The 57,671-nt window shown below is 48.1% G+C and carries 46 protein-coding genes, 1 pseudogene and 1 riboswitch (1 of these 48 running past the window's edge); of the genes and pseudogenes, 37 read left to right on the forward strand and 10 right to left on the reverse strand.

Going from position 1 to position 57,671, the window contains the following annotated elements; all coding sequences use genetic code 11:
* The first annotated feature begins 150 nt into the window (after nt 1-150).
* The 16 genes from DXD02_RS07945 to DXD02_RS08020 all read left to right on the forward strand — a co-directional run bounded on the left by DXD02_RS07945 (nt 151) and on the right by DXD02_RS08020 (nt 17,715).
* Nucleotides 151-387 (forward strand): hypothetical protein, encoded by a 237-nt coding sequence (locus DXD02_RS07945; protein ID WP_117762113.1) that lies wholly within the window; start codon nt 151-153, stop codon nt 385-387.
* A 187-nt stretch (nt 388-574) separates the two neighbouring features.
* Nucleotides 575-1,642 carry a helix-turn-helix domain-containing protein gene (locus DXD02_RS07950; RefSeq protein WP_118666696.1) on the forward strand — a complete coding sequence of 356 codons (1,068 nt, stop codon included), beginning with the start codon at nt 575-577 and terminating at the stop codon, nt 1,640-1,642.
* Between the two features lie 355 nt (nt 1,643-1,997).
* Nucleotides 1,998-3,155 (forward strand): FprA family A-type flavoprotein, encoded by a 1,158-nt coding sequence (locus tag DXD02_RS07955; RefSeq protein ID WP_118640593.1) that lies wholly within the window; start codon nt 1,998-2,000, stop codon nt 3,153-3,155.
* Between the two features lie 1,003 nt (nt 3,156-4,158).
* Complete coding sequence (locus DXD02_RS07960) at nt 4,159-4,428, forward strand: hypothetical protein (RefSeq protein WP_022462435.1); 270 nt, start codon at nt 4,159-4,161, stop codon at nt 4,426-4,428.
* Nucleotides 4,429-5,117: 689 nt separating this feature from the next.
* Nucleotides 5,118-6,491, forward strand: coding sequence for an MATE family efflux transporter (locus DXD02_RS07965; protein ID WP_118666738.1), 1,374 nt, complete (start codon nt 5,118-5,120; stop codon nt 6,489-6,491).
* Between the two features lie 88 nt (nt 6,492-6,579).
* Entirely contained in the window at nt 6,580-7,614 is a 1,035-nt protein-coding gene (locus DXD02_RS07970; RefSeq protein ID WP_118640587.1) for a 2-hydroxyacid dehydrogenase, read from the forward strand.
* Nucleotides 7,615-7,863: 249 nt separating this feature from the next.
* Nucleotides 7,864-8,202, forward strand: coding sequence for a P-II family nitrogen regulator (locus DXD02_RS07975; protein WP_055221847.1), 339 nt, complete (start codon nt 7,864-7,866; stop codon nt 8,200-8,202).
* Between the two features lie 87 nt (nt 8,203-8,289).
* Nucleotides 8,290-9,504 carry an ammonium transporter gene (locus tag DXD02_RS07980; protein ID WP_118666697.1) on the forward strand — a complete coding sequence of 405 codons (1,215 nt, stop codon included), beginning with the start codon at nt 8,290-8,292 and terminating at the stop codon, nt 9,502-9,504.
* Between the two features lie 30 nt (nt 9,505-9,534).
* Entirely contained in the window at nt 9,535-9,873 is a 339-nt protein-coding gene (locus DXD02_RS07985; protein WP_118640586.1) for a P-II family nitrogen regulator, read from the forward strand.
* Between the two features lie 96 nt (nt 9,874-9,969).
* Nucleotides 9,970-10,884: an ABC transporter permease gene (locus tag DXD02_RS07990; protein WP_118601248.1), complete on the forward strand. Its 915-nt coding sequence runs from the start codon at nt 9,970-9,972 to the stop codon at nt 10,882-10,884.
* Nucleotides 10,885-10,896: 12 nt separating this feature from the next.
* Nucleotides 10,897-11,802, forward strand: coding sequence for an ABC transporter permease (locus DXD02_RS07995; protein ID WP_118601125.1), 906 nt, complete (start codon nt 10,897-10,899; stop codon nt 11,800-11,802).
* A 5-nt stretch (nt 11,803-11,807) separates the two neighbouring features.
* Nucleotides 11,808-12,851 carry an ABC transporter ATP-binding protein gene (locus DXD02_RS08000; RefSeq protein ID WP_117761474.1) on the forward strand — a complete coding sequence of 348 codons (1,044 nt, stop codon included), beginning with the start codon at nt 11,808-11,810 and terminating at the stop codon, nt 12,849-12,851.
* Entirely contained in the window at nt 12,844-13,869 is a 1,026-nt protein-coding gene (locus DXD02_RS08005; protein WP_117801253.1) for an ABC transporter ATP-binding protein, read from the forward strand. Before DXD02_RS08000 ends, DXD02_RS08005 begins: the two co-directional genes overlap by 8 nt.
* A 92-nt stretch (nt 13,870-13,961) precedes the next feature.
* Nucleotides 13,962-15,626: a peptide ABC transporter substrate-binding protein gene (locus tag DXD02_RS08010; protein WP_118666698.1), complete on the forward strand. Its 1,665-nt coding sequence runs from the start codon at nt 13,962-13,964 to the stop codon at nt 15,624-15,626.
* A 122-nt stretch (nt 15,627-15,748) separates the two neighbouring features.
* Nucleotides 15,749-16,831 carry a histidinol-phosphate transaminase gene (gene hisC / locus DXD02_RS08015; RefSeq protein ID WP_158565853.1) on the forward strand — a complete coding sequence of 361 codons (1,083 nt, stop codon included), beginning with the start codon at nt 15,749-15,751 and terminating at the stop codon, nt 16,829-16,831.
* Between the two features lie 278 nt (nt 16,832-17,109).
* Entirely contained in the window at nt 17,110-17,715 is a 606-nt protein-coding gene (locus DXD02_RS08020; protein ID WP_117761470.1) for a type IV toxin-antitoxin system AbiEi family antitoxin domain-containing protein, read from the forward strand.
* 91 nt (nt 17,716-17,806) lie between these two features.
* Here DXD02_RS08020 and DXD02_RS08025 read toward each other — a convergent pair whose 3' ends face one another.
* The 3 genes from DXD02_RS08025 to DXD02_RS15425 all read right to left on the reverse strand — a co-directional run bounded on the left by DXD02_RS08025 (nt 17,807) and on the right by DXD02_RS15425 (nt 19,831).
* Nucleotides 17,807-18,928 (reverse strand): radical SAM/SPASM domain-containing protein, encoded by a 1,122-nt coding sequence (locus tag DXD02_RS08025; RefSeq protein ID WP_118666699.1) that lies wholly within the window; start codon nt 18,926-18,928, stop codon nt 17,807-17,809.
* Nucleotides 18,929-19,103: 175 nt separating this feature from the next.
* Nucleotides 19,104-19,496: a hypothetical protein gene (locus DXD02_RS08030; protein WP_118666700.1), complete on the reverse strand. Its 393-nt coding sequence runs from the start codon at nt 19,494-19,496 to the stop codon at nt 19,104-19,106.
* Nucleotides 19,493-19,831 (reverse strand): PqqD family peptide modification chaperone, encoded by a 339-nt coding sequence (locus DXD02_RS15425; RefSeq protein ID WP_158580112.1) that lies wholly within the window; start codon nt 19,829-19,831, stop codon nt 19,493-19,495. Before DXD02_RS15425 ends, DXD02_RS08030 begins: the two co-directional genes overlap by 4 nt.
* Nucleotides 19,832-20,143: 312 nt before the next feature.
* Between DXD02_RS15425 and DXD02_RS08040 the strand changes: the two genes are divergently transcribed.
* The 14 genes from DXD02_RS08040 (at nt 20,144) to DXD02_RS08105 (ending at nt 40,085) form a co-directional block, all read left to right on the forward strand.
* Nucleotides 20,144-21,067: a hypothetical protein gene (locus DXD02_RS08040; protein WP_158580113.1), complete on the forward strand. Its 924-nt coding sequence runs from the start codon at nt 20,144-20,146 to the stop codon at nt 21,065-21,067.
* Nucleotides 21,064-21,543, forward strand: a complete 480-nt coding sequence (locus tag DXD02_RS08045) for a S24/S26 family peptidase (protein ID WP_118666703.1) — start codon at nt 21,064-21,066, stop codon at nt 21,541-21,543. The genes DXD02_RS08040 and DXD02_RS08045 overlap by 4 nt, the downstream gene beginning before the upstream one ends.
* Nucleotides 21,540-22,856 (forward strand): nucleotidyltransferase domain-containing protein, encoded by a 1,317-nt coding sequence (locus DXD02_RS08050; RefSeq protein ID WP_118666704.1) that lies wholly within the window; start codon nt 21,540-21,542, stop codon nt 22,854-22,856. Before DXD02_RS08045 ends, DXD02_RS08050 begins: the two co-directional genes overlap by 4 nt.
* Nucleotides 22,828-24,618 carry an ABC transporter ATP-binding protein gene (locus DXD02_RS08055; protein WP_118666705.1) on the forward strand — a complete coding sequence of 597 codons (1,791 nt, stop codon included), beginning with the start codon at nt 22,828-22,830 and terminating at the stop codon, nt 24,616-24,618. The genes DXD02_RS08050 and DXD02_RS08055 overlap by 29 nt, the downstream gene beginning before the upstream one ends.
* 142 nt (nt 24,619-24,760) lie before the next feature.
* On the forward strand, nt 24,761-26,284 hold the full coding sequence (locus DXD02_RS08060) for an ABC transporter substrate-binding protein (RefSeq protein ID WP_118666706.1): 1,524 nt from the start codon (nt 24,761-24,763) through the stop codon (nt 26,282-26,284).
* 150 nt (nt 26,285-26,434) lie between these two features.
* Nucleotides 26,435-27,373 (forward strand): ABC transporter permease, encoded by a 939-nt coding sequence (locus DXD02_RS08065; protein ID WP_118601112.1) that lies wholly within the window; start codon nt 26,435-26,437, stop codon nt 27,371-27,373.
* A 12-nt stretch (nt 27,374-27,385) separates the two neighbouring features.
* A complete protein-coding gene (locus DXD02_RS08070; protein ID WP_118666707.1) occupies nt 27,386-28,288 on the forward strand; it encodes a carbohydrate ABC transporter permease in 903 nt (300 codons plus the stop codon).
* Between the two features lie 194 nt (nt 28,289-28,482).
* On the forward strand, nt 28,483-30,225 hold the full coding sequence (locus DXD02_RS08075) for a sensor histidine kinase (protein WP_118666708.1): 1,743 nt from the start codon (nt 28,483-28,485) through the stop codon (nt 30,223-30,225).
* A complete protein-coding gene (locus DXD02_RS08080) occupies nt 30,203-31,798 on the forward strand; it encodes a response regulator transcription factor (RefSeq protein WP_118666709.1) in 1,596 nt (531 codons plus the stop codon). Before DXD02_RS08075 ends, DXD02_RS08080 begins: the two co-directional genes overlap by 23 nt.
* Before the next feature lie 247 nt (nt 31,799-32,045).
* Complete coding sequence (gene bglX, locus DXD02_RS08085) at nt 32,046-34,265, forward strand: beta-glucosidase BglX (protein WP_118666710.1); 2,220 nt, start codon at nt 32,046-32,048, stop codon at nt 34,263-34,265.
* Between the two features lie 200 nt (nt 34,266-34,465).
* Nucleotides 34,466-35,836, forward strand: a complete 1,371-nt coding sequence (locus DXD02_RS08090; protein WP_117510371.1) for an MATE family efflux transporter — start codon at nt 34,466-34,468, stop codon at nt 35,834-35,836.
* Nucleotides 35,837-35,957: 121 nt separating this feature from the next.
* A complete protein-coding gene (locus DXD02_RS08095; RefSeq protein ID WP_117801282.1) occupies nt 35,958-37,265 on the forward strand; it encodes an alpha-L-fucosidase in 1,308 nt (435 codons plus the stop codon).
* Between the two features lie 380 nt (nt 37,266-37,645).
* Nucleotides 37,646-38,371, forward strand: coding sequence for an ABC transporter ATP-binding protein (locus DXD02_RS08100; RefSeq protein WP_055221955.1), 726 nt, complete (start codon nt 37,646-37,648; stop codon nt 38,369-38,371).
* The gene (locus DXD02_RS08105) at nt 38,364-40,085 is read left to right on the forward strand and encodes a putative ABC transporter permease subunit (protein ID WP_118666711.1); all 1,722 of its coding nucleotides are present in this window, start codon (nt 38,364-38,366) and stop codon (nt 40,083-40,085) included. The genes DXD02_RS08100 and DXD02_RS08105 overlap by 8 nt, the downstream gene beginning before the upstream one ends.
* Before the next feature lie 288 nt (nt 40,086-40,373).
* On the opposite strand, the gene DXD02_RS08115 is transcribed toward DXD02_RS08105, so the two are convergent.
* The 5 genes from DXD02_RS08115 to DXD02_RS08135 all read right to left on the reverse strand — a co-directional run bounded on the left by DXD02_RS08115 (nt 40,374) and on the right by DXD02_RS08135 (nt 48,226).
* Nucleotides 40,374-41,015: an ECF transporter S component gene (locus DXD02_RS08115; protein WP_022461231.1), complete on the reverse strand. Its 642-nt coding sequence runs from the start codon at nt 41,013-41,015 to the stop codon at nt 40,374-40,376.
* 212 nt (nt 41,016-41,227) lie between these two features.
* Nucleotides 41,228-41,356, reverse strand: a riboswitch (FMN riboswitch).
* A gap of 78 nt (nt 41,357-41,434) precedes the next feature.
* Nucleotides 41,435-44,398 (reverse strand): glycoside hydrolase family 3 C-terminal domain-containing protein, encoded by a 2,964-nt coding sequence (locus tag DXD02_RS08120; protein WP_118666713.1) that lies wholly within the window; start codon nt 44,396-44,398, stop codon nt 41,435-41,437.
* Nucleotides 44,399-44,593: 195 nt separating this feature from the next.
* Nucleotides 44,594-46,312 (reverse strand): extracellular solute-binding protein, encoded by a 1,719-nt coding sequence (locus tag DXD02_RS08125; protein ID WP_117812980.1) that lies wholly within the window; start codon nt 46,310-46,312, stop codon nt 44,594-44,596.
* Nucleotides 46,313-46,414: 102 nt separating this feature from the next.
* Nucleotides 46,415-47,278, reverse strand: coding sequence for a carbohydrate ABC transporter permease (locus tag DXD02_RS08130; protein WP_117812981.1), 864 nt, complete (start codon nt 47,276-47,278; stop codon nt 46,415-46,417).
* A 12-nt stretch (nt 47,279-47,290) separates the two neighbouring features.
* Entirely contained in the window at nt 47,291-48,226 is a 936-nt protein-coding gene (locus DXD02_RS08135; RefSeq protein WP_226906422.1) for an ABC transporter permease, read from the reverse strand.
* Between the two features lie 363 nt (nt 48,227-48,589).
* On the opposite strand from DXD02_RS08135, the gene DXD02_RS08140 reads away from it, so the two are divergent.
* The 4 genes from DXD02_RS08140 (at nt 48,590) to DXD02_RS08155 (ending at nt 55,228) form a co-directional block, all read left to right on the forward strand.
* Entirely contained in the window at nt 48,590-49,303 is a 714-nt protein-coding gene (locus DXD02_RS08140; RefSeq protein ID WP_118595913.1) for a response regulator transcription factor, read from the forward strand.
* On the forward strand, nt 49,269-51,029 hold the full coding sequence (locus DXD02_RS08145) for a sensor histidine kinase (RefSeq protein ID WP_118666714.1): 1,761 nt from the start codon (nt 49,269-49,271) through the stop codon (nt 51,027-51,029). The genes DXD02_RS08140 and DXD02_RS08145 overlap by 35 nt, the downstream gene beginning before the upstream one ends.
* A 90-nt stretch (nt 51,030-51,119) precedes the next feature.
* A complete protein-coding gene (locus DXD02_RS08150; protein ID WP_118666715.1) occupies nt 51,120-52,211 on the forward strand; it encodes a glycosyltransferase family 2 protein in 1,092 nt (363 codons plus the stop codon).
* A complete protein-coding gene (locus DXD02_RS08155; protein ID WP_118666716.1) occupies nt 52,208-55,228 on the forward strand; it encodes a YfhO family protein in 3,021 nt (1,006 codons plus the stop codon). Before DXD02_RS08150 ends, DXD02_RS08155 begins: the two co-directional genes overlap by 4 nt.
* Before the next feature lie 39 nt (nt 55,229-55,267).
* Here DXD02_RS08155 and DXD02_RS16235 read toward each other — a convergent pair.
* Nucleotides 55,268-55,429, reverse strand: a pseudogene (locus DXD02_RS16235) (DUF6783 domain-containing protein); the annotation flags it as partial.
* Here DXD02_RS16235 and DXD02_RS16240 point away from each other — a divergent pair.
* The 3 genes from DXD02_RS16240 to DXD02_RS08175 all read left to right on the forward strand — a co-directional run bounded on the left by DXD02_RS16240 (nt 55,400) and on the right by DXD02_RS08175 (nt 57,383).
* Nucleotides 55,400-55,492, forward strand: coding sequence for a DUF6783 domain-containing protein (locus DXD02_RS16240; RefSeq protein WP_334294909.1), 93 nt, complete (start codon nt 55,400-55,402; stop codon nt 55,490-55,492). The pseudogene DXD02_RS16235 and the gene DXD02_RS16240 sit on opposite strands and share 30 nt — an antisense overlap.
* A 486-nt stretch (nt 55,493-55,978) precedes the next feature.
* Entirely contained in the window at nt 55,979-56,257 is a 279-nt protein-coding gene (locus DXD02_RS08170; protein ID WP_055227803.1) for a helix-turn-helix domain-containing protein, read from the forward strand.
* Nucleotides 56,244-57,383 carry a type II toxin-antitoxin system HipA family toxin gene (locus tag DXD02_RS08175; protein WP_055227801.1) on the forward strand — a complete coding sequence of 380 codons (1,140 nt, stop codon included), beginning with the start codon at nt 56,244-56,246 and terminating at the stop codon, nt 57,381-57,383. The genes DXD02_RS08170 and DXD02_RS08175 overlap by 14 nt, the downstream gene beginning before the upstream one ends.
* A 209-nt stretch (nt 57,384-57,592) precedes the next feature.
* Here DXD02_RS08175 and DXD02_RS08180 read toward each other — a convergent pair whose 3' ends face one another.
* A protein-coding gene (locus DXD02_RS08180) for a S8 family peptidase (RefSeq protein WP_118595909.1) crosses the window boundary here: on the reverse strand, nt 57,593-57,671 show its end. It continues 1,745 nt past the right edge of the window; 79 of the gene's 1,824 nt are visible here — the last part of the coding sequence; the start codon falls outside the window, past its right edge; the stop codon is at nt 57,593-57,595.

Consider the following 57,671-nt stretch of genomic DNA (forward strand, 5'->3'; position numbering starts at 1 on the left):
TTTAAAACCCTTACCGGCAACGGAAAGGTCTTTGCTGGAGGCAAAAGTTCCTGTAGTAAAGCGTAGAACCTCATGTGTTTATGCAGATTTGAGAGACTTAATTTCAGAAATGGAACTGCGAAAAGCAGCATAAACACAGGCAGATATACCGTGGACTACCTGTTATGTGGAGACCTGCCGTATCCGGCATGGAAGAAGCGCGTATCCGCGCAAGATCTAAGAAACAGGCGTATCCGCCGATATTTTGTCTGCCGCCTAAAGCGGTTTGAAGCACGTGACTTTAGTCATGTGAGGTTCACTTTCTGGAAACTGCTGGTGATCTTTCTGGAGAGAACCATCATTGCTATTCCGCTGATCGTATTGTTTGCAAATATGATCGGGCTGTAAATACAGGAAAATACAAGATCCCCGATTTGGCACTTTTGTGCTGAATCGGGGATTTTTTGGCGTAAAAACGCAGGTAAAGGATTCGTAGATTGACAAAACAGCCTATTTTCGCCTATTCTGAGACTGTAAAAACGCTCCGCTGGGCAACATGAGACGGTGCGGGAACAGCAGGAGGAAGGGGCACGACGTGGAAGCGAAAGAGTTCGGGCGGTTTATTGCCGGAATGCGAAAAGAGAAAAAGATGACGCAGGCAGAGCTTGCGGAAAAGATTCATGTGACGGATAAAGCCGTCAGCCGGTGGGAGCGGGGACTTGGCTTTCCCGATATCCAGACGATTGAGCCGCTGGCTCAGGCACTTGGGATTTCTGTGCTGGAACTGATGCGCTCCGAACGGCAGGAGAAGGCGAAGGAAGAGGCGGCGCCGGAAATTCAGTATACTCAGAAGGAGGTGGCCGAAATGCTGCAGAACGCAGGTGACATTTCAAGGCAGCAGAAAAAACAGGACCGGAACGCAAATGTGATCGCGGGATTTCTGGTGATCGGTGTGGCAGCGGCAGCGTGGGCGGCAAAGATCGTAAACGTGGGCGGCGGCCTGATTCTAGGCGGTCTGGTGGCAGCAGCGTTTGTATCGCTGTGGTATTTCTTCCAGAACCTCGATGATGAAGAAAGCCGGAAAGTCTATGGGGCAGCATCCATTCTGTCTATCGGCATTCTGGCATCCCTGGTAAATTTCGTCTGGGGCGATCAGCTGGCAGAATTCATTCCCGGCGGTCTGGAACGAAAAGAGCAGACCTTCTGGACCCTGTGGTATCTGTTTGTTCTGGTAATGATGATGATCGGAACCATTCGATGTATCCGCCGGCAGAGACAGAAAAAAGAAAAGAAATACAAAACCGTTCTTTTCACGGCAATTATGGCGACGATCATGTTTGTAACACTGTGGCAGTATCAGAACACCATGCAGAACCGGTACAAAAACACAGGAATCTGGAGAGGCGCACAGCAGTACGCCGAGGTGCTGCTGAAAAGAAACAAAAACCTCGAAAACGACTGGCTGATCGGCGATGAGTCCTGGCGCGAAGGAAACAAAAATACTTTCGAAATTCGCCTTACCTATTACGCTGATGCCGATGACGCAAAAGAGGGACGTGAAAGCGAATATCAGTACAAGATTCATTTTGATGATGTTGACGGCTACGTCATCAAATCAGAAGGCGTACCAGAGAAAGAGATTGTTTTCCCGGAAAATAAATAAGAAGTGAGAAACGGGATTCCATTCTTGCGCCTCCCACAGAAAAAGACTATACTCATAGTATCAGCATGTACGCTCGGAATCTTTCTGCACTTGCTTTTGCGACTGGCGGTTGGAATCAGTTATGATAAAGAAACAAAAGAACATGCCTGTAAAATAGAAGTATTGTGATGATTTGCAAGCTGTGGAAAAGGGATATCGTGTGTGTGAACGGAGAAAAGCAAGTAAAAATAGTAATCTTTACTATTTTTACTTGCTTTTTCCTTGCTTTTTCCTCCATCATAGGATAATATAAAAATATACGGTTCGGAGCAGGTTCCGGGCAGGAAAAAACAAGATGGAAAGGATATGGATTTTTATGAAAATTACAGAGGATATTATCTACGCGGGAGTCAACGATCATCAGGTAGACCTGTTTGAAGGTCAGTACAAAGTGCCGAACGGCATGGCATATAATTCTTACGTAATTCTCGATGAAAAAACGGCAGTTATGGATACCGTAGATGCAAACTTTGCGGATGAATGGCTGGCAAATGTTGCGAAAGCACTGGATGGCAGAAAACCGGATTACCTGATCGTACAGCATATGGAGCCGGATCACTCTGCGAATATTGAAAACTTCGTAAAAGCATATCCGGAAGCAACCGTTGTTGCAAACACAAAAACCTTTGCCATGATGAAAAACTTTTTCCCAAAGATGGATCTCGCCGGAAGGAAACTGGAAGTAAAGGACGGTGAGTCCCTTACGCTCGGAAAACACGTTCTGACCTTCGTGTTCGCTCCGATGGTACACTGGCCGGAGGTTATGGTTACATACGACAGCACGGACAAGGTTCTGTTCGCAGCAGACGGTTTTGGAAAATTCGGTGCACTCGACCGCGAGGAACCATGGGATGACGAAGCACGCCGTTATTTTATCGGTATTGTCGGAAAATACGGTTTGCAGGTACAGAAGCTCCTGAAAGTAGCAGGTACGCTGGATATCCGGAAAATCTGTTCCCTGCACGGTCCGGTTCTGACGGAAAATCTTGGCCACTACATTGAAAAATACGATATCTGGTCTTCCTACCGCCCGGAAGAAGAAGGTGTTGTGGTTGCCTATACTTCTGTTTACGGCAATACAAAAAAAGCTGCCGAATTGCTTGCAGATAAGCTGAAAGAAAAAGGCTGCCCGAAGGTCGTTGTTTACGATCTGGCAAGAGACGATATGTCTGCTGCCGTAGCGGATGCTTTCCGTTACAGTAAGCTGGTTCTCGCAACGCTGACCTACAATGCAGGAATTTACCCGTTCATGCAGGATTTCATCAACCGCCTGACAGAGCGCAGCTTCCAGAACCGCACCATCGGTCTGATCGAAAACGGAAGCTGGGCACCGACCGCAGCGAAAGTGATGAAAGGTATGTTTGAAAAGAGCAAAAATATCACCTGGACAGAGAATAATGTAAAAGTAATGTCCGCTGTGAAGGAAGAGAACGTAAAAGAGATCGAGGCACTGGCCGAAGAACTCTGCAAATAAGAAATTAAGAAGAGAAGAAAGAATATGGGAAAAATGCTCCGCTGGACTTTGCGAAAGGCAAAGACAGCGGAGTCTTTCGTTCTCCTCTTTTGGAAAGAAGATTCTGTGGAGTTCCGGAGGGAGCAGGATCGCCCTGCGGTGGGTCAAAAAAAGCCGGGGGTTGAATTTTGCGAAAGCCTGCGGCCGCCTCTTTGTAAGTGAGACTGCATCAGGTTTCTGATCTTTCGATTTTAATGTCACAATATTCTGAAAATAATAAAATACAAAATAAATTAAAAGAAAGTATTGACAAAACAGAGAAGATGAGTTAATATAAGATCAACAAAAGAAAAGAGAACAAAAATAAAAACAAGAAAGAAACATCAAGACGAAAAAGAAACATCAAAACGAAATCTAAGAAAGTAAGAGGTACAGTCCAATGGCATAGTTAATCTGAACATCAAAAAAATCTCTGAAGAGTTTACATATAGAACCTAAAGGAGATGATTCCAATGAAAGGCAGAGGCCCATAGGGAAAAAATAAAAAACAAAAAAATCCAGGAGGTACGGTCCAAAAGGAACATAACGAAATACCCCGAAATCAATGAAAGCAGCAGGTGTATAAAATGAAATTACTGGAAATTCATTAAAAGCCCGGTCGAGAAAAAAATAAATCGATCGGGCTTAAACTATGTCTGCTGAAAAATCTGTTTGACTGCCCTGCGGTCTGCGCGAGCCGTGAAAGCAGAAAAGACGCTGCAGCCTCGAAAGAAACGAGAGCATACAGCGTCCTTTTTATTTAAAAGCATCGTCATATCCTCCTGAAAATAAATTGGTACAACAACGTTGTTGAAAATAAATTATATTTTGAAAAGGCATTTTTCTTTCAAGAATCAGTGTAATACTTGTACGCATGTGTTTACGAGTTGTTTTTTACAAAAACGATTCTTTTTCAGATGGCTGGTTTTGGCAAGGTAAGTATGGTAGAATAAGAAACGGAAAATGGATAGGAGGAAACGAATCTATGTATTACGTACCAGACGGAACCAAAACATGTGGTTATTATGAATGCAAGAAATGCGGCAACCGCTTTTTATCCCTTCAGACGATGGAAAAAATTCCATGCCCGGACTGCGAGGCAGAGGTGGATTATGAGATCGGACCTGGCGAATCTTTGGAGGATGTGCTGGATACCGCAGTGCTGCTGCAAAGAATTGAGGGCGAAGAGGAAGTGGAAAAGATGGATGCACTCTTAAGTCTTGCGATTACCGGCGGAGATTTTGACTGGATCTGATATACCGGAGTCTTTTTCAAACAGGCGCCGGACAGGTGGCGGATATTTGATGAAAGCAAAGTCTGGCGTTCGCTCTGAATTTTCACAGAATTTTGCCGGAGTTTTTCCGCGATTTTAAAAGAAAACAAAGAAATTTCAAAGGTTCATGAGAAAAATGTTCAGAAATGACTGAAAAAATATCGGCAAAATTGTATAAAATTGACAGAACTGACGCAAAAGACCGGAAATCATCGAAAAATTTAAGGATTGACAAAAAGCGGGAATTCCGTTAGAATGTGCCTATGTTGAAAAACAGCAGAGCAATGGAACAAAATAAAGACAACGCAACGGAGCGGTTCTGAAAAAAGAATCTCTCCGTTTTTTTATTTCTTCCCTTTCTCCCAGGTTTAAATTTCTCCCGGAAAACACTCTCAGGAAACCAGAAAATGATCTGTCTGTTTTTCAAGATAAACTCCATATAAGTAATGGATTCGCGAAGGCGCGGTACGAAGGGAAAGCTTTGTGCCGCGTTTTTCCATCCAAAGGATACCTGCAAATGGCAGTAAAAAGTTCGCAACGGGGCGATCTGGAAGGAAGACTTCCAGGTCGTTTTTTGTTATCAAAGGTATCAGGGACTGCTTCTGAAAACCAGATTTGATTTTGTCAGAAACAGGACAGAAAAAATGCAGAACCGGAAAGGAGAAAGTCCGATGGAAAACACAAACGTCTTATTTGACCGAAAGCGTCTGGTCCGGCTGATCGTTCCCTTGATTGTGGAACAGGTGCTGGCCGTTACCGTCGGTATGGCAGACATGGTGATGGTATCCGGAGCCGGTGAAACGGCTGTTTCCGGAATCTCACTTGTCAATACGATCTGTGTACTGCTGATCGTGATTTTCACATCGATGGCAAGCGGCGGTTCCGTTGTCGGAGCCCAGTTCCTCGGAAGCGGGGATAAGAAAACAGCGTGTCACGCAGCCGAACAGCTCGTTATGATCTGCGGACTGATTGCACTTGTCATCTGCGGCATTTCCTTTTTCGGAAACCGCTGGATTCTCCGGGTAGTCTACGGATCGGTGGAAGAGCAGGTTATGGCCTACGCGGTGGAATACTTCTTCATTACATCGCTTTCGTTTCCGTTTCTTGGAATCTACAATGCGGGGGCGGCGCTTTTCCGGGTTATGGGAAACTCAAATATTTCAATGGTTACTTCCATCGTGATGAATGCGCTGAACATCATCGGAAATGCTGTTTTTGTTTTCGGCTTTGACATGGGAGTTGCAGGCGTGGCACTTTCCACTTTGATTTCCAGAGCCTTTGCCAGTATTGTGATTCTTGTACTGCTGCATCAGGAAAAATACGAGATCCACTGTACGAAATGGTTCCTGGCCGGATGGGACAAGGAGATGATGAAAAAGATCTTTTCCATCGGTGTTCCGCAGGCACTGGAAAACAGTATGTTCCAGATCGGAAAGCTGTTGACCCAGAGCATGATTGCCGGATTTGGAACAGCATCGATTGCAGCAAATGCCTGTGCAATGACCGTGGAACAGCTTGCTTTTATGCCGGGATCGGCGATGGGACTTGCCATGACAACCGTGGTTGGCCAGTGTGTCGGAGCGGGAGATTATAAGCAGGCGAGAAGCTATACAAAGAAGCTGATCACAGGAGCCTACGCATTCCTTTGGATTCTGAATATCCTGCTTCTGGCAGCAGCACCACTGTTCGCCGGAGCATATAACCTTTCCGATGGCGCTTACCGGATGGCAGTGATTGTGATCCGATACCACAGCATCTGCTGTATGATGATCTGGCCGCTGGCCTTTACCCTTCCGAACACGATGCGTTCTGCCGGCGATGCCAAGCTTACGATGACGGTCAGCATCCTGTCCATGTGGTTCGTTCGAATTGCACTGGCGTATCTGATCGGTGTTTCCCTCCATGTGGGACTCCTTGGTGTCTGGATTGCACAGACCCTCGACTGGGTAGTCCGTGCAGGATTTTACATTGTCCGGTATCTTGGTCATAAATGGGAAAATAAATCCGTTGTAAGGCAACAGGAAAAGGAAATTCTTGCAGAATAAAAACAGAAGAATCAACTTGTCGGCATACTGGAAATCCATCTTGAAATCGGAACATAAAAAGACAGAAGTACAACAGGAGGCGAGGCGTATGAAAGAAGAAAACTATGAGGTAGTCGTTTTTCAGGGAGACCCGGGAACCATCGATCTGACGTACGAAGAAATAGAAGCAGAGTGGAACAAAATGCTGCAGACCGTACCGCAGATTGGAAAGTTCCGTATCATCCATCAGGAGAAAAAGAGGTACACCTTCGAAGATTACAGCAGTCAGATCGGGAACGCCGACGCAGCACTTGGTATCTGGGTCCACAAAGGAGTGATCAACGAAAAGCTCTTTGAAGCGCATCCGAATCTGAAATATATCGCAACGCTGGGACATGGATTTGAAGACTTCGATGTGGAAATGACAAGACGCCGGGGCGTGACCATAACGAATACGATTTACGGCGATGTCACCATTGCCCAGTATGCGATGGCACTGCTCATGAACATCTGTCATAACGTGACGGTACAGAGCGATTACACCAAAACAGGGTACTGGAAAGAAAAAGAAACGAATCCGCAGGCAAGCTACAATCAACTGTTCGTGCCGCAGATTGAGCTCTACCAGAAAACGATGGGAATCATCGGACTTGGCGCAATCGGCCTCTGGACGGCAAGAATGGCAAAGGGCTTTGGCATGAAGGTCATCGCAAACAGCCGTCACAAAAAGGCGGGGCCGCAGTATGACGGCATCGAGCAGGTCAGCATGGAAGAAATCTTCGAACGGTCGGATGTAATCTCGATCCACTGTCCACATACAAAGGAAACAGAAAACCTGCTGAACCGTGAAGCATTTGCCAAAATGAAGGACGGTGTCATCATTATCAACACCGCACGGGGAATCATCATCGATGAGGAGGCGCTTCTTGAGGCGCTGGAATCGAGAAAGGTTTATATGGCAGGACTCGATGTTGTCGCAAATGAGCCGCCGCAGTATCAGATTCCGCTGATGCAGTCGCCGTACACCTTTATTACTTCCCATATCGCCTGGCAGCCGAAGGCAGCAAGACTCCGCGCAGTAGATCTGGCGGTGAAAAACTTCCGGTCTTACCTGGAGGGAATGCCGACAAGTGTGATTAATTAAAAACAGCGGATTGTGAAAACAGCTGCAAAAAAACGACTGTAAAAACAACTGTAAAAACAGCAGAGCTGCGGAACAGTCCAGGCATGAAAGAAGAGGTTAGAAAATCTGTCAGAAAACAGATTTCTATATAGAAGCAGCAGAGCCGGTAAATGAATGGAAGAGAAAATCGGGAAGGCGGATAAAAAAGAAATCCGCAGCCGGAAAAATCAGAAGCTGTACAGGAGCCGGTTCGGAAAGGGAGGGAGAATCATGAAAAAGCTGGAAATTGTAATTCGTCCGGAGAGCCTCGAAAACCTGGAGCTACTCCTCGAGGAGCAGAAGGCAAACGGTATGATGATCACAAATATCCTTGGATATGGAAATCAGAAGGGATATCGTCAGATGTACCGTGGAGCGGAAATCGTGGCCAAAATGCTTCCGAAGGTTAAAGTGGAGACCGTTGTGGAGGACGACAAGGTTCCGAAAATCGTTGATTTTGTTGTGAAAAACCTGTCAACCGGAAACTACGGCGATGGAAAAATTTTCGTTTACGATGTCGAAGATGCAGTGCGGATCCGGACAGGTGAGCACGGCGAACAGGCACTTTAAAAAATCTGAAAGCTACCGTTTCAGGATGACCGTTTCAGAAGATCTGCAGACGGGAACAGGTAAGATGGGAATGAGGAGGAACTTATTATGGAAAACACACAGGTATTACTCAATATCGTATGGACCATGGTCGGAGCCTTTCTGGTGTATTTTATGCAGGCCGGATTTGCCATGGTGGAGACAGGATTTACAAGAGCGAAAAACTCCGGAAACATTCTGATGAAGAATATGATGGATTTCGTGCTCGGCTCTATTTTCTTCTTTATCATCGGATTTGCGCTGATGTTCGGAGGAAGCAATGCATTTATCGGAACAGCAGGTTTCTTTCATCCGAAATCGCTGGCAGATGCAGACGGCATGTTCAACGGACTGCCGATCGGCGTATTTATGATTTTCCAGACCGTGTTCTGTGCAACATCGGCCACGATTGTATCAGGTGCTATGGCAGAGAGAACCAAATTCATCTCTTATTTGATTTACTCCGCAGCCATCAGCGTTTTCATTTATCCGATCACCGGACACTGGATCTGGGGCGGCGGCTGGTTAAGCCAGATCGGGTTCCATGATTTTGCAGGATCTACGGCAGTTCATATGGTCGGCGGTCTGTGTGCCCTTGCCGGTGCAAAAATGGTCGGACCTCGTATCGGAAAATATACAAAAGGGGGAAAACCGGTTGCTATTCCTGGTCATAACCTTCCGCTTGGAGCACTTGGTGTCTTTATCCTCTGGTTCTGCTGGTTCGGATTTAACTGTGGATCGACCACAGCAGCAACCTATAACCTTGGCGACATTGCCATGACCACAAACCTCGCAGCAGCAGCAGCAACGCTTGTTACCCTGATTGTTACCTGGGTACGTTATGGAAAACCGGATATCAGTATGACAATGAACGGCGCACTGGCCGGACTGGTAGCTATTACAGCAAGTTGTGATGTAGTCAATGATTACGAGGCACTGTTCATTGGAGCAGTTGCAGGTGTTGTCGTTGTATTTGCAGTTGAATTCTTTGATAAAGTCGTAAAAATCGATGACCCGGTTGGTGCAATCAGTGTACATGGTGTCTGTGGAGCACTCGGAACCTTATTCACCGGCATTTTTGGTGAGGGATGCAGCTTTATCACCCAGCTGATCGGTTTTGTAGCAGTTGCGGCATATACCCTGATCCTGGCGTTCATTCTGTTCTTTGTCCTGAAAAAGACCATCGGACTTCGCGTAACCGAGAAAGAAGAGATCGACGGACTGGATATGCACGAGCACGGATGCAGCGCTTATGCAAACTTCCACTTCCATAATGATAAATAAAAAAAGGATCAATAAAAAGGTGGTGCGGATATGAAAAAGCTGACAGTTATTGTCAAACCCGCGAACCGGGAGGATGTCATCGACATCATGGAATCGTGTGCCGTGTACGGCGTGATGGAAACGGATATCACCGGATATGGAAACCAGAAGGGTTACCGGGTGATGTACCGCGGAACCATGAGCGGACCGAATGTACTGATGAAATGCAAATTCGAGACCGTCGGTGACGATAAGACAATTGCAGTATTAAAAGGCTTCCTGGAAAAGAAGCTGTGTACCGGAAATATCGGAGACGGAAAGATTTTTGTCGAGAAAGTGGCAGATGTCATCCGGGTTCGTACCGGTCAGCGCGGCGAGGAAGCATTATAAAAACAAAAGACAGTAAAAAGGTGCAAAGAGGCAGCCAGAACAGATCGTTCAGCTGCCTCTTCTGAGTTAAAAAAGCCGGAACGGGAGGAATGCTGCATGGTAAGATACATCATAAAACGTTTATTCATTGGAGTGGTGACGATCTGGGCACTGATCACCATTACCTTTTTCCTGATTCGGATTATGCCGGGCAGCCCGTTCGAGGCAGACAATCTTTCCCAGAGCGCCATTGAGCAGCTCGAATCGACCTACGGGCTGGATGAACCCATGTGGAAACAGTATATTCTTTACATGGAAAATCTGATGCACGGAGATCTCGGCATTTCCTATAAAAAGAACGTTTCTGTTAATACACTGATCGCAAGAGGATTTCCGTACACGCTAAGCATCGGACTTCTCTCTATCGCGGTATCCGCTTTCATCGGTATTCTGATGGGTATCTGGATGGCGACGAGCAAGCGGCTGGCAGTGAAAAACACCTTGCTTGGAATTGCGACGCTGGGGGTCAGTATCCCGGGATTCGTCACAGCGATCCTGCTGATGATGGTTTTCGGTGTCTGGTGGCCGGTACTCCCGATCGTCGGTCTTGGTTCTCCGGCCAACTACATTCTTCCGGTGGCAGCACAGTCATTCGGACAGATCGCTTCGATTGCCAGACTGACCAAGAGTACGTATTCCGAGGCGATCCAGATGGATTACGTAACGATGGCAAGAGCGAAGGGACTTAGCAATCTGTACATCACCGCGCGTCACGTCCTTAAAAATGCACTGATCCCGGTTGTCACCTATTTCGGACCGGCCATCGCATTTCTGATCACAGGAAGCTTCGTCGTAGAATCTATTTTTTCCATTCCCGGAATCGGACGTGAATTTACGAATGCCATCACAAACCGTGATTATACCGTAGTCCTTGGCTTCAGTGTTTTCATCGGTGTGATTATCACCGTTGCCAACCTGGCGGTGGATATCATTTGTTCCCTCATTGACCCGAGAATCAAACTGACAAACTAGGAGGTGACTGTTATGGACTGGTTTTCACCGATTGATCCATCCAAAAAGAACAGCGAGTTTATTGCCGTGGAGAGCAAAAGCTTCTGGAAAGCGGCATGGGGAAGATTTAAGAAAAATCCAATGGCAGTCCTCGGACTGGTCGTCATCCTCCTTCTGGCGGTGATTTCTATTTTCGGGCCGATGATCAGCCCCTATGCATACGATGCACAGGACGCAGCCAATCAGTACGCGGGCTTTTCGGCACAGCACATTTTCGGAACCGACAAATTCGGCCGTGATGTATTTACAAGACTCTGCTACGGAGGCCGCATCAGCCTGGCGATTGGTTTTGGAGCAGCCGTCATCAACACCGTTCTCGGTGTGGTGATCGGTGGACTGTGCGGCTACATTGGTGGAAAATTTGATAACTTTGTGATGCGTATTGTGGATATCATCTACGCAATGCCATCTATGATCTACGTTATTCTGATCATGATGGTTCTCGGATCGAATGTACGAAGCATTCTGATCGGTATCTGCATTCCGGGCTGGATCGGCATGGCACGTCAGGTAAGAGGCCAGCTGATCGCCTTAAAGGAGCAGGAATTTTCCATGGCAGCACTCGTCATCGGAGCAAGCGATGCGAGAATTCTGTTCCGCCATCTGCTGATCAATGCCATCGGGCCGATCATCGTACAGATTACTTTCCTTGTTCCGAACGCCATTTTCACCGAAGCCTTCTTAAGCTTCATCGGAATCGGCATTTCCGCTCCGATGGCAAGCTGGGGTTCCATGGCGCAGGATGCCCGACAGGTGCTCACCATGCACCCGGGACAGCTGCTTTTGCCGACCATCTGCATTTGTATCACCATTTTCTCCCTGAACTTCCTCGGTGAGGGAATCGGCGATGCCTTTAATCCAAAGAAAACCAGGGGGTGAAGCGTATGAGTTTACTCGAAATCAGCCATCTCACAACAAAATTTGAAACGCAGCAGGGAACCGTCAGCGCAGTCCGCGATGTTTCCTACCATCTGGAAGAGGGCGAGGTACTTGGTATTGTCGGCGAGTCCGGTTCCGGAAAAAGTGTCGGCATGCTGACCCTGATGGGGCTTCTGGCATCGAACGGCAGAGTGGAAGAAGGAGAGATCCTTTTCGACGGAGAAAACATTTCTCCGCCGCACACGAAGGACCGGAAAGAAAAACGGGCTTATGAAAAGAAAATGCAGCAGATCCGCGGAAACCGCATCGGCATGATTTTCCAGGATCCGATGACATTTCTGAATCCGATCCTGAAAATCGGAATTCAGATGACAGAGGGAATTCGAAAGCATCAGAATTGCTCTAAAAAAGAAGCGGAAGCGAAAGCCATTGAGCTGATGCGGCAGGTCGGAATTCCAAGTCCGGAAAAACGGCTCGATCAGTATCCATTTGAATTTTCCGGTGGCATGCGGCAGAGAATCATTATTGCGACGGCGCTGGCGTGTGATCCGAAGCTGATTATCGCAGATGAGCCGACAACCGCACTGGATGTGACCGTACAGGCACAGATTCTGGAGCTTTTGAAAAAGCTGACGAAGGAAAAAGGAACCTCCGTTATTATGATTACCCACGACCTCGGCGTTGTCGCTTCTATGTGTGACCGGATTGCCATTATGTACGCAGGACAGATCGTAGAAGAGGGAACCGTCGATGAGATTTTCTACGAACCGCATCATCCGTACACGAAAGGTCTTCTGAACAGTATCAACAATTCGGCAAAGGATAACGACGAACCGCTCGTTCCGATTCCGGGAACACCGCCGGACCTCTTAAAGCTTCCGAAGGGCTGCGCATTTATGAGCCGCTGTCCTTACACTATGAAGATCTGTGAGGTACAGGCCTCTCCGGTGACAACCTACAGCGAGACGCACTGCTGCAGATGCTGGCTGGAATGTATGGATGAAACAAAAATCACAGTTTCCGGGGAGGAGGCGGCTGCCAATGAGTGAAAATGTACTGGAAGTAAAAAACCTGTGTAAATACTTTGATGTGAACAGAGGAATGAAGGGAGCACAGAAGGTCATTGCCGTAGATGGTATTTCCTTCGAGGTAAAAAAAGGGGAAACCTTCGGACTGGTCGGAGAATCCGGCTGTGGAAAAAGTACACTTGGCCGCACGATTTTACGGATCTATGAGCCGACAAAGGGCGAAATCGTTTTCGAGGGAGAAGATATTTCCAGGCTTTCCCGGAAAAAGATGCTTCCCTACCGGCAGAAGCTGCAGATGATCTTCCAGGATCCATATGCATCCTTAAATCCCCGTTTTACCGTCGGTGAGATTATTGAGGAGCCGATGGTGATTCATCACATGTACGATGAAAAAAAGCGAAAAAAACGCGTGCAGGAGCTGCTGGAAACGGTTGGATTAAAACCGGACCACATCCGAAGATATCCGCATGAATTTTCCGGCGGCCAGAGACAGCGAATCGGAATTGCGAGAACGCTGGCACTCGAACCGGACTTTATCGTCTGCGACGAACCGATTTCGGCGCTCGACGTTTCCATCCAGGCACAGGTCATCAACCTTTTGGAGGATATTCAGAAAAAAGAGGGTATCAGCTATCTCTTTATCGCACACGATCTTGGCATGGTAAAGCATATCAGCCACCGGATCGGTGTCATGTATCTGGGACACATGGTAGAGATCGGAGAATCCAATGATGTTTACCGCCGTCCGCTTCACCCATATTCGAAGGCACTGCTTTCTGCAGAGCCGATCCCGGATCCGAAGACCGCAAGAAGCAGAAAACGAATCCTGCTGGAAGGCGAAATCCCGAGTCCGATCCATCCGCCGAAAGGATGCCCGTTCCACACGAGGTGCCCCTACGCTATGGAAGAATGCAGCCAGGCCCGCCCGGCAACGTATGATATTGAGGGCAGGAAAGTGGCTTGCTTCTTATATTCCCCGCGGTATTTGAGACAGAGGGAGGGTCTGGCAATCGAACCGCTGCTGGCCGGAGCAAAATAGAACCATTCCGGTGCGGCAGGTTTGGGAACAGAGGTTTCAGGGACCGGAGCTGTGTTTCAAACAAGCATCAGCAGCAAAAGGAGGAGAACATTATGAGGAAATTATGGAAAACAACAGCGACACTGGCAGCGGCTGTTCTTCTGGCAGGATCCCTTGCCGGATGCGGAAGCAGCGGAGGAAGCAGCAGCTCTTCCGGAGGAGGCAAAAGCGGCAGTACTTCCGATATGATTGTAACAACGATGAATACCGAGGCCGGAAGCCTGGACAGCGCAGGAGAGAGCGGTTTATGGTGGTGGTCCTACGATGATGTGTGTATGGCCCCGATCATGGAAATGAAAGAGGACGGTTCCTGGGATTACATTCTGGCAGAAAGCGTTGATGTCAATGAGGATATGACACAGTACACCGTACACCTCCGCAGCGATGCAAAATGGAGCAACGGAGACGATGTGACAAGTGCCGATTTCAAAAATACCATTGTCCGCGCACTGGATCCGAACTGCAAGAGTGGTTATTCCTCAATGCTTTACCCGATTGCGGGAGCTGAGGAAATGTACAACGGAACCGGCGATGAGAGCGGTCTTGGCGTAGACACCAGCGATGACAAGACCATTGTGTTCAACTTAAAGGAGCCGTGCGCTTACTTCGAACAGCTCTTTGTACTTCCGGTTTATATGCCGACGCATCGTGAGCTTCAGACCGAGACCAACGGCGACTGGGCAATGGGAAATGACATGGATGCGCTGGTAAGCTGCGGACCGTACTACCTCGCAGAGTATGTACCGAACCAGTACAGCGTTTATAAGAAAAATGAAAATTACGTTCAGGCAGACCGGATCAAAACCGATACGATCAAAAAAATGGTTATGGACGATACACAGTCCATCATTAATGCGTATAAATCCGGTGAGCTGAACTTTATCTCAGCAGATTATACCGTTATGGACGAGTATAAAGACAGCGATGGGCTGATTACTTCTCCATCTCAGACTAGTTATTATGTACTGTTCAATGTAAATGAAGCACCATTTGACGATGTCCGCGTCCGCCAGGCGTTCTCTATGGCAGTCAACCGCGATGAGGTAGCTTCCGCGTGCGGTTCCTCTTATGAGGCAAGTGATTTCTTCGTAGCAAAACATCTGAAATCCTCCGCAAGCGGCAAGGACTGGGCAGAGGAAGCAGAGGAAGATCCGATCGGCTTTGATCCGGACAAGGCAAAAGAGCTTCTGGCAGAGGCCGGTTACCCGGATGGAGAAGGCTTCCCGGCCATCACCTACAAATACCCGAGCCTCCAGCTCGACAGCGATATGGCACAGGCCCTGCAGGCACAGTGGAAAACAAACCTTGGCATCGAGGTGGAGCTTCAGGCAGAGGAGCAGCAGGTACAGGTAGCAGAGAGAAGATCCGGCGATTTCCAGCTTGCCCGTATGAGATGGACTGCAGACTTTACCGATCCGTTCACCTTCCTTTCCATGTACCGTTCCAACGACAGCTACAACGATAACAAGACCAACTGCCCGGAGTATGACGAACTGATGGCACAGTCGAATGAGGAAAGCGATCCGACCGCCAGATTTGAGCTGCTGCACCAGGCTGAGAGCGTACTGGTAAACGACTACTGCTTCGGCGTACCGGTACTGAATTCTTCCAATATTTATCTGGTAAGCACCGACATCACAAACTTTGAGATTGACCCGTCCAGAAACATGATCCGTACCAAATATCTGATATTGGGAGACAGCTCTTCTGAGTCTTAAGCAAAAAATCGGAAAACGGGCAGGCTCCGCAGATGGCTTAGCAGCTGTTTCGAGGGGAGCCGTAAAACGGTAATTTTCCGGAAAAAAAACAATAGAAGCCGTGAAAACAGGAGGAAATGAATATGGAAGTAAATAAAATCATCAGCCACGCATTACAGAGCATGCCGCCGAGCAAACGTCAGAAGGCATTTGCGAAGGACACCTCAAAACTGATCCATATGGGATTAAACGAAAACAATTACGGAATGTCACCGAAGGCAGTGGCGGCACTGGAGGACTCTATGGCGGGAAGCCATTTTTATCCTGATTTTGCGGCAGTACTGCTGAAACAGAAGGTAGCGGAGCAGTACGGATTAAAAGCAGAAAATGTACTGACAGGCGCCGGATCGAGTGCGATGATCGATATGATCGGACTGACCTTTCTGGACGAGGGAGATGAGGTGCTGTTTTCCGCGCCGACCTACGGGGCATTTGCCGACATGGCGTATTTAAATGGCGGTGTGCCGGTCTCCGTACCGGTAACCGAGGAGCAGAAATTTAATCTCCCTGCCATGAAAGAAAAAATCGGTGAAAAAACAAAAATCGTGGTGATCTGCAATCCGAATAACCCGACCGGAACGTATGTGCCGATCGGGGAGCTGGAGGCATTCGCAGATACCCTTCCGGAGGACGTGCTGCTGGTGATGGATGAGGCATACATGGAGTTTGCTACCGAGCCGGACTGCTGCAGTATGGTTGATTATATGAAAGCGCATCCGGAAAAACCGATTCTGGTTCTCCGCACCTTTTCCAAATATTATGCGATGGCAGGCCTTCGTGTCGGCTATGCGCTGGGATCCGAAGAGCTGATTGGAATCATGCGGAAATGTTCCGCTTCCTGGAACCTGAATGTCTGTGCCCAGAAAGCGGCAGTGGCAGGCCTGGCAGACCAGGAATATTATCAGGAGCAGAAAGCCAAAATCGTGGAGGGAAGAGAATATCTGGAAAAAGAGATGGCAGCGCTTGGCTGCAGGGTTTATCCGTCCCAGTCGAATTTCATCTACTTCGATACCGGAAAAGATCCTGCCTGGATTCAGGAACAGCTGATGGAAAAGGGCATCCGTATCGGCGCTTTTGAGATGAGCCGTGTGAGCGTGGGAACGATGGAAGAATGTCAGCTGTTTCTTCAGTACCTGAAAGAGATTCTGGAAACGGCAAAGGAATAAAAAGCCGGCCGGATGCGGCATGGCATGAAGAGAGACTCTGAATGGTTACAGAGACCGTACAGAGAAAGAAACAGTACCTAAAAAAGAGAGAAGAGACCGGGTTTTCATAGTGAAAAATCCGGTCTCTTCTCTCTTCTTTTGCAGGAATGACAAAAATACAGAGAAAAAACAATCTTTCGGAAATTAAGGCTTGCCATTCGATGAAAATTGGAATATTATATGTGCAAACGTCTATAGATGAAAAACGATGTTACACATCCTGAAAGGGGAAAAAAGATATGCTTTTTAAAACATACCAGAAGATTACGACTTTATTTAAACAACATCATGGCTATATGAGCTTTTCAGACCTCCGCGATCATCAGGTGACCGTACTGCAGCTTGCAGAAATGGAAGAGGAAGGAAGTCTTGAACGTTTTGCACGCGGATGGTATTGGTGCAAAGAGTGCGGCTATGAAAAGCCAAAAGACTATCAATATATAGAAATTGCAAAGGTAAACCCGCGCGCGGTGATCTGTATGGACAGCGCTGCATGGCTTGCCGGAATGCTGGAAAAAGAGCCGGAAACCATTGCGGTTGCCACATCCCGCACAGACCGGAAAAAGATGGAGCTGGAAAATTTTGAAATCAGACGTTTTTATTTCCAAAATGCAGGTCTTCCGGGCGAAATCTGTGAGAAAGAAACAGAGTTCGGATCTTACCGCTATTATGCACCGAAAAGAACCTTCTGCGACTGTCTCCGCATGAACAACAAAATGCCGGAAGAGGTAAAAGAAGAAATCTTAACCTGGTGTCGGAAACAGAATTATCCGAAGGAAGAGATCCTTGCCTATGCAAACAAGCTTCGCGCTGTAAAAAATATTGAGGAAGAGTACCGGGAATAAGAAAAAGGATACGAAACCGCAAAGAGGCTCCCGCCGGAAAACCACCAAATGGATTCCGGCGGGAGTTTTTGTTTTTTTGCTCAGATACAACTTATGACGGATCGGAAGAAAAGGAAGCGAGCTCGGCGAGCAGCAGATCATAATAATGTTCAGCATAGCGGCAGAGATAATCGGGCGCGCCCTGATACGAACCGGTCTCTAAAAAGGAAGCTGCTGCGCAGGTGCGGCAGATCGGCCGGAAACGGCATTGCCGGCATTTTGTGCTAAGCGAAAGATTCCGGGCTTTTGCGGAAACCGTTTCCCAGGCTGCCAAAAAGCCGAGATCAAAGACCGGCGCCGACAGCTCTGAAAGCATCACACAGGGGAAAAGCCGGCCCTGCCAGTTGATAAAGAAGGAGCAGTTCCCGGCAAGACAGGAAATGTGGCCGTCCCCACGCGGGAAAGCAGGGTCGCTGACACGACGGACGGATTCCCGGACATATTGCCGGAAAATATCGGCATCCAGCTGCAGCTTCAGCGCCTGAAAGGCCAGCGCGGCAGCGTCCTCTGGATGCAGGCGTACCTGCGCATCGAAGGGGAGGGAGCGTTCCCGGACGGCGGGCATCATATAGTGATCGGCGTGAACAGGGACACCGAGCTCTTTTCCGAGGGCAAAAATCCTGGAAAAATCCTGCGGATTCTTTTTGGTTACAGAGCAGCTGATCTTCACATCCACGTTTCGCGCGCGGAGCAGCCGGACTGCGCGAAGGGTCTGATCGAAGCCCTGCGGAAAATGACACAGACGGTCATAGGAAGCGGCATCGGCACCGTAGAGCGTGATGTTGATGCGGCGCGGCGGGTATGTGGCAAAAAAATCAGCCCAGGCTTCGTCCAGCAGAGTTCCGTTTGTATTGATGGTAAGAATCATGCCCAGATTTCGAAGCCTGCGATACAGCGTTTTAAAATCCGGAAAGAGCAGCGGCTCCCCGCCGGTCAGAAGAAGAAAAACGGTACCGGCCTTCTGCATCTGCTCTGCAAGGCGAACCCATTCTTCCACTGTGCGAAGCCGTCCCTGCCGTTCCATTTCTGAACGGGACAGACGGACATAGCACATGTCGCAGTTCATATTGCAAAGCGGCAGAAGCTCAAGCGCGCCGGTAACGGGAATGTGCTTCTGGCGGGCTTTCTGGAGAAGGGAACGCTCAAAGGTCGAAGCATCGTCCATATAGTTCATAAAAATTCCTCCGAAAAAACAAAACCGGTCCAGAGGACCAGAGATTAACCGAATCAAGCAAGTAGCGAAGCGGATTGCGAAGATCCGCTTTGTCTGGGAACAGAAAGAAAAGGATCGAAACAGTTGGTTCGATCCTTTTACAGTCGTTTGAAAAAATATGATGTTGAGGGAACAATCAGGATTTTGCGGTCGTCCAGGAATCGATGTTTAAGTTGGTGGTACAGTGGATATTATCACCTTTTTCGCCTCTCCAGATGACTACATCAATACGCTTACTCTTATCAGGCCCCAGCAAGCCTGCTTTATACATGTAACCATGTGCAAAGTCGCTGTTGGATTCTGCGCTATGCGTTTCACCACAAGGATGGTAAGTACTTCCTAACAAAACATCGTCAGGAGTATTTGGTACTCCATCGGTACCATTCGTATAAACATAATAGAAATTTCTTCTTTTTCCAGCATTGCACTCAAAGTTATAAACCTTTCCACTATCTCCACAAGCCGCCACATACTCATTTGCAACAAATTCCTGAACCTCAATGACAGGTTCCATCCACTCTTTTCTCATAATGAAACAACCTCCTCTAATAATTGATATTTTAAAGTATCATGCACAAAGTTTAATACGGAATTTTGGATTTTTTCCTCCGGAGCCTCATACTCTTCTGCCGCCTGTGCAACGACCTCCGAAATGGTATGCGGCTGTTGAAATGTATTCCAGAGGAATACGGCGGTATCATTTGGAACCATTACAGCATTCGAAATCTGACACGCAGCCCCGACGGGAATGATCGCGTATTCTCCTGCGATTTCACGCAGCAGATAGTCGGCGCTGACACGATATTTCTTTTCTTTTATCGTTTGTAACAGATCCGACCAGGTCGGAGAAGCCATTGGTTCCATCAAAACCTCCTCTTGCAAAGTGCCGTGCCTTTTCGGGCGAACACCATTTCTGCCTTCCAACCGGTAAAATGGGAAAAAGCGCGCAGAAATGCAATTACAGTTATCATTACAAGTAATTATAAGAGAAAAAGGTGGAAAAGTCAAGGAAAAGCAGGAAAGAAAAGGAAGTAAAAAAAAATTACAAATTACATTACGGAAGAGAAGCGAACAATTGACGGAGCATCTTTTTTTTGCTATCATAAATGCGGAAAAAGGGATCGTGACACGATGTGTGGAAAATGGAAGATCACAGAGAAAAAAGAGGAATTTTTTATGGAAAAAACATTTCAGACAGGAAGCTTTTCCTTCCGGCTGCGCTTTCCGGAGGAGCTGGTTCTTCCGGCGGATATGGAAAAGTTTGTGGTGGAAAAGGAGTCGGCAGACTATACCTATACCATTACTATTGTCGATATACTTCCGGAGGCGGAGGGTGAGTTGCTTGTAAATCGGGTCGATCTGCAGGTGTTTCGTAACGGGGAAGGGCTGGAGAGCCGTCTGATCGGTGTGAAAGGAGAAGAACGTCCCTATGCGCTGTATCGTGAGACTGCGCAAAAGCATGCACAGGTGTTTGTCGGGAGATGGTATCTGGATGGAGTTGCAAAATATGAGGTTGTATTTCTGTCTCTTCTTGCACTGGAACGCCGCCTGTCGGAGCGGCCATGCCTGATTCTGCACTGTGCATACCTGGAGTATCAGGGGAAGGCCATGCTCTTTTCAGCACCATCTGGAACGGGCAAAACCACGCAGGCGGGCCTCTGGGAGCAGTACCGGGGAAGCCATACTGTAAACGGTGATAAGGCATTGCTCGAATATGACGGTAAAGCGTGGACGGCAAACGGCTGGCCGGTCTGCGGAACGTCGGAGGTCTGCGAGAACAAAACACTGCCGGTCGGATGCATTGTGATGCTGAGCCAGGCGAAGCTGAACCAGGCGTGGCGGCTTCGCCCGGCAGAGGCATTTACAAGCCTGTACGGACAGATCACCATGAACCGATGGGACCGGGAGGGGCTGGTGAAAAATCTGGATCTTCTCGAGCGTCTGGTGGGAAAAGTGCCGGTGTATCATCTGGCATGTGATATTTCGGAGGATGCGGTAAAAACGCTGGAGCAGGAGCTTGTAAGAGATTCGTCCGAAGAAGAAGCAAAAGCGGCCTTGCTGCAAAAAAGCGCGATGCAAAGAATGGAGAAAAAAGCATGAGGCTGGTAGACACTCGCGCCTATGTCGGAATGCTAAGAGAGCTGGTAGAGCAGGGAAAAGAAGTGCGGATGGTGATTTCCGGGAGCAGCATGGCGCCGTTTCTGATCCACGGACGGGACAGCATTTTTTTTCGTACCCCAAAGAGGGAGCTGCGAAAGGGCGATATCGTATTTTATGAGCGGCCGGGCGGGCAGTTTGTGGTGCATCGGATCTGTGGTGTCCATGGAGAAAGCTACGACCTAATCGGGGACGGACAGACAGAAATCGAACACAACGTGCGGCGGGAGCAGATTTTTGCACGGGTGACACAGGTGGAACGGAAAGGAAAAAGGCTTGCGCCGGGAAGCTTCTGGTGGGGCTTTTTTGAGAAGGTCTGGATTCGCATGATTCCGCTTCGCCCGATGGGAAACCGGATCTATCGCCTTTTATATGGAAAAAGGTCCGCACACAGGGAAAACGAAAGGGAAAAAACATGATTACAGAAACAGAAACCGCATTCCTTGCGGTGGTTCGTGCGTTTTTGACAGAAGAAAAAGCAGCTCTGGAAGAACTTGCGGTGCTGACAGAAAAACAATGGAATCATCTGTTTGTCATGGCAGCACAGCATTCGCTGCTGTCAGCGGTCTACGATGTTGTGGGTAAAACACCGGAATTTGCGGGGCTTCCGGGGGAGCTGCGCGGACAGGTAAAAACACAGGCGATGCAGAGTATTTTTCAGCAGGTTTCGCGCACAGCGCTGTTTCTTTCCGATGAAAAGGAGCTGGCGCAGCTGGGCGTGCAGCCGCTGGTGATGAAAGGAATTGTGTGTAGAAATCTCTATCCGAAGCCGGATCTGCGCCCGTCCGGGGATGAGGATCTGTTGATTCCGGAAAAGGATTTTGCAGCAGTGGATGCCTATTTTATGCAAAAGGGCTTTGTGCGGGACAAAGAAACCGCAATGCCAAATGGTGCCAAAGACGGTGATGTCCCGGAAGAGATGGGCTACATTCATCCGAAAACAGGAGCCTTCTATGAAATACATACCAGGCTGTTCAGCACAGAATCCTCTGCCTATGGTTATCTGAATCGCGCATTTTCCGATGTTTTCGCGCATCCATCCAGGGTGGAAGTGCAGGGTCAGAGCATCTTTACCTTAGAAGAAACGCATCATCTGTTCTATCTTCTCTGTCACAGCTTCAAGCACTTTCTTCACGGTGGCGTCGGGATCCGTCAGGTCTGTGATATGGTACAGATGATTCGTGTATATGGAAGAAAAATAGACTGGGAAATGTTCTGGCTGCTGTGCGAAGAGTATCATATGACGTGCTTCTGTATCAATCTGCTGGACATCGGCGAGCGGTGTCTGGGCTTTTCTTATGAAGCAAGTGGGGCAGTCCGTGCCGCAAAGAAGCTTCATCCGGATTCCGAAGCGCTTCTGATCGATATTCTCGATGCCGGTTCGTTCGGAAAATCGAGCGCGGGGCGGATCCACAGCGCAAACATTACCCTGTATGCGGCAGAGAACGGGGCGGAAAAGCACACGGCGGGGGGAATCTGGAAATCGCTGGTTCCGGAAGCTTCCTATATGAAAAACAAGTATTCCTATGCGGCGAGATATCCGTTTCTGCTTCCGGCTGCATATGTGCAGCGGATTCTGAAATGGCTGGGGCAGGGAGAAAAAGAACAGAAATCGAGCATTGAAGTGGGTGCGGGACGTGTCGAATTGCTGAAGAAATACGATATGATCCGCACCGCAGACGGGAAAAAGAGAGGAGGCGCGCATGCAGGAAGAATCCAAAGAGAAAAGTAAAGACGCTCCCTTTGAGTCTCTCCGCATCCTGTCGGAGCGATGGAAAAATGGAACGTTCTCTGAAATCATCGATGACTGGAAATGGATTTTTGGCTACAGTGCGCGCTATAAAGGTGCGATCGTTTTTTACACGATTCTCGGCATCTTAAGCACTTCTCTTGGCCTTGTCAGCAGCGTGGCAGGAAAATACCTGATCGATATCATTACCGGATACCAGATGCAGAAGCTCCCGCTGCTGCTTTGCATCATGATCGGAAGCACCGTGTTCAGCCTTGGATTTGAGAGCGTCATCAACCGTATTTCAACAAAGCTTGGCATCGCGATCAACAACGACATCCAGGCGGATATTTTCGACAAAATCGTTGATGCGGACTGGCTGGAAATCAGCAAATACGCAAACGGTGACGTACTCAACCGTTTCAACGGCGACATTGGAACGGTCAGCGGCAACGCAATTAGCTGGCTCCCGACGATTATCATTGCCGTGTATCGGTTTATTGCCACCTTTTTTGTAATCCTGCATTATGACTGGGTTATGGCACTGATTGCTTTTTTAAGCGCACCGTTTCTGCTTCTGATGTCCCGTTTTATGATCCGCCGTCAGCGGGAATACAGCAAAAAAGTGCGCGAGATGAGCAGCAACCTGATGAGCTTTGAGGTAGAAGCATTCTACAATTTCGATACGATCAAGTCGTTTGGCATCGCACCGTATTACAGCAAAAAGATGCGCTGGTGGCAGGGACTTTTCAAAGACATCAGCCTGAAATATAATCTGTTTACGATTAAAACCAATATCGTAATGTCTATTCTCGGGAGTGCGGTGGAGTTTACGGCGTTCGGATACTGCCTGTTCCGTCTGTGGACGCACGACATTACCTATGGAACCATGACACTGTTCCTGCAGCAGCGGAGTAACCTTTCCGGCGCATTTGGAAACGTGATTTCGATTATTCCGTCCTTCCTCAACAGCTCCGTCTCGGCGCACCGGATCCGTGAGCTCGTAGAGCTGCCAAAAGAAGTCCATATCCCGGAGAGTGCCGCGCTTGATCCGCTGGCAAAGGATGGTTTCCGGGTACAGATGCACGGGGTAGAATTTTCCTATATAGAAGGAAACAAAGTAATCACCAGATCGGAGTTTCAGGCCGCCCCCGGCGAGATTGTAGCGTTGGTTGGCCCGTCCGGCGAGGGAAAAACAACGATGATCCGCCTGATTCTCGGCCTTATCCGCCCGCAGGAGGGGGAAACCGTGATCATTGCCTCAAACGGAAAGACGGTTCCCATGAACGCCGAAACGCGTCATCTCTTCGCGTATGTTCCACAGGGAAATACGATCCTTTCCGGCACAATCGCCGAAAATATGCGCATGGTAAAAGAGGATGCGACCGACGAGGAGATTATCGAAGCACTCAAAATCTCCTGCGCGTGGGATTTCGTCCAGCATCTTCCGGATACCATCAACAGCCGCGTCGGGGAACGTGGCCGCGGTTTCTCCGAAGGTCAGTCCCAGCGGCTTGCTATCGCCCGCGCCGTTCTCCGTGATGCTCCGGTGCTGCTTCTAGATGAAGCCACCTCGGCACTGGATGTCACGACGGAACGAAACGTCCTCCGAAACATCATCCGTCAGCGTCCCAACAAAACCTGTATCGTTACGACGCACCGTCCGAGTGTCCTCGGCCTCTGCCAGAGAGTCTACCGTGTCATGAATGGAACCGTGACCGAACTCGATGGGGCAGAAGGGGCAAAGATGGTGGAAGATTTTTGAAAGAAAAAAGACACAAAAAGGACACAAAGGTCGGAAGAGTGATACTTCGAAGTCAAATCAGTTATAGAGTTGTAAGTCAAAATTCTGCTATAATACAATCATCAAAGGTCACACAACACGATACGTGAAAAGGAGAAAAAGTATGAAGAAAAAAGTGTTAGCAGGCATTCTTGCAGCAACCATGGCATTTTCCATGGCAGCATGCGGAAGCACAGGATCCAGTTCTGATTCCGGTTCCTCCGCAGCTTCCGGAAGCACAGCAAAGACAGAGGAAAAAGGCGAGCCGTACACTGTAACTATGGTACTGCAGGGCAGCCAGCAGCAGGATGAAGAGAGAATCGAAGAAAAAATCAACGAGATTCTGGAGCCGGAGCTGAATGCAAAGCTCGATATCGTTGTTCTTCCGTGGGCAAGCGCATCTCAGCAGTTACAGCTGATGCTTTCCGGCGATGAGAAAATCGATCTTCTGTACACAGGTGCATCAACAGCTGTACAGTATATGCATTCCGGCCAGATCATGGATATGTCTGAACTGATTGACAAATACGGCACAAACCTGAAAGATATCTATGGCGAGGATATTGCAAAAACAAATCAGATTGATGGGTTTGTCTATGGCGTTCCGAACCAGATCGAACGAGGCAGCATTCCAGCCATCTTCATGAGAAAAGACCTGGTAGAAAAGTATAATATCAATACCGATGAAATCAAAGAGCCGAAGGATATGGAGAAAGTATTTGAGACCGTACAGGCAGGCGAGCCTGATATGACAATGCTGTTCTCCAGCAACAACAGTGATACGCCTCTGAGCCGTCTGTCCCGCGCTGATGGACTTGGCGATGCCAACACGGGCGCTCTGATGGATCAGACCAACAGCACAACCGTAGAAAACTACTTTGCAAGCGACTGGTACAAGGAGACTGCAACTATGCTGCATGACTGGTATCAGAAAGGCTACATCAGCAAGGATGCCGGAACAAACACAGAAAACTGGAGAACCGTATGCAAAGCAGGAAATCTCTTCTCCTTGTTCTTTGCTTATCATCCAGGTACCCCGGTTGAGTTCCAGAGCTCCACAGGATATGAGTTTGAAATCGTACCGTTCTATGATCAGCCGATCATCAACTCATCCTCTTACGGCGGAATTATCTTCTCTGTAGCACAGAACTCCGAAAATCCGGAAAAAGCAATGCAGGTTCTCGATTATATCTATGGCAGCCCGGAGGTCATGAACCTTCTGAACTGGGGCGAAGAGGGAACCGACTACGTAGTAGAAGATGAAGAAAACGGAATCATCAACTACCCGGACGGTGTAACAGCAGACAACGTAGGCTACAGCTTTAACTGTGGATGGGAGCTTCCGAACCAGTTCATCGCATACAAATGGGATGGATCTGACCCGCAGCTCTGGGACAAAATGCAGGAGTTCAACGCTTCCGGTATCGAGTCGAAAGCACTGGGATTTGTCTTTGATAACAGCGAATATGCGGATCAGGTATCAGCCCTGAACAACGTAATCAGCCAGTACAACGGCGCACTTAGCAGCGGCTCCGGAGATCCGGAAGAACTGCTTCCACAGTTCCTGGAGGCACTGGACGATGCGGGAATCGATGATGTCATTGCTGCAAAGCAGGAGCAGCTGGATGCATTTCTTGCAGAGAAATAGGCACCATAATTTGTAAAAAGAACACGACCGGGGCAAAAGAAAATCCGGTGTGATACAGTAACCGAAGGCTCCACTCTTACCCGAAAAGATGTGGAGCTTTCTCTGTGAAAGAACCTGAAAAAACAGCCCTCATAAAAGGAGACACGCTTTATGAAAAAAGCAGAGGTTAAAAAAGGAAAAAAGAAAAACGTGCTGAAGGAATACTGGCCGCTTTATCTGATGATGCTTCCGGCACTTCTGTATCTGCTGATCAACAACTATATCCCGATGGCAGGTATGGTGATTGCGTTTAAAAAACTGAATTTTGCGAAAGGTATCTGGGCAAGCCCGTGGGCAGGACTTAAAAACTTCAAGTTCCTGTTTGCTTCCAAGGATGCATGGATCATTACAAGAAACACGCTGCTGTATAACGTTGCATTTATTCTTGTAAACATGGTAGTCGGAATTGCCATTGCGATTCTGATTACGGAGGTAAGAAACACAAAGCTCAAAAAGATATATCAGAGTGCGATTCTTCTTCCGTTCCTGATGTCCATGGTTATCTTAAGCTACATCGTATATGCGCTTCTGAGTGCAGAAAATGGTCTTGTCAACAACTCGATCCTTCCGTTGTTCCACATTGACCCGATTCAGTGGTACCAGAAACCGAAATACTGGCCGGCGGTCCTGATCATCGCGAACTGCTGGAAGGGCGTAGGATACGGATGCCTGATCTACATCGCATCGCTGATCGGTATCGATCCTTCCTTCTATGAGGCTGCCAGACTGGACGGCGCAAGCAAATGGCAGGAGATCACAAAAATCACACTGCCGAGCCTCGTTCCGACCATCATTACCCTGCTGCTTCTCAGCATCGGAAGAATTTTCTATTCCGATTTCGGTCTGTTCTATCAGGTACCAATGAACTCCGGTGTTCTGTTCCCGACCACAAACGTTATCGATACCTATGTATACCGTGCCCTGATTGAACAGGGAAATATCAGTATGTCATCTGCAGCCGGTGTATACCAGTCTCTGGTAGGCTTCTGTGTCGTAATGTTGAGTAACTGGATTGTCCGCAAAGTAGACAAAGACCAGGCATTATTCTAGGAGGATGGAAGTATGACAAATTCAAAAAAAGCAAAACGTTTCCAGTTCTGGATTAATGTAGTACTCATTCTGATTACGTTATCCATTATACTGCCGTTTGTACTCGTATTTATTTCCTCGCTGACCGATGAAAACACACTGATCCGCAACGGATATTCGTTCTTCCCGGAGAAATTCAGCTTTTATGCTTACTCCTATATCATCCGTCAGGGTGAGAAAATCCTGAGAGCGTACGGAATCACCGTTTTTGTAACGATTGTTGGTACCGCTGCAAATATTGCGATGTCCTCTCTTCTGGCGTATCCGCTTTCTGTTAAAAAACTGCCGTACCGCAGAGCAATTACCTTTTTCGTATTCTTTACGATGCTGTTCAACGGCGGACTGGTGCCGACCTACCTGATGTATGTAAATTATCTTCACATCAAAAACACGATCTGGGCATTGATTGTTCCGGGCTTCCTGTTAAGTGCAAACAACGTGCTGATGATCCGAAGCTACTTTAACACCAGTATCCCGGACGCGCTGTTCGAGGCGGCCAAAATCGATGGCGCAGGACACATGAAGATTTTCACCAGCATCACACTGCCGCTTGGAAAACCGATTCTGGTAACCATGGGACTGTTTTCCGCACTTGGCTATTGGAATGACTGGACAAATGGTTTATACTATTTATCAGGAAATGAAGGCCAGAAGCTTTACAGTATCCAGAACCTGCTGAACCAGATGATCACCGATATTCAGTACCTGGCAAGTGGAAAAGTAACCGGAAATATCGGTGCCGAGGTGGCAAAGCTGCCGACAACCTCCATCCGTATGGCAATCGCATTTATCGCCATGCTGCCGCTGTTTATCATCTATCCGTTCCTTCAGAAATACTTCGCAGAAGGTATCACACTTGGCGCGGTAAAAGGATGATTCACATGCGGAAATGAAAAAAGAGAAACACGTTTGTGTTTCCGGCATACAGCAGAAAAACAGTACAGACTCATGAAAACATGAGGTGTGCTGTTTTTCTGCTGTATTATCATAGTCAGTAAAAAAGATCCGTTCGCAAAAACAAACATGGAAAGCTTCCGAGCGTACCGGAACAGAAAAAAGGAGGAAACTTCATGCGTATTTCAAAACAGACGAAAAAAACAACACTGGCGCAGCAGGGGCGCTATCTTTTGATCTGCCTGCTGAGTATGCTGCTGCTTTTTCTGGCTGGGAGCATGATCATTCTGAATCGGATGCAGCAGCAGGTATATGAGCAGCTGGAGGAGGTTTCAAAGCTGTATACGGATGAGCTGGACAACCGTTTTTTTCGAATCAGCCGAAATCTGTTTTCGACCGTAATGGACAGCTCCAACCCGGATTCTTCTTTCTGGAAATATATGGATCTGATGGAGAAGGATCAGTATGAGGAATATGCCATCACACAGCTGCGAAGGAACTATGTATCTGCAGCGTGGGATTTTGGAACGGATTACAATGTTTTTCTCTATGCGAAGAAGGATGAGAGCTTATATCAGCTGAGCATTTCCTCCGACGGGCTTTATGCCGTTGATCCGTATCTGCAGGAAGCGCTGAAGCGCCGGATCAGGAGTCTGTCCCAGCAGACGTATGCAGTCAAGAAAAAATGGACCGTGATGCGCCAGGGCGATGAGGTTTATATGCTCAAGGTAGCACAGAGCCAGGGCGTCGGACTCGGCTGCTATGTCAATCTGAAGAAGATTTTGGAACCGTTCTCTGAGCTGTCTCTTGGGAAGAGCGGCTATGTCAGTCTCGTTGACCAGAACGGAAAAAGCATCGGAACACTGACGGAAAAAGGAATTGTAACGGACGGTTCGAAGCTTGATACCGGCAATTATACCTTCCGGCAGGAGCTTTCACAGGCACCGTTTGAAATTCGTACGAAAATTTCCTGGACCGGTGTTTTGAATCTGATGATGGGAAGTGTGTTTGCTCTTCTCGGCGTTGCATTTCTGATGGTGATTGCCGGTTCCGTGCTGCTGTTCCATCTGAAGACAAAAATCCTGAAGCCGGTCGCTATGTTTACGGAAAATCTTCAAAAATATGACAATGGGGATCTCACCTATCAGATGTCGGAAGGAAACCTGGTAGAGCTGGAGCAGATTGACGATAAATTCCGAAACATGATTCATCAGATCCGACGTCTGAAGATCACGCTGTATGAGCAGGAGCTGGAAAAACAGAAAATCGAGATGGATTACCTCAAAATCCAGATTCGTCCGCATTTTTACATGAACTGTCTGAACTTTATTTACAGCATGATTGACTTCGGACAGTACGACCATGCAAAGTCGATGAGCCGTATTACGTCCGATTATCTCGCCTATATTTTCCGCAATACAAGCGAGATGGTGCCGGTGACGGCGGAGACGAACCACTGCGAAAATTACCTCAAAATTCTGCTGCTGCGCTATCCGGAAAAATTCACCTATTATTTTGAAGTCCATGAAGAAGTGAAAGACGCGGTAATCTTCCCGTTTCTGATTCAGGTGTTTGTAGAGAATGCGGCAAAACATGCCCTGACGCTGGAGAAGGTTCCGCTGATTTCCGTGACGGTTTACCCGGAGGACCGCGGCGAAGAAAAGTATGTCAACATTTATATTTCGGACACCGGAAACGGCTTCCCGGAGGAGACGCTGCAAAGGCTGAAAGCAGGGGAAGATATTTCCGAGCATGGAAAGCATATCGGGATTGAAAACTGCCTGAAACGATTCCGTTATTATTATGGTGATACAGGAGAGATTCATTTCGATAACAGCCCGCTCGGCGGAGCGATTGTAGATATCCATATTCCATACAAGACAGGGGGAGAAGAACATGAAACTATTGCTCGTGGATGATGAAGAGTACGTGATTGAAAGTATCAAAAGAAATCTCGATCTTACAGAGACCGGGGTGAGCGAGGTGTACACTGCGTTTTCCGTACAGCAGGCGAAGAACATCATGGGAATGGTGGATATTGATATTGTAATCAGCGATATCGTGATGCCGGGCGGAACGGGATTCGATTTTGTGGAGTGGGTCAGGAAAGAGGAGCTGAAGGTCCAGGTCATCTTCCTGACAAGCTATGCGGAGTTTGACTATGCCAGAAGAGCGATACAGCTGAACAGTGTCGATTATCTGCTGAAGCCCATTGATTTTGAAAAGCTGAAGGCGGCCGTGCAGCGTGCGGCGGAATCTGTTGCGAAAGAAAAGAAAATACAGGATCTCAGGCAGGAAAGCATCAAGTGGAATCAGAACAGAAAAATTCTGCAGCAGGATATCTGGAAAAATGTGCTGAAAAGCGGCTTCTCCGAGGAAAAATTCTGCGAAACGGCAGCACAGCGCCAGCTTTCATACGGACCGGGACACTATTTCCGGCTGATTTGTCTGATGCCGGAAATAAAGAGCAATAAGCGGGAAATGTGGGATACGTCGACCATGGAATTTGTGATCGAAAATGTGCTGTCGGAACTGTATGAGGAAACGGACATTGCGGTAGATACTGTTTTTTATCAGGAACCGGGCATCTACTGGATTGTTACGCAGTCAAGGGAAAAAGCATTCCCGCAGGACGGCGGGCGGGACTGTGAAATTCTGCAGCAATTTGTTGCGTGGATGAATGAAAAAATCTATCCGGAGCTGTGGTGCGGCGCCGGGCAGTGGGAATCTGTACTGGGGATGCAAAAGCAGAGCCGGAATCTTCAGAAAATGCGGGAGGGAAGCCTTTCCGTGCGGAACGAGGTGCTGTTTCTGAATGAATTTCAGGCTCCGCAGACCAGCTACGAAAATAAGGAGCTGGATGTGTGGAAAGCTCTGCTTTCGGAGGAAAAACCGGAGGAGCTGCTGGAGCGGCTGCAGAAATACCTTGACCGGACGGAACGGGAAGGAATGATTACCAGAGAATTTCTGGTAGCGCTCCGTACCGATCTGACCCAGGTGGTATATGCATGGCTTTCGGAACGGGAGATCAAGGCGTACGCACTGTTTGCAGATGCGGATATGGAAAATCTGCATCGGAATTCTCTTTACGGAAGAGAAGAGATGATAGAATATGCGGGGGTACTGGTTCGGAAAGCAGTGCAGTACAGACAGTACATCAACAAATCAGATTCGGTTACGAGCCAGGTATGCACCTACATTGATGCACATTACCGGGAGGAGATTCACCGGGAGGAGCTTGGGGAGCTTGTCTTTTTGAATACAGATTATCTGTCCCGGATTTTTAAAAAAGAAAAGGGTATTTCGATCAGTAATTATATCATCCAAAAGCGGGTGGAGGAGGCAAAAAAGCTTCTGACACAGAGCACGCTGCCGATCAATACGGTGTCGCTGTATGTGGGGTACAGCAATTTCTCGTACTTTACGAAGATGTTTAAGGACAATACGGGATACGCACCGCTGGAATACCGAAGAAGTTTTAGTGAAAAATAGCGGAAAGCCACCCTTCACATGTCCGGGAAATAACAGAGGATTTTATCACTTTCTTACGCACCGGAACAGCAGAAAACAGGTCAGAATAGTGAAAGAAAAAGGTCGGATCAGGGGATATTTTTTTCGGGTCAGATGTGGTAAAATTTCAGTATAAGATTCAGAAAAAACGGAAAAACGATATTTTTCTGACATTTTAGGGGTTTCTGAAGAAGCAGATACAGCAAAAACGAGGTATGGAGGAGAAAAAATGACCGAGCAGAAATTAAAAGAGCTTCTGGCCGACATGACGCTGGAAGAAAAAGTAAACCAGATGAGCCAGGTGGTGGGTGCCTTTTTCAATAAAGATATGGACATCACGGCGATGGGACCGATGGCAGATAAAGGCTTTACGCCGGAAAATGTAGCGCTTTCTGGTTCCATCCTGGGCAGCATGGGCGCAGAAACGTTAAAGAAAATCCAGAAGGATTTTGTGGAGCAGCACCCGCATCACATCCCGATGCTGTTCATGCTGGATGTCATCAACGGCTTCAAGACTATTTTCCCGATTCCGCTGGGACAGGGCGCAACGTTTGAACCGGAGCTCTCCGAAAAGTGTGCGGCAGTTGCTGCAAAAGAGGCAGCCGTTTCCGGCCTTCACGTAACCTTCGCACCGATGACCGACCTGGTCCGCGATGCAAGATGGGGCCGTGTCATGGAGTCTACCGGTGAGGATCCGTATCTGAACGGTCTGTTCTGTGCCGGAATGGTACGCGGATTCCAGGGAGACGATCTGAAGGAGCCGTACAAAATTGCTTCCTGCGTGAAACATTTTGCAGGCTATGGCGCTCCGACAGCGGGAAGAGACTACAACACCGTAGAGCTTTCCGAGCATACCTTCCGTGACTTCTATCTGCCATCCTATAAAGCCGGCATCGATGCAGGCGCAGCGATGGTAATGACTTCCTTCAATACGGTAAACGGTGTTCCGGCAACCGGAAACAAGAAACTGATGCGCGGCATCCTGCGTGACGAGATGGGATTTGACGGAGTTCTGATTTCCGACTGGGCGGCAATCGAGGAGATTATTTACCACGGCTACTGCGCAGACCGTGAGGAGGCAGCTGTCCGCTCCGCCGAGGCAGGCGTTGACATTGATATGATGACCGGTATTTATTGCGAAAACCTGTGCCGCCTTGTAAGAGAGGGCAAGATTTCCGAGGATCTGATCGATGAGTCCTGCATGCGTATCCTGGAACTGAAAAACAAACTGGGACTGTTTGAAAATCCGTATAAAGACGCAGATGAGACGAAAGAAAAAGAGGTCATTCTCTGCAAAGAGCACCGCGCCCTGGCAAGAGAAGCCGCAAGAAAATCGTTTGTCCTGCTGAAAAACGAAGAGAAAATCCTGCCGCTTGGCAAGGAGAAAAAAATTGCCTGGGTCGGACCGTATGTACACAGCAGAAACCTGATGGGCGCCTGGTCTTTCATCGGAGATGCAAAGGATGTGACAAATCTGGAAGAGGCCGTAAAAGCGCAGGCAGATACGACAAACATGAGCTTCCATGCAGGTTCCCCGATGCTCGGCTCCGACATCCGTCTGGAGGGCTTCGGTGAAGCGATGGAGCAGTCCCATACACCGGAGGAAGAGGAGGCAATGCTTCTTGAGGCTGTAAACGCAGCAAAGGAGGCCGAGGTTGTCGTTCTTGCGATCGGTGAGGACCGTCTGCAGTCCGGCGAGGCAACCAGCAACGCGAACATCCGTATCCCGGAAATCCAGCAGAGACTGCTTGAGCGCGTTTCAAAAGTCAATGAAAACGTTGTCGTTGTCCTCTTCAATGGCCGTCCGCTCGACCTGCGCGATGTCGTATCGAAAGCAAAAGCTGTTCTTGAAGTGTGGATGCCGGGTACCGAGGGTGCCAATGCAATCGCAGACGTTGTTTTTGGTGCATACGCTCCAAGCGGCAAGCTGACCATGAGTTTCCCGTACTCTGTAGGCCAGGTGCCGGTTCACTACAACGAGTATTCCACCGGAAGACCGCACGTGCCGGGCAAGGACAAAGACCGTTTCCGTTCCAAATACCTCGACATCCCGAACGCACCACTGTTCCCGTTCGGATATGGCCTTGGCTACACCAGCTTTGCAATTTCAGATGTGAAACTGGACAAGGCAGAGCTTGGCATGGAAGATGAGATTAAAGCCTCCGTAACCGTGAAAAACACCGGCGATACAAAGGGAACCGAGACCGTACAGCTTTACATCCACGACGTAGCCGCATCCGTGGTACGCCCGGTGAAAGAGCTGAAAGATTTCTGCAAGGTAACCCTTCAGCCGGGAGAAGAAACCGAAGTCATCTTCAAAATCACAGAAGAAGAGCTTCGCTTCCTGACAGAAAATGAGCGTGTAGAAAGTGAAAACGGTGCTTTCGAAGTCTTCATCGGAAGCGACAGCACGACAGAGAATAAGGCAGAATTTGTGCTGAAAAAATAAGAAGCAATACTGGGATGTAGCGTAAGCGGAATCAAGATGGGGGTCTGAATCGCTACGGAAAGATAAAAGAAAAGCCAGCCACAAAAAGCGAAAAGAATTTTGCTTTTGCGGCTGGCTTTTTTCTGCCGGTACCGTATTGACCCTTCTGTTAAAACAAAGTAAAATAGAAATTGGTATTGGGACGAAAGAGAGGAAAAGAAATGGGGTACTTAGGAAACAAGTTACAGGGGAAATACCACAAAGACACATTCCAGACCGCCGTCAACATGGCGTGGCCGGCGATCGTGGAGTCGTTTTTTATTGCATTTGCGGGTCTTGTGGATTCGCTGATGGTAAGCTCGCTTGGCTCTTACGCAGTTGCCGCGGTCGGCCTGACGACACAGCCGAAGCTGCTTGGCCTGGCGTTTTTCTTTGCACTGAATGTGTCGATTTCCGCCCTTGTTGCGCGGCGGCGAGGGGAACAAAGACAGAGTGCGGCGAATGAGACTCTGGTAACTGCGCTTGTATTTATTATCCTTGCGGCAGCTGCATTCAGTGTTGGATTTGTGGCGTTTGCAAGTCCGATCATCCATCTGTGCGGCTCAACGGCGGAGACGCATAACGGCGCAGTAACATATTTCCGTATCATCATGGGCGGTATGATTTTTAACTGTATCCAGATGGGGATCAACTCGGCACAGCGCGGTGCGGGCAATACAAAAATCACGATGCGCACAAATGTAACATCAAATACGATTAATATTATTCTGAATTATCTTCTGATCAACGGCCATTTCGGGTTCCCGGCACTCGGCATTCAGGGTGCGGCACTGGCAACCGTCACAGGAACGGTTGTCGGATGTGTGATGAGCATCCTTTCCATCACAAAGCAAGACGGATTCCTGAACCTTGGCTATATTCTGAAGAACAAAATTAAACCGACGATTGCAGCGTTCATCAGCCTGGTCAGGGTCGGGTACAGTGTGTTTTTCGAACAGGTTTTCATGCGGATCGGCTTTATGATGACGGCGATCATGGCGGCCAAGCAGGGAACCGATGCGATGGCGGCACACCAGGTCGGCATGAATATTATGTCGCTTTCGTTTGCGTTCGGTGACGGCCTTCAGTCCGCAGCGGTTGCACTGATCGGCCGGAGCCTCGGCGCAAAAAAGCCGGATCTTGCGAAAGAGTACGGCAGAACGTGCCGTCTGATCGGCGCGGGCATCGCAGTATGCCTCGTTGCGATTTATCTCTTCGGCGGAAGATGGCTGTACAGCCTGTTTTTCGAAGAACAGCATATCATTGAAATCGGTGTCAGCATCATCCATGTCATTATCTTCGTCGTCATTTTCCAGATCTGTCAGGTTATTTACATGGGATGCCTGCGCGGTGCGGGAGATACGCTCTATACGGCAGTTGCATCTATGATCAGCGTTACATTTATTCGTACGATCGTTTCGTATCTTGGCGGTTACACGCTGGGGCTTGGCATCGTCGGAATCTGGTTCGGCGTGCTGGCGGATCAGATGTCACGGTTTATCTTTGCGACGATCCGATTCAAACAGGGAAAATGGGTGAAAATTAAGATTTAACCGAATCAAGCAAGTAGCGAAGCAGATTGCGAATATCCGCTTGACGTAACGATTCAGAGCCATGCGAAATGGTACTCTGAATCATTACCAATATAAAACTAAAACAGGAGGAAGCAAAACGATGTACAAATTTGACAGAGAAGCTTATGACAGGCGGATGGAGTGGTACCGCGACGCCCGTTTCGGCATGTTTATCCACTGGGGACTTTATGCCATCCCGGCGCGCGGAGAATGGGTGCGGAGTACCGAGCAGATTCCAAAAGAAGATTACATGAAATATTTCGAGGAGTTCAACCCCGTTGATTTCGAGCCGCGGAAATGGGCAAAAGCGGCGAAAGAGGCCGGCATGAAATACATGGTTCTGACTGCCAAGCATCACGACGGTTTCTGCCTTTTCGACAGCCAGTATACCGATTTCAAATCCACCAACACGAAATGCGGCCGCGACCTCGTTGCAGAGTACGTTGATGCCGTCCGCGCAGAAGGACTGAAGGTCGGTTTGTATTTCTCCCTGCTCGACTGGTTCCACGACGATTTCCCACATTACGGCGACCGGAACCACCCGATGCGGAACAACCCGGCATACAAAAACGATGACCGCGATTTCGACCGCTACCTGACCTACATGCACAATCAGGTACGCGAGATCTGCACAAACTACGGAAAGCTCGATGTGCTGTGGTTTGACTTTTCCTACGATACGCTGCGCGGCGAAGCATGGAAAGCGACGGAGCTGATCAATATGGTGCGGAAGCTCCAGCCGGATGTCATCATCGACAACCGTCTCGAGGTGAGCGGAGAGGGCTACGGTTCTCTGGCGGCCGGAAATCCGACCCCATACCACGGCGACTTTGTGAGCCCGGAGCAGATGATTCCGCCGAATGGCATCCAGGATGTAAATGGAAACGATATCGCCTGGGAATCCTGCGTTACGATGAACAATCACTGGGGCTATTGTGCCAACGACCACTTCTTCAAACCGGCACCGATGCTGATCAAAAAGCTGGTCGAATGCGTATCGAAGGGTGGAAACCTGCTTTTGAATGTCGGCCCGGACGCCAGGGGAAATATCCCGGAGGAGTCGATCGAACGGCTGGCTGAGATTGGAAAGTGGATGAAGAAAAACGGAGAGAGCATTTACGGCTGCGGAAAAGCCGGTATTGAGAAACCGGACTTTGGCCGTGTGACGCGCCACGGAAACCATCTGTATTTTCATGTCTATGAAAATACCGTTGGGCCGCTGCCGCTGCCCGGCGTGAAAAAAGAAGAAATCCAGGCGATCCGCTACGTCGCAACCGGCGCGGAAATCCCGGTTTCCACAAGCTGGGTACACAGCGATTATCCGACCATGGCATTCGCCGATCTCGGCGAAGACCCGGTATTGCCGGATGGAGTCGATACAGTCATCGATGTGATTCTGAAAAAGTAGAGGGTAAAATCGGATTTGATTCTGGAGCGTGTCTGAAAAAGCATTTCCGCAATCTGCAGGCTTCACTTTGCGGTATCTTTTTTTTCAGACACGCTCTAAAAGTCTTACAAGTTCTTACAAAATTCTGTATTTTTCGTTCCGCTGATTGACAGTTCTGGCAGAAGAATGCATACTGAAAAAAACACAAGATCACAGCCCGTGCTTCGAAATTTAACTGAATCAAGCAAGTAGCGAAGCGGATTGCGAAGATCCGCCTGACTCCTTTTCCTGCGCAGGGAAGGATAAGAGCTTTCGGAGTGAGAAAAGGGCAGTCTGTTTTTAGAAACGAAGCAAGAGAATCACAGTTTCGTTTTACAAGAAAAAAAGAGGGGGAATAAAACATGATTCGTCTGAACCACGTCAGCAAAATTTACGGCGATGGAAGCAAAAAAGCCGTCGATGATCTTTCCTGGGATATCGAAGATGGAAAGATCACCGGATTTATCGGCCCAAACGGAGCCGGGAAAACGACAACATTAAAAATGATCACCGGTATCTTAGCGCCGTCCGAAGGAACGATTGAAATCAATGGAAAAGATATCCAGAAGGATCCGCTCGAAGCCAAGCGCCAGTTCGGTTTTGTGCCCGACGACCCGGATGCGTTTCTTCGCGTCAGGGGAATTGAATATCTGAATTTTATGGCAGATATCTACGGTGTCGGAACGGAAGAGCGTCAGCGTTTTATCGAAGAAACCGCAAAACGCTTTGAGATGGAAGAGAACCTTTCGAGCCGTATCATGAGCTACTCGCATGGCATGCGTCAGAAAATCATGGTGATGGGCGCACTGATCCACAAGCCGCCGGTCTGGATTCTCGATGAGCCGCTGACCGGCCTTGACCCGCGCTCCGCGCACGAGCTCAAACAGATGATGCGTGAACACGCCGATGCCGGAAACGCCGTGCTGTTTTCCACCCATGTGCTGGAAGTAGCGGAAAAACTCTGCGACCGCATCGCCATCATCCATCACGGCCGCCAGGTATACCTGGGTACCCTGGAAGAATTAAAAGCGGCCTATCCGGATCAGACGCTTGAAAATATCTTTTTGGAGATCACCGAACATGCGTAATTTATGGATTCTCACCCGTTTCCTTCTGAAAAGCGGACCAGGAAAAAGCAATCAGAAGAGCGGAAAAAAGAAAGCATTTTCGGACGGAGGACGTATCGTTGTATACCTTCTGCTTGGTGTCTGCCTCCTTCCCGTGTCGGTCTTACTGTTTCTTCTGGGATATTCCGGCTATACCTTCCTGCAGCCGCTCGGGCTGGAAACCCTGCTGATCGAGTTCGTCTGTGCCATCGGCATGATGGTCATTTTCTTCTATGGCCTGCCGCTGTTTCTGAGCGAGTATTACATGGACTCTGACCTCGTAAAGCTTTTGCCGCTGCCGTTTACCCCGGCGCAGATTGTCGGTGCGAAAGGCTTCTGCTGTCTGCTGAACGAATACTATCTTATTGTACTGCTGTTCTTTCCGTTTCTGTTAGGGTACGGGATCAGCGCCAAAATGGGCATTTTTTACTGGATCAATATGATCCTCGCCTGCCTTATTTTCCCGGTTGTGCCGCTCGTTTACGCCGCAGTTTTGACGATGCTCGTGATGCGTCTTTTCAAAAATATCCGAAACAAGGATTTCTTAAGCTACCTCGGATTCGCCGCATCCCTGATTTTTGCGATCGGCATCAACGTATTTTCGCGCAGTATCGGAAATTTTGAAATGCAGGATATCATGAACCTGATGGAAAGCCAGAAGGGCACTCTGCGCGCCTTCCGGACCATTTTTCCGAACCTGCCCCTGATGACCGGAAGCCTTGCAGATGCATCCTTTCTCAAAATGATACTCTACATCGCTACAACAGCCGTTATCCTTGCTGTCTTTTTCGCCCTCGCCTGGAAAATCTACCTCCCGGCTGTCCTCGGCATGAGCGAGACCACCAGCGAAAAACGCATTTTATCCAAAGAAGAAGTGACCCGAACCGTCAAAAGCAAAAATCCGGTCCGCACCTACGCGATGATCGAATGGAAAAAACTGTACCGAACCCCGGCCTGGTTTATGAATTGTGTTCTGATGCCTCTCATCTGGCCGGTCTTCATGCTTGGCATTGCCCTCGTTTCCGTCATTTCCAGCCTTGGCATGGCTAAAACCACCGGCCTTTGGACCCGGCTTGTCGCCGATGGCACCATATTCCGCCTCCTGAAAGGGGAACTGCCTGTCGCAGTTGCCGTCCTTACCGCCGCCGGAATTGCCGTCATGATGTCCATGTTCTGCGTGATCTCCGCCACAGCGATGTCCCGAAAGGGCAGCGAATACATCTATATGAAATGCATTCCGATGAGCTATCACGACCAGATCCGTGCCATGCTGGTAAGCGGCATCCTGATCAGTCTCCTTGGCACCTTGCCGTACGCTCTGGTCTTCAACATCATCGCGGTCGTTTTCGGTCTGCACCCGGCGACCCTTCTTTACACCACGGCGATCACGGTTTTATTTACCCTGTTCGTAAACTATGAACAGCTCCTTTTTGACCTTGCATTTCCGAAATTAAACTGGGAAAACGAAACCGCCGCCATAAAATCCAACAACCGCTCCCTGATCTCCGTCCTCATCGACCTCACCGTCGGCGCAATCCTGATCGGAGCCGGCTACCTGCTGTACGGAAAACTTCACCTCAACATCCACATCACCACGAGCGTGATGATTCTGCTTACCGCAGTCCTGACCTTTGCCATGCGAACCGCCCTTTTTAAATGGGGCGTTCAAGTGATGGAACATCTGGAAAGCGCTTAACAGTTTCGAGACATAATAACAATATTAAAATGTGATAGAAAAGAGATTTCAGCCAATGTGCGGATCTCTTTTTTTTGCGCTCCATTCCAATTTCGCTGCGTATTTTCTTTTATCGATTATGCTTCATTGTACTACTAAAAGACCTGTGTGGGCAATCCATTGCCGCCATTCCCCGAAAATTTTAAAAGACGGACAAAAAACAGAGGATTTCTCTCTGCATTTTGTCCGTCTCGCTACAACGTATTTATTGGATTCTCCGTTTACGGAAATGATTTCGGAAATGATGAACTAATTCATCGCCTCACCCTTCAGCAGTCTGCTGATGTGCTTGTACAGAAGCATGGTTACCAGTGATACCACAACACCTTTGATGATATTAAACGGTACAACGGCAAACAGAACAAAGGTCGGAAGGCTTGTAATTGCTTTGTTGACTGCAGATCCCATTCCCACAAGGGCATCCATCGGCATTCCAAAGGCTGCTGCATAAGCCGGAAGCAGTACAAAAGCGTTCAGAAGACCGCCGGCTGCTGCCAGAAATACGGTTCCGACTGCCATACCGATCATGGCATTTTTCTTGGTTTTCTGTGTTTTGTAGATCCATGCGGCCGGCATAACATACGCGCAGCCGATCAGGAAGTTTGCTACCTCGCCAACACCTGCGGTGGTACTTCCTTTCATGACAAGGTTCAGCAGAATCTTAATCAGCTCAATCGCAGCTCCGGCAAGAGGTCCCATCGCAAAGGCTCCGATCAGCACCGGAACTTCGCTTAAATCAATCTTGTAGAAACTCGGGGCAAACGGAAGCGGGATGTCAAAAAACATCAATACGACTGCGGCGGCGCCGAGCATTGCCACCTGTACCATGTAACGGGTTTTTCCGATTTGCGACATCTTTGATGTCTGTTTTGCTGTTGTCTGTGCATTCATAACTGCATTTCTCCTTTTTTCTGGAGATCTTGACCGGTTCTGCCGGAAGTAACGAGTCCAAATACGCTCCACGAATTTGAACTCGTTTTCGCGGCAGTCGCCAAGGTCTCGTGCAAGCACGGACTTTGGCTCGTTGCCCGCGAAAAAAAGTGCCCTGAATTCCTTTTCTTGAATTCAGGGCACCAAAAATATTTCCATGCAAATAAACTTTATTTCGTCTTCTTTCATCCAGACTTTAACTGTTGGTCCCGGAGTTGCACCGAGTCAGCCGCTGTTTGATATCGCAGCGGGTCGCGGACTATACCGCCAGTAGGGAATCACACCCTGCCCTGAAGATCTCCGTATTTTGTTTTTACAGGAATATTTTATTCATATTCACACAATTTGTCAATACTTTTTTCAGACAATACATGATCTGGTTAGTTTGCTACGCCCATCTGAATTTTTCCTGTGCTCTTATTTTTCAGCACACGCAGATAGCAGATCCGCATATCTCCCTTCAGGACAAGACGGATCTCAGATACGCCGTCCGTCTGCGGTCTGTCTGCGAGGGAAATTTCAACATCCTCATAAACCGGCTCGCGGTACCGGTTGCGCTCTTTTACTTCTTCCTCCGCATAGCGGTCCAGTTTCGGGGCGCTGCGGAACTCACAGGTTCTTGTGTCACCGGTAAAGCTTCCCATCGAAACACCGTCCACAAAGGCTTCCACACTGCCGCCGCGTTCACTCTTCACATGAAGCGCCAGAACAGCAGCATCGGAAAGATCACAGTCACGGTAAACGAGAACACCTTCTTTCGTCTCATCCTGCACGCGGACTGCCTTGAAATTGAAGTGGCCTTCCGTCAGATACATGTTCTCGTAATCATCGTAGTGGTCCGCCGCGGTAAATGCACTCAGATCGCGTACGCCCCTTTTTCCGCCCGGAATAAAGATTTCTGTGGAAACGGCTTTATCCTTGCAGGATGCGCCTGCATAGATTTCATACGTTCCCTCTTCTACCATCAGTCTGCGGCTGATGACATCGTAGAAGCGAAGCTCCTCTACCGGGATTTCCAGTGCAACGTGTCTCGTCTCGCCCGGGGCAATGTTTTTCACACGAACAAAATCAAGCAGCTGGCAGATTGGTTTCTTCACGCAGGATTCCAAAGCGGAACCGTAGATCTGGACGACCTCGTCGCTTGCGGTATCGCCCGTATTTCTCACATCGAGAGAGATCTGCAGCAGACGGTCGTCTTTTAAGGAAACCTTATAGTTCTCATACGCAAATGTGGTATACGTCAGGCCATAGCCGAATGGATACAATTCCTTCCCGTCGAAATAGCGGTACGTTCTTTTTCCTTTGATGATGTCGTAATCGTCAATGTCCGGCAGCTGATCGATACTCTCATACCAGGTCATATTCAGACGGCCGGCCGGTGCATAGATTCCAAGCACAGCCTCTGCCATTGCGCTTCCCATATCCTGGCTTCCCGTTGCAGACATGATGATCGCCGGCAGTTTTTCCATCGCTTTCTGAAGTGTGTACGGATAATTCGTAAACAGCACCAGAACGGTATTCGGATTGACCTCTGCGATCCGGTCAAGCAGCATCTCCTGCTCCTCTGGCAGCTCCAGTGTGTTGCGGTCGATCTCCTCTTTCGCATTGATCACGGAGTTACAGCCGAGCGCAAGTAAAACCTGCTTTTTGCCCCGGACTGCAGCAACTGCTTTTTCAATTCCGTTTTCGACAACCTCCATCGTAATCGGAATTCCCTCCGTCTGCTCAAAGGAGAAAAATCCCTCTGCATCCTTATAAACCGGGTAATGGAAACGGTTGGTCAGCACAACGCTGCCATCCTCCTGTGGCTCCACGTGGAAAATCTCCATCACGAACCAGTCGAAGGCTTCCTCCCGGTCTGCCGCAATCTGTCCCATTTTCGGCTTTTCTCCCTGCGACTCTGAGAGTCTTGCGCTGAGGTATTTTCCGGTACGGACACTCTTGAACGTATAGCTTCCCTCACCCCAGTATTCCTTGATAAACACATCTGGCTCATCTGCCATCTGAAGTGTTCCGTCTTCTGCTACGGCAAGACCTTTTCCATCACAGCGGAAAACAACGCGATCCAGACCATCCGCGAATGTAATGTTCTCCTGCTTCAGTACTTCCATCCCCTGCAGGAAGGTTGTGCGGTATGGTGCCGTTCCGCCGTACCAGTCCTGATACCATGCATCACCAAGCGGTCCGACAATGGCAATATCTTCTGCTTTCAGGGCTTTGTCAAGTGGCAGCGCTCCGTTCTCATTTTTCAGAAGTACGATCGATTCGCGGCTCAGCTCTTTACAGATTTCACGTGCCTTCGGGGAATCGATATCGTCCTCGGTCACACGGTCATACGGATTCAGATTTTCCCGATCATAAACGCCGAGACGAAGCTTCGTCTCCATCATACAGCGAATAGAGCGGTCCATATCCTCTTCTTTCAGAATGCCAAGCTCATATGCCTCGCGTGCCGCCTGCTCTACCATACGCGGATCGTCAGACATGGCATCCACACCGGCTTTCAGCGCCGTTGCGATCGTCTCCGCATGCTGTCCGAAATAGTGATGCAGATTCACGACAAGTCCCATCGCACCGCCGTCGCTGACAACGTGACGGAGACCGTACTGTTTTTTCAGAATATCGGTCACTTCCGGATTCAGGATACCGATCGTTCCGTTGATCTTGTTATATGCCGTCATAATGCCCTCTGCGCCGCCATCCTCAATACATCTGCGGAATGGCTCCAGATACAGCTCATATTTGTTCCGCGGGTCAATGGAAGAATTTTTCCATCCGCGGCCGACCTCCGTGTTGTTTCCATAGAAATGCTTTAAGGTCGCTGCACAGCGCAGATACTTCGGATCATCGCCCTGCATTCCCCGGATATAAGCACCGGCCATTTTTCCGGTCAGCACAGGATCCTCTCCGTAACCTTCTTCGTTTCTTCCCCATCTCGGATCGCGCTCAAGATCAACGGTCGGAGCCCATCTGCTGAGTCCATGGCCCTGATGGCGGTGCCATACGACGCGCGCCTCGGTTCCTGTTATTTCACCGGCCTGTCTGATCAGCTCCGGGTCCCAGGATGCACTCATACCGATCGGCTGTGGGAAGGATGTTGTCACATCCGGTTTTCCAAGACCGTTCTGATCGTTTCTGCCCTCAACGCCGTGTGCCGCCTCACCGCCCACAGAGACGCCCGGAATGCCAAGGCGCGGCAGATCCGGGGAAGAGCTGGCGAGGTATCCCAGTTTTTCTTCGACCGTCATTTCCTTTAACAGCCAGTCGATTCTTTCCTGATCCGTCAGTGATGCATCCCAGAACGGTGTGTTTTTGTTTACCTGAAACTCCTTCTTTTCTGTCATTTTCCAAAAACCTCCCGATGATTTTGTCTCATGAAATTGTTTGCAGATTTTCCATATACTGTTATCTTTTTACAATGTTTCACATTTCCCATTACTGTCGCTGTATTTTAAAACATGGCCTGATATTTAATAATATCAGACCATGTTTTTATGCCGCCTTTCGTTCAACGGCAAAACCTTATGTTTTTGCTTTACTTACTCTACATCAACAAGTTTGGTAGCAAGGAACTCTGTCATAGCTTCTTCTGCATCTGCCAGACCATTGTCTGTCAGCTCCTGTACCATGGTCTCCCAGTTTCCATCAAACTCATCTTCGGTACCAGTTACGCATTTAACAAGTCCCGGCCAAGCAATTTCGTCCAGAATTGTCTGTTTCTCAGCAAGTTCCTGTGGCTGCTGATATGCCCACAGTGCAGAGTATGGAAGAAGATCGAACTCTTCCGGCTGTGCAAACATGTCGGTCAGCATCTCAAATCCCATCGCTTCGCATCCTTCTTTTTCTGCTGTATTGTAGTTTGCAATAACAGACTCTTTGGTAGTTGGAGTGTATGGGAATCCGTCTTCAGAGTAGGAACCTGTTCCGTAGATCGGGAATCCAGTGTAGTTGTCAATACCGGTGTTCTTTGCATAATCCGGATCAGACTGAGCTTTTGCAACTTCTTCATCGGTACGATATGGCTGTCCGTCATCATCGAGGAAGTAGTTCTCGCCTTCGATACCCCAGTGATACAGGATCTGTCCTTCATCGGAGCACAGATAGTCAAGGAATTTGATGGCACGAACCGGATCTTCACAGCTCTTGGTAATTCCAATACCCCAGCCAACGGTAGTTCCCTGATACAGAAGGGCTTTTTCTACCTGATCTTCTCTTAAGGTTACAGGAAGTCCAACATAAGTCTGATCTACTTTTCCATCTGCTACCAGAGTAGCTTCGCACTGGCTGTAATGCCACTCAGCATCGGTGATGGCAACAACACGGCCGCTGGCAACTTTTGCAATATAGTCATCATCTGTCTGCGTTGCAAAGTTCGGATCCAGGATACCTTCGTTGTACATACGGCACAGCCATTTGAAGTATTCTTTCTCTTCATCTGTTACATGTTTGTAATGTACGTTGTACTCGTCGTCAATAATCCACTGTCCATTATCCGGGGATGCATCAGCGATCAGTCCTGCCGGGTTTCCAAGGGTAATCATCCAGTGCCAGTCAGAAGCACTCATGGTGATACCGATCATATCCAGACCATCTTCTGTTTTTGGATGTGCTGCAAGATAGCTCTTGATCATTTTTTCATACTCATCCAGTGTCTTCGGATATTTATAATCGTTCTCTTTTAATGCAGCCCACTGAATCTGGCAGCTTCCGCCTGTTGTCAGGGTTTTCTGGTTTACACCTGCGTAGGAAAGCTGATAGATTCCAGGATCATCCTGGCTCCATTTCAGTTTTTCCATCTCTGCTCCGTACATTTTTTTGATGTTTGGACCATATTTTTCAATCAGGTCTGTCATATCAATCAGCGCACCTGCCTGATACAAATCCGTTGCTGAGCCTTTTGCATAAATCATGTCCGGATACTCATCATTTGCGATCATCAGCGCAACATCTTCTTTTGCATCACCCTGGGATGCTACCGGATAGGAAACATCAAGTGTAACGCCTGTTGCCTCTGTGATTGCTTTTGCTACCGGGTTATCCCAGTTGCCGTTTTTACCATCAGCGTTAAAATACTCAAAGGTAATCGGAGATTTGTCATCTGCATCATCTGCTGTCTCGCCTGAAGAACTTGCCTCTGCCGCTGATCCAGTCTCTGTGCTGGACCCTCCCTTGCTGCTGCCACTGTCGGAACCGCATCCTGCGAGCATTCCGGCCACCATAGCAGATACTAACATGAGTGATACTACTTTTCTTTTCATAAAAGCCCTCCTTAAAATGGTTTATGTCATCCTGCACTCTTTCTTTCGCCTGGCAGGAATAAACATCATCTTTTTCTAAAAATTTTTTAATACTGTTTTTTATCAGTCTTTAACAGAACCAAGTGTCATACCGCCGATAAAGTATTTCTGAAGGAACGGATATACAATAACGATCGGCACAGTTGCTACAATCGTTACGGCCATACGTACGGACATTGGTGTTACGGCCGTCTGTACATTGGTTCCTGCATGAACGTCCATTTTCATGGTCGCCTGGTTCATAATCTCATACAGTTTGTACTGCAGAGTCGGGAGTTTTTTCGCATACAGGTAAGTATCCATGAAGGAGTTCCACTGTCCTACTGCATAGTACAGACCTACGGTTGCGATAACCGGTTTACAAAGCGGCATAACGACTTTATACCAGATCTGAAAATCGTTTGCTCCGTCGAGCTTTGCTGCCTCCTGCAGAGCCATCGGCAGTCCGTCGATATAAGAGCGGACCAGAATCATATTATAAACCCACATCAGACCAGGCAGAATGTATACCATGAAGTTATTGCCCAGCTTTAAGGTACGGATAATCAGAAGGTATTCCGGAATCATTCCGCCACCGACATACATGGTAACAACGAACAGAAGCTGAAATGGTTTGCGGAGTACGAAGTCTCTGCGGCTTAATGTGTAAGCAACCATCGAGGTACATACAATACCTACGATTGTTCCGATGATGGTTCTTGCTACAGAAATCACAGCCGGCATTGCAATGCCGCCGTCTTTAAATACATATTTATAGTTGCTTAATGTAAACTTTCTCGGAATGATGAAGTTTACATTCTTAATGGTATCCGTAGAATCGTTGAACGAAATCGCCAGTACGTTCAGGAACGGATAAATGGTGATGATGACGAGGAATACGAAGATTACCGCCAGTACGTAGTCAAATTTTTTTGCTTTCTTGTTCATATTCGCGTCCTCCTACATAAGTTTATCTTCGCCTACCAGACCGGCAATCTTATTGGCGATCAGCAGCAGGGTAACGCTGACTGCAGACTGGAATACACCGATTGCGGTACCAAGACCGTAGTTGCTGTTTCCGATACCTCTCTTATAAGAGAACCAGGAAAGTACCATCGTGTGATCCTCAACCAGCGGGTTACTAAGAAGCATCTGACGCTCCATACCTACGTTCAGGGCGCCACCGATACTCATAATCAGCAGTACGATGATGGTCGGTCGGATACCCGGCAGAGTGATGTGCCAGATCTTCTGCAGACGGCTTGCACCGTCCATATCAGCGGCCTCGTAAAGACCAGGATCAATACCTGCCATGGCGGACAGATAAATAATTGCGTTCCAGCCAACCTCTTTCCAGCAGTTAATCAGGATAATGGTTACCCAGATAAGCGGTGAGTTGGAACTCATCAGGTGCAGGTTCTTGCCGAAGATACTGTCAACAACACCGCCGTCGTTGAAAATATTCTTTGCAATACTTGCAATAATAACCCAGGATACAAAGTGCGGCAGATAAGAAATGGTCTGCGTTACTTTTTTGAACTTCATAAAGAACATCTCGTTCAGAAGAACCGCAAATGCGATTGCTGCGATCGTTCCAACCGCGATGTCAAGGAAGCTTACTCCCAATGTGTTGATTAATGTCTGTGTGAACAGACGGTCTTTGAATGCATCTGTAAAATTTTGAAATCCAACCCAGGTTCTCTCCCAGATCGGAAGTGCAAATGTCGCAGGTTTTACCTCCTGAAATGCCATGGTCCATCCCCACAGTGGAATGTACTTGAAGATAATCAGCCAGATTACAAATGGTACTGACATCACAAGCAGCCAACGCTGTTTCCACAAGATTGCAGGGGTAATTTTCTCTCCTTTTTTCTTTTTCATTTTTTCCTTCGCCATACTCCCCATCCTTTCCGTTGTTTTGTGCGTTTTTATTACGCATTTTCTTTGATTATTTGTGATGTTTACACTATATCAAATAAAATCCCCGTTTGATATTGTGTATTTTGTCCACTTATATTGACTTTTTTTATCTTTTTCCACATTTTCAGTTGCTATGGCAGGCATTTTTACTAATTTATATGCGTTTGTTTTTATTTTTTACACCAGCTTACAATTCTACCAATCAGTGTTTTTTTTGTAAAAAAAGCAGGAAAACGTAATGGGGGATTACATTTTAAGAAAAATGTCAGTTTTTTATCCAAATAATCTCCGTTTTCTCTGCTATGATAAACACCATAGAACCAAGAGGGGAAAAACGAGATGAGCCAATACAACATATTAGTCGTAGACGACGACCGGGAAATCGTAAGATCTCTCGGCAAACTATTAGAACTGGAAGGCTACAGGGTAAAAAAAGCCTACAACGGCATGGAGGCACTCGACATCCTCATGACCGAACAGATCCATCTGATCCTGCTCGATGTCATGATGCCCAAAATGAACGGCCTTTCCGCCCTGATGAAAATAAGAGAAAAAAACAACATCCCGATTATCATGCTTTCCGCGAAAACCGAAGAGAGCGATAAAGTCATCGGACTTTCGATGGGCGCCGATGATTACGTGACAAAGCCGTATAATACCGCCGAACTCATGGCCCGTGTTAAATCCCAGCTCCGCCGTTACTTCTCCTTAGGCGCCGCAAACGGAACCACACAAAGCCAGGATATCCTGAAAAACGGCGGTCTGCTGCTGAACCGAAACACCAAAGAACTCCTGGTGGACGGTGAACCTGTTCGCCTGACCGCAACCGAGTACAAAATTATGGAGCTTCTGATGGAGCATCCCGGCTATGTATTCTCAGCCGAAGAAATCTACAGCCAGGTCTGGCAGGAGGATGCTTACAGCGTAGAAAATACCGTCATGGTTCATATCCGGCGCATTCGTGAGAAAATCGAAATTACGCCGAAAAATCCAAAATATTTAAAGGTGGTGTGGGGAATTGGATACAAAATTGAAAAAATTAACGGAGACTGAAAAACGCATCCTGCTGTGGATGCTTCTCGATCTTTCTATGGTACTGATTTTGTGCGGAAAGCTTCTGCGGAAATGGGCCAGTGAATTCGAATGGGGAATGTGGCGCAACATCGAATGGGGTATCGGCATTGGAGTGACGGTAGTCGGCGTTTTGGGCATAGCCGCAGCCTTGTATCTGGTATGGAAATTCCGAAAAAATACCGGGAACTCGAAAATGACTGCTTTTGCCGGCAGTGAACCGGAAAAAGCGGGAAAAACAGCAAAAAGCAGCGAAGGGGCAGCCGCAGATAAGTCCGAGACAGATGAAATAGAAAAATCCCGGCAGATGCAGTTTGAGGCAAGAGCCGCTGCGGAAGCAGAGAAAGAGCAGCTGTTTCTGAAAAAATCCGAAAAGGTGCCAAATGAGCTTCTGGTTCTTGTCGGAGGATTTGCTTTTTTCGGATGGCTTCAGCCGCTCCGGCACAGCTATGCCAGATACCGCATTGTTGCCGAATGGGGTACTGTAATAGAGTGTGTGCAGACAGGTCTTCTGTTTTTTGGAATCTGTGGCGTTTTCCTTCTCAGTGCCGGCATTCTTGTCTGTCGCTATGAAAAGAAACAACTGAGAGAAATGTCCTTTTTTTGCAGAGAAAGGAAGCGTTACAGAGATCGGACCAGCCTGGAACGGCAGCTTGCCGGTCAGAGTAAATGGCCGTTCCGTGTGGCACTGATTGCGGAACTTCTAATCGTGATTACCATGATCACCGGACTGATAAACGGAATGGATGGCGAGGTACTGTTTGTCATTCTTCTTGGGCTGACCACGCTGATTTTAATTCTGTTTGCCTGGAAAACATACCGCAGTCGCCTGAACCGGGAGATGGGCCTTTTGATGGAACAGATCCATACGATGGCAGAAGGCAGCATGGAAAGCCGGATCCATGAAATATCCGAAAAATCCCTGCTGTATCCGGCGTTTGCAGAGCTGGAAAATATTGAGAGCGCTATGCAGAAGAGCGTAGAAAAACAGATGCAGGCGGAGCGTCTCAAAATTGACCTGATTACCAATGTATCGCACGATCTGAAAACACCGCTCACCTCGATGGTCGGCTATACGGATCTTCTGAAAAAAGAGGATCTGACACCGGCGGCACAGGATTACGTCGAAGTGATTTCTGTGAAACAGGAACAGCTAAAGGAGATGATCCAAAGCCTCTTCGAGCTCTCCAAATCGACAAGCGGAACCGAAAAATTCCAGATGGAAAAAATGGATATGAAACGGTTGATCGAGCAGACCCTCGCCGATATGGACGATGCGATTGTGCAGAGCAATCTGTCGTTCCGCACGGCGCTCGGAGAAGAGCCGCTGCCGTTCCTTGGGGATAATGGGAAAATGTACCGCGTGATACAGAATCTCGTGGAAAATATCCTGAAATACAGCCTGGGCGGAACGAGAGTTTACATTGACGCAGGGAAGGAAAACGGGGAGATTTTCGTGACGATGAAAAACATTTCCGCCTATGAGATGAATTTTGAAGCGGAGGAAATGATGGAACGCTTTGTGCGCGGCGACGAATCACGGACGAGCGAGGGTCACGGCCTTGGCCTTGCGATTGCATCAAGCTACACGGCCAACATGGGCGGCCGCATGGAGCTTGCGGCAGACGGCGATCTGTTTAAAGTCATCCTGCGTTTCCCGGAGGCAGGCGAGGATTCTGCAGCGGGAGAAACAGCCACAAAAACCTGACTTGCATAAGAATGAGACAGAAGCGGGATTGCAGCAGGAAGGATCTGAAGAAGGATTCTGAGAGAGTATGTAATCCCCGGGAGGAAAAAAATGGAGACAATCAGTATTATCATACCATGCTACAACGAAGAGGAAGCAATTCCGGTTTACTACGAGACGATGGTACGTCAGATGAATGAGATGGAAGAACAGCAGAAGGTTCAGTTCGAGCTGATCTTTGTTGACGACGGCTCAAGGGATCACAGTCTGTTTGAGATGCGCCGGCTTGCGCAGAAGGATATGCGTTGCCGTTACCTCTCGTTTTCGAGAAATTTCGGAAAAGAGGCAGCCATGTACGCCGGACTGCAGGCGGCTAAAGGTGATTACGTAACGGTGATGGATGTCGACCTTCAGGATCCGCCGTCCCTTCTTCCGAAAATGTACGCGATGCTGCAGAGCGGCACTTGTGACTGTGTAGCGGCACGCCGCAGTTCGCGGGAGGGCGAGGGAAAAATCAAATCCTTCTTATCAAATGCTTTCTACAGTGTGATCAACCGCCTTTCCAAAACAGAGATCGTAAGCGGTGCAAGGGACTACCGCCTGATGAGCCGCAAAATGGTGGATGCCGTGCTGGAAATGAGTGAGTACAACCGCTTTTCCAAAGGGATTTTCGGATGGGTCGGCTTTCACACAGAATGGCTGGAATTTGAGCATGAGGATCGCTGCGCCGGAACATCAAAGTGGCCACTTCGAAAGCTCCTTGCGTACTCAATCGACGGCATCACAGGTTTTTCCGTAGCCCCGCTGTCACTCGCATCCGTCATGGGCGTGCTCTTTTTCCTGATTTCGATGATTCTGATCGTGTTCATTATCGTAAGAACGTTGCTGTTCGGCGATCCCGTTGCGGGCTGGCCGTCGATGGCATGCATCCTTTTTCTGGTGAGCGGTGTACAGCTTTTCTGCACGGGCATTGTAGGCATTTATCTTTCCAAGACATATCTTGAAACAAAGCACCGTCCGATCTATCTTTTAAAGGAGACGAGTGAAGAGACGGTCAAGATGCACAGTGTGCAGCCGGTGAAAAAGCAGGAGAGTGCTGCAAAGAGAAGAAAAGATGCCCATACGGCAGAAAAGAAAAATGTGTATTTTCCAGAGTATGCCGACAAACGCCATGCTTCTGAAAGAGGAGAAATCCGGGCATGAAAAAGGAAATCTTAAAGGAAATAAGAGAGCCGGGGAAATCACGGAAAAAGAAAGGCCAGCCGAAAGGACGGCGGAACGGCTTTTTGGAAGGTCTTACCGGAAAGGATTTTACGGCGGCTGGTCTGTTTTTCTTTTCTTTGCTTTTGTGCCGGCTGTTCGTCCTGCAATACGGCGTATTCGGCTCCTCGATTGACTGGATCAGCCAGCACAGCACCCTTGCCGATTACTTCCGAAAGCGGTTTTACGCGACCGGAAACCTCTTCCCGGATTTCGCATGGAATCTGGGAGGAGGTCAGAATATTTACCATTTTGCCTACTACGGACTGCTGAGTCCGACCATGCTGTTATCCTACCTTTTCCCGTTCATCCCGATGGACCTGTGGGTGATGGGTTCCTCCGCGCTGCTGTATGCGGCGGATGCAGTGCTTTTTTATCGATGGATCAGCAAAAAGGGTCTGCATTACGGCAACTGTCTTTTTACATCACTTTTCTTTACGTGTTCTACCGCACTTCTGTATCATTCCTATAATCAGCTTATGTTTGTCAACTATATGCCGTTTCTGCTGCTGGCTCTGCTGGGCGTGGATCGCCATTTTCAGAAGAGAAAGAGCGGTCTGCTGATTCTTTCCGTTCTTGGGATGATTCTGACCAGCTTTTATTTTTCGGTCGGCGGGCTGCTTGCGCTCACGGCGTATGCAGTGACGGAGTATTTGAAATGCGGTACAGAAAATGCTGCGTATGAAGCGGAACAGGAGAATCGAAAAGTGTCGCGGAATCAAAAGGCCGGGGCAGAGAAAAAGCAGAGGGCAGGTGAAAAGTCTGCCGGAACGGGTGAAACCTTGGTGGGTTTGCGGAGCTTTTTTGGCGCAGCAATCCGCTTTGCGCTTCCGGTCCTCGCAGGAATCCTTCTTTCCGGTATTCTGCTGATCCCATCGGCTGCCGCCTTGTTCGGCGGCAGCGGCGAGGGCGGACGCGGCACCGCAGCGGGCGGCATCGCAGGACTTTTTACCGATCCGGCGATGTGGAAACCGCAGTTTCTGATCCTGCGTCTCTGCTACACGCCGTATGGCATTGGCCTCTCCGCATTTGCGGGGGTGGCGCTTTTGGGCAGAGTGATCGGAAAGAGCCGGTTGCGTGAGAAACTGTTGTCCTTCCTTTTGCTGGTATTCTTTTGTATTCCCCTGTTCGGCTATCTGCTGAACGGCGGCCTGTACAGCAAAGATAAAGTATTCATCCCGTTTCTTCCGGTCCTCTGTGCAGAAGTCGGGCTTTATGTGGAAAACCAGCTTGTCCGGAAGCGGGAGTGTGGAAAAAATCGAAGCACCGGGAATTTTAAGCGCAAAGTCATGACAGAGCTGCGAGAATTGCTTCCGTACCTCATAGTTCTGATTCTGATGTGGAATGCAAAGCAAGAGACATACTTTGAACCATACTGGCATCTCGGCATACTGGATGTGATTTGTGTGACTGCGTGCTATCTGGCATGGCGGTGGTTTCCGGCAAAAAAACGGCTGCGGGGCAGAGAGCTTCCGTTTCTGCCGCTCGTCTTTAGTGCTGTGATTCTTGCATTTGCCGGAAAAGCAATCAATCAGGAAAAGCATGTGATGATCCCGCGTAAAACGTATGAAGCTCTGACGGACAGCAAGATTGCAGCGGCAATCCGCGAGATCCGTGCGGAGGATCCCGGCTGGTACCGTATGGAGCAGTATGGAGACGGCGGACAGAACCTTGCGAACGTCAACCGGATATGGGATATTGGACAGAATGTTTCGACGATTTATTCCTCGGCATACAATGCAGAATATAAGAAATTCCGGGACGAGACGTATGGGATTAATGAAGCCTTCCGCAACCGCATGATGCAGACGGTTTCCGATGATCCGCTGTTCTGGCAGCTCATGGGCGTGAAGTACATTCTGGCAGAAACACGGCCGGAAGGGTATGAACTGTACCGGGATTACGGGGACTTTCAGGTTTATCGTGCCATATCCGCAGCGCCGGTTGCCTACGTGACAGACCAGGTGGTTTCCGAGACGGAATACAAATCATTACCTTATCCGCAGAACCAGGAAATACTGGAGACGGCAGCCGTGATCCCGGATCAGGAAATGCGGAAGACAACAGCGGCAATCCCGGATCAGGAAAAATCGGCGGAATCTGTGGATAATTTCAGAGCCGCTGCAGATTCAGATACAAAGAATGGTTCTGTAGGACCCCTGTTTCACAGTTGTTTTCAGAAAGTGAACCTTGAAATTCCAGAGACCGATCAGGAAGATCTGCGCATTCAGAAGACAGCGGACGGATATGAGATTGAGACGAAAAAATCCGTGACCGTCTCAGCAACGCTGCCGGGTGCCGCAGAGGGAGCGACGCTGCTCGCCGTTTCTTTCGAGGTGGAGAATCAGAAAGCGAGTCATGATATGTTCATCCGCATCAACGGCCAGACCAACCGCCTGACCGGCATCAACCATACGTATGCCAATGGGAATACACAGTTTAACTATCTTGTAACGATGAAAGAAGATGGAACTGCATTCATTCGGATGGGAAAAGGCCATTATATCCTGAAAAATTTTGAGACATGGACTGGTATGGCACAGCCGTTGGAAAAAACGGAGCAGCTGTACAGTCAGGCGGTTACCCTGATTGGCGGAACAACAGCAACATACGGCGGCGACGGCATCACAGGTGTGGTTTCCGCGGAAAGAGACGGATACCTCATCACCAGCATTCCATACGATGAAAATTTTGTGCTGAAAGTGGATGGGAAAGAAACAATGCTGTTCCGCGCAAACACGGCATTTCTCGGCGCAAAAATCCCATCAGGCGAGCACAAAATTGTTCTTGTGTACCATGCGCCCGGACGGGCGGCTGGCAGTTGGTGCAGCCTGATGGGAGGAATGCTGGCACTCATCCTTGTGATCTGTGAAAAAAAGAAACAGCAAAACGGCAGCGAACGGGCAGGAGAGAGCAAAATGTTGCAAAAACAGCGGAAATATTATATCATCAGAGTGTAAAAATAGTTGTAGTGACACTTGGTGGAATGGAGCATATCTTTACAGCCGCAGGAAGAACTGGCAGCGTTTGCCCGGTTTGGAAACGCCGTTGCAAGCCTTTGTGTGGAGAAAAAAGGTGCTAGAGCGTGTCTGAAAAATCATTTCCGCAATCTGCAAGCTCCACTTTGCGGTATATTTTACCCTCATTCGGTTGCCGTAGCCCGCTACGCCGCCCTTATTCGGATAAAATCTCCCACGAACTGGGACTCGCAGTTCACGAAATGATTACCGGGGCCGGTCTGAATACGACGCAGGATGAAGTACATTTCCTTCCGTTCTGGGAAAATGGCGTCCGTTTCTTCACGATCGAAGGACCAAATAAAGAAAAAGTGGAATTCAGCCAGTATTTGTAACGATTCCAAGCCATGCGAAATGGAAGAAAAATCGCGAATCATGCTTGCATGAATATCCGTTTGACCAGCAAAGCCTCTGCCGGAAAGCAAAATTTTTGCCCGGCAGAGGCTTTTTTACTTACTCTGAAACAAATACTACCGGATAGTCAAAAAAGCGCAAATTATCCCTATAGAGTAAAGGAGATGCAAAATTTATCTGCAGTTACAAAAACGGGGTGGAGTTTTTATGGAAACAGGGCAGGAAATCATTGTGCTTTCTGCACGTGAGTGGTAAAATAGAATAGATAATATATAATCTGTTTTGAATAAAAACAGGATATTTTAGATAACATATAATCTGTAACAAGAAGGGGAAAAAATGGAACAATTTATATGGGAAACTCCGGAAGAACTGGATCAAAAACTTGCGCAGCGAGTGAGAAAAATCAGAAAGAGACGTTCAATTACGCAGGAAAAATTAGCATCTATAAGCGGAGTGAGTTACGGCTCAATCAAAAGATTCGAAACGACAGGACAAATTTCCCTGTTATCTTTAACGAAAATTGCAATCGCACTGGATCTTGCAGATGAGCTCAGAAATATTTTCACGCAGGTACCGTATAAAGATATTCAGGAGGTTATCAATGAAACAAGATAAAGTACTGCAGGTGTGTTATGAGGATCAAACGGTGGGAACATTAGCTATGACGGCAGACCACAAAGTGGCATTTCAGTACAGTGATGAATGGCTGGAAACCGGATTTTCGATCAACCCATTTTCATTGCCTTTGCAAAAACAGGTATTTGTTCCAGTTAAGGATCATTTTGAAGGATTATTTGGGGTTTTTGCGGACAGTCTTCCAGATCATTGGGGCAGATTACTGTTGGATCGCCTGTTACGGGCACATAAACAAAATCCGGATGAACTGACCGTACTGGATCGTCTGGCGATTGTGGGCACATCGGGGATGGGAGCGTTGACATATCACCCGGAAAAGAATTTTCCAGAGGAGCAGAGCAGTGCAGATCTGGACAAACTGGCGGAAGAGTGTCAAAAGATACTGAATACAGAGTATTCGGATAAACTGGACGAATTGTATCTGCTGGGAGGTACCAGCGGCGGAGCAAGACCTAAAATCATGACAACCATTGATAATGAAGAATGGATTATCAAATTTCCAGCGCATGTGGACGGAAAAGATGCAGGAAAAATGGAATATGACTATTCCTGCTGTGCCAAGGCCTGCGGAATTATGATGAGTGAAACGAGATTGTTTCCATCAGAAAAATGTAAAGGATATTTTGGAACTAAAAGGTTTGACAGGAGAAACTGTTTGAAAGGGAAAAAGAAAGTGCACATGTTGACGACAGCTGCAATTCTGGAATTGGATTTTGAGCAGCCAAGTCTGGACTATCATGGATTAATGAAACTGACAAAAATCATGACACGCAATTGCGATGAAGATGTTGAAAATATGTTCCGCCGAATGTGTTTCAATGTTTTTGCACATAACAGAGATGATCATTCGAAGAACTTCACGTATTTGTACGAAGCAGACGAAGATAAATGGCATTTAAGTCCGGCATATGATCTTACTTACAGTAATACGTATTATGGCGAACATACTACGTCAGTAGATGGAAATGGAAGAAATCCAGGCAGAAAAGAGTTACTGGCGGTAGGAACTGGTGCAGGGATGAAAAAGACAAGGTGTGAAGAGATCATAGACGAAATTGAGAAAAAAGTAAAGGAAATGTTGGAAGAATATCTTTTGGGTAAGTGATTCTCTTTGCATTCAAAAAATTTTAAACAGCAAGTTATTAACAGTTAAATAAAAAAGAGTTGCCCGACAAATGAACACTATAAGTACCTTGCTACGAGTTTTATTTTCGTAGCAAAGTACAAGATAGTACAGAGATAAAAATATGTCTCATTTGTCGTTTAACTCTTTACATTGCGCTTTTATTTCTTCTATCGAATCCTTCAATAACTTTAATCTGGCAGGCTACTTTCTAAACAAAGTCGTCCCCATCCCACCCGCCTGTTCGGGTATTCGCTCTCGGATGCGATG

It is taken from the genome of Blautia sp. TF10-30, assembly GCF_003481245.1.
In the GTDB taxonomy this organism is placed as follows: domain Bacteria; phylum Bacillota; class Clostridia; order Lachnospirales; family Lachnospiraceae; genus Fusicatenibacter; species Fusicatenibacter saccharivorans.

What these genes read in the sequence shown, in the direction of transcription:
- DXD02_RS07955 (WP_118640593.1), top strand. Translation starts at nt 1,998, where the DNA reads ATGAAAATTACAGAGGATATTATCTACGCGGGAGTCAACGATCATCAG.
- DXD02_RS07960 (WP_022462435.1), top strand. Translation starts at nt 4,159, where the DNA reads ATGTATTACGTACCAGACGGAACCAAAACATGTGGTTATTATGAATGC.
- DXD02_RS07965 (WP_118666738.1), top strand. Translation starts at nt 5,118, where the DNA reads ATGGAAAACACAAACGTCTTATTTGACCGAAAGCGTCTGGTCCGGCTG.
- DXD02_RS07970 (WP_118640587.1), top strand. Translation starts at nt 6,580, where the DNA reads ATGAAAGAAGAAAACTATGAGGTAGTCGTTTTTCAGGGAGACCCGGGA.
- DXD02_RS07975 (WP_055221847.1), top strand. Translation starts at nt 7,864, where the DNA reads ATGAAAAAGCTGGAAATTGTAATTCGTCCGGAGAGCCTCGAAAACCTG.
- DXD02_RS07980 (WP_118666697.1), top strand. Translation starts at nt 8,290, where the DNA reads ATGGAAAACACACAGGTATTACTCAATATCGTATGGACCATGGTCGGA.
- DXD02_RS07985 (WP_118640586.1), top strand. Translation starts at nt 9,535, where the DNA reads ATGAAAAAGCTGACAGTTATTGTCAAACCCGCGAACCGGGAGGATGTC.
- DXD02_RS07990 (WP_118601248.1), top strand. Translation starts at nt 9,970, where the DNA reads ATGGTAAGATACATCATAAAACGTTTATTCATTGGAGTGGTGACGATC.
- DXD02_RS07995 (WP_118601125.1), top strand. Translation starts at nt 10,897, where the DNA reads ATGGACTGGTTTTCACCGATTGATCCATCCAAAAAGAACAGCGAGTTT.
- DXD02_RS08000 (WP_117761474.1), top strand. Translation starts at nt 11,808, where the DNA reads ATGAGTTTACTCGAAATCAGCCATCTCACAACAAAATTTGAAACGCAG.
- DXD02_RS08005 (WP_117801253.1), top strand. Translation starts at nt 12,844, where the DNA reads ATGAGTGAAAATGTACTGGAAGTAAAAAACCTGTGTAAATACTTTGAT.
- DXD02_RS08010 (WP_118666698.1), top strand. Translation starts at nt 13,962, where the DNA reads ATGAGGAAATTATGGAAAACAACAGCGACACTGGCAGCGGCTGTTCTT.
- hisC (WP_158565853.1), top strand. Translation starts at nt 15,749, where the DNA reads ATGGAAGTAAATAAAATCATCAGCCACGCATTACAGAGCATGCCGCCG.
- DXD02_RS08020 (WP_117761470.1), top strand. Translation starts at nt 17,110, where the DNA reads ATGCTTTTTAAAACATACCAGAAGATTACGACTTTATTTAAACAACAT.
- DXD02_RS08025 (WP_118666699.1), bottom strand. Translation starts at nt 18,928, where the DNA reads ATGAACTATATGGACGATGCTTCGACCTTTGAGCGTTCCCTTCTCCAG.
- DXD02_RS08030 (WP_118666700.1), bottom strand. Translation starts at nt 19,496, where the DNA reads ATGAGAAAAGAGTGGATGGAACCTGTCATTGAGGTTCAGGAATTTGTT.
- DXD02_RS15425 (WP_158580112.1), bottom strand. Translation starts at nt 19,831, where the DNA reads ATGGAACCAATGGCTTCTCCGACCTGGTCGGATCTGTTACAAACGATA.
- DXD02_RS08040 (WP_158580113.1), top strand. Translation starts at nt 20,144, where the DNA reads ATGGAAAAAACATTTCAGACAGGAAGCTTTTCCTTCCGGCTGCGCTTT.
- DXD02_RS08045 (WP_118666703.1), top strand. Translation starts at nt 21,064, where the DNA reads ATGAGGCTGGTAGACACTCGCGCCTATGTCGGAATGCTAAGAGAGCTG.
- DXD02_RS08050 (WP_118666704.1), top strand. Translation starts at nt 21,540, where the DNA reads ATGATTACAGAAACAGAAACCGCATTCCTTGCGGTGGTTCGTGCGTTT.
- DXD02_RS08055 (WP_118666705.1), top strand. Translation starts at nt 22,828, where the DNA reads ATGCAGGAAGAATCCAAAGAGAAAAGTAAAGACGCTCCCTTTGAGTCT.
- DXD02_RS08060 (WP_118666706.1), top strand. Translation starts at nt 24,761, where the DNA reads ATGAAGAAAAAAGTGTTAGCAGGCATTCTTGCAGCAACCATGGCATTT.
- DXD02_RS08065 (WP_118601112.1), top strand. Translation starts at nt 26,435, where the DNA reads ATGAAAAAAGCAGAGGTTAAAAAAGGAAAAAAGAAAAACGTGCTGAAG.
- DXD02_RS08070 (WP_118666707.1), top strand. Translation starts at nt 27,386, where the DNA reads ATGACAAATTCAAAAAAAGCAAAACGTTTCCAGTTCTGGATTAATGTA.
- DXD02_RS08075 (WP_118666708.1), top strand. Translation starts at nt 28,483, where the DNA reads ATGCGTATTTCAAAACAGACGAAAAAAACAACACTGGCGCAGCAGGGG.
- DXD02_RS08080 (WP_118666709.1), top strand. Translation starts at nt 30,203, where the DNA reads ATGAAACTATTGCTCGTGGATGATGAAGAGTACGTGATTGAAAGTATC.
- bglX (WP_118666710.1), top strand. Translation starts at nt 32,046, where the DNA reads ATGACCGAGCAGAAATTAAAAGAGCTTCTGGCCGACATGACGCTGGAA.
- DXD02_RS08090 (WP_117510371.1), top strand. Translation starts at nt 34,466, where the DNA reads ATGGGGTACTTAGGAAACAAGTTACAGGGGAAATACCACAAAGACACA.
- DXD02_RS08095 (WP_117801282.1), top strand. Translation starts at nt 35,958, where the DNA reads ATGTACAAATTTGACAGAGAAGCTTATGACAGGCGGATGGAGTGGTAC.
- DXD02_RS08100 (WP_055221955.1), top strand. Translation starts at nt 37,646, where the DNA reads ATGATTCGTCTGAACCACGTCAGCAAAATTTACGGCGATGGAAGCAAA.
- DXD02_RS08105 (WP_118666711.1), top strand. Translation starts at nt 38,364, where the DNA reads ATGCGTAATTTATGGATTCTCACCCGTTTCCTTCTGAAAAGCGGACCA.
- DXD02_RS08115 (WP_022461231.1), bottom strand. Translation starts at nt 41,015, where the DNA reads ATGAATGCACAGACAACAGCAAAACAGACATCAAAGATGTCGCAAATC.
- DXD02_RS08120 (WP_118666713.1), bottom strand. Translation starts at nt 44,398, where the DNA reads ATGACAGAAAAGAAGGAGTTTCAGGTAAACAAAAACACACCGTTCTGG.
- DXD02_RS08125 (WP_117812980.1), bottom strand. Translation starts at nt 46,312, where the DNA reads ATGAAAAGAAAAGTAGTATCACTCATGTTAGTATCTGCTATGGTGGCC.
- DXD02_RS08130 (WP_117812981.1), bottom strand. Translation starts at nt 47,278, where the DNA reads ATGAACAAGAAAGCAAAAAAATTTGACTACGTACTGGCGGTAATCTTC.
- DXD02_RS08135 (WP_226906422.1), bottom strand. Translation starts at nt 48,226, where the DNA reads ATGGCGAAGGAAAAAATGAAAAAGAAAAAAGGAGAGAAAATTACCCCT.
- DXD02_RS08140 (WP_118595913.1), top strand. Translation starts at nt 48,590, where the DNA reads ATGAGCCAATACAACATATTAGTCGTAGACGACGACCGGGAAATCGTA.
- DXD02_RS08150 (WP_118666715.1), top strand. Translation starts at nt 51,120, where the DNA reads ATGGAGACAATCAGTATTATCATACCATGCTACAACGAAGAGGAAGCA.
- DXD02_RS08155 (WP_118666716.1), top strand. Translation starts at nt 52,208, where the DNA reads ATGAAAAAGGAAATCTTAAAGGAAATAAGAGAGCCGGGGAAATCACGG.
- DXD02_RS08170 (WP_055227803.1), top strand. Translation starts at nt 55,979, where the DNA reads ATGGAACAATTTATATGGGAAACTCCGGAAGAACTGGATCAAAAACTT.
- DXD02_RS08175 (WP_055227801.1), top strand. Translation starts at nt 56,244, where the DNA reads ATGAAACAAGATAAAGTACTGCAGGTGTGTTATGAGGATCAAACGGTG.